Consider the following 56,877-nt stretch of genomic DNA (forward strand, 5'->3'; position numbering starts at 1 on the left):
GACTCGAAGCTCGGCTACCTCAACGGCGTCACGATGAGCGTTTCCGACACCGACGCCGACAACCGCTACGACACCGGCGTCTCGCCGTACTTCGATTCCGAGGCGGCCACGGTCTTCAAAGCGGCTGCGGCGTCCTGGAGCGGTCGCCTCGTGTAGCAGGGCGGACTAGAAGTCGCGCGAGCGGCGCAGGGCCGGTGGGCGGCCGTCCGGGTCCACCGCCCACCGGTACAGCGGCAGCGCCATGACCTTCTGCGCGCGTGACAGGTGCGGCTCGGGATGAGGGCGCAGCCGGCCGGGCGGGCGGGGCCCCGTTCGCCCGGACTCGTGCCAGGTTTCCAGGGCCGCCGCCGAGCGGGCGAACGCGTCGAAGGCGGTCACCGGGTCGCACAGCTCGTCGGTCCGCTCCGCCGGCAGGTCCAGGTGCTCGGTCATCAGGGTCAGGCGCAGGTCCCTGGCGAAGCGCAGGGCGCCGGCCGGTGGGCGCGGGTCCTCCTGCTCGTCGAGCACCGCGCAGCTCAGCTCCGAGTCGTACGTCCACGACCGCAGGTTGACGTTGTCCGAGCCGATCGCGGCCCACACGTCGTCCACCACGCACACCTTGGCGTGCACGTACACCGGCGTCCCGTGGTGGTTCTCCACGTCGTAGATGGCCACCCGGTCGCCGCCCGCGCGGCGCAGGCGGCGCAGGGCGTCGGCGCGGCCGATGAGGCTGGCGGGGCCGGCCAGCCAGCCGTCCTGGTCGGGGTGGCGCGGCACGATGACGATCATGCGCAGGCCCGGCTCGCGCTCCAGGGCGCGGGCGAACGGCTCGATCACGTCCGTGGACCACAGGTACTGGTCCTCCAGGTAGATCAGCGACCGCGCCCGGGCGAGCACCTTGCGGTAGGCGTGGGCGATGCTGCGCTCGCCGCCGGGCGCGAACGGGTAGCCGCGGCGGCGGGCCGGGTACGTGCGCAGCAGTTGCACGCAGTGGTGGCCCGCGGGCGGCGGGGGCGGCCCCGGGCGGGGCAGGGGCGGGGCGTCGTCGAGGCGGCCCAGGTGGTCGCGCAGGCGGCGCAGCGGGTCGCGGGTCTCCGGCGCCGGGTCCTCCCAGCGTTCGCAGAACACCTGCTCCACCTCCGCCACGGCGGGCCCGCGGATGGCGGCCTGCACGTCGTGCCAGGGCGGTCGCGGCCCGTAGACGTCGGGCATCGGGGCGCGCTGCGGGTCGCCCTCGTGGGAGGCGTCGTCGCGGCGGCTGTGGCACAGGTCGATGCCGCCGACGAAGGCCACGTCCCGCTCCGGGTCGCGGTCGTGGCGCAGGATGACGAACTTCTGGTGGTGCGAGCCGCCCACCGCGGTACGCGTGTCGAGCAGCGCCTGGCCGCCGGTGTCCTCGATCTCCTGGCCCAGGTGACGGTTCTCGGCCGAGCTGAAACGCAGCAGGTCGAGGTGGGAGCGCCAGATGAGGCCGCGGACGAGCGCGCCGCGTTCGGCGGCGGCCGCCATCGCCGCGCCCACGCTGGGCCCCTCAGGGGTCAGCCGCTCGTCGGGGTCGCCCCGCCAGTCGGCGAACAGCAGCAGGTCGTCCTTGTCCAGCTGCTCCAGGCAGGCCCTCAACTCGGCGAAGTAGGCGGCGCCGTGGACGAGCGGCCGCACCTCGTTGCCGTACGACCACGCGCGCAGCTTGGTCGCCGGGTTGCCGCGCTCCTCCTCGGTGAGGAACCAGTCCTCGATTCGCATTCGATCCTGGCTACCCCGGGAGCGGCGGCTGATACCTCTGCCGGGGCGGCCGGCGCGCCGGCTCGGCGATCGGCTCGGCCGGGTGGGCGGGCAGCCGTACGGTGAACACGGCACCGCCGCCCGGGCGGCCGTCGGCGGTGAAGGTGCCGTGTGGTTGTCCACCACCTCCCGCACAAGCGCCAGCCCCAGTGCCCGATGCCGTTGAATAAGGCGGCCCTTGAACTGCTCGGCTTCGGGCCCTGCCACCACATGTCCACCGTCATCGCGGAGCCAGCGAGCGTCAGGACAGCGCCCATTCACCCTTCTGGCCGGCCATCCCGCTGTTCAGCCCGAACTGGAACTTGGCGAGCGTCGCCGGCTCCGGCACCTCGAACACGATCACACCCTTGCGCGAGTCCCCCGCGTTGACCGTCACGGTGCCGCCGAAGCCCTGCCCCTCGGTGACGTTGGAGAAGGAGGAGCGGTACTGCTGCCCCTGGCCGTCGATGAGCCAGGCGCCGTTCGTCGGGGCGTCGCTGTAGACGGCCTGACCCGCGTTGACGAGGGTCACCTCGACGGCGACGAGCTTGTTGCCCGTCTTCGGCTTCAGGAAGTCGGAGGCGGGGGTGGCCGGGTTCACGACCCGGTTCACGGTCACGCTGACCTTGAGGCCGGGGTCCATGCCCTGGACGGTGAGCGTGCCACCCACCCTGGCCGTGGCCGGCTGCTGCCCGCTCTGCCCTTGAGCCGGCCGGCTCGCGTCGGGCTGGCTCGCCGCCGGTGGGGTGGCAGCGGGCGGAGTGGCGGCAGGCGGGGTGGCCGCGGGTGGGGTGGCGGCTGGCTGGCCGACATCGGCCTGGCCGATGCCGGGCTGGTCGATACCGGGTTGGTCGATACCGGGCGGGCCGATGCTGGGCTGGCCGGCCGGGTCCACCGGCGGGAGCTGACCGGCCGGGTCCGCCGTCGGCTGACCCGCGGCGTCACCCGCGGCCGGAGGCTCGCTCGGTAGCGGTTCCTGCGTGATGACCATGTTCGGCCCGTCGGAGTCGGCGAGCACCGCCGGCCGGCCGGTGTCGGTGAGCACCATCACCACCGCGGCGCAAGCACCCAGGAGCAGCAGCGGGACGCCGACCGCCAGCAGGACGACCAGCGGCAGGTTGTCGCGCGGCGACGGCGGCGCCGCCACGGGCTCCTGGAGGCCGGGGTCGTGCGGGTGCCCGCCGTACGAGGGCTGCTGGTACGAGGGCTGCTGGTACGTGGGCTGCTGGTACGTGGGCTGCTGGTACGTGGGCTGCTGGTACGTGGGCTGCTGGTACGGAGGCTGGGGCCGCGAGCCGTACGGCGGCTGCTGGTACGGCGGCTGCGGTCCGTACGGGCCGGACGGCAGGGGCGGGTATCCCATGGCGCGACTCCTGACAGGGGACGGGACTGTTGGGACGTTCCACCCGTACCTCCGGTTGTCCTGTCCGCGCAACAGCTTGATCGACTTTTCGCTACAGTCGGCGCGTGCTCGACGGCGGATCGTCGTGCGGGCTGGCCGGGATCGCCGACTCCGTGGCGTACGGCCTCGGCTTCCCCGCCTGGATCGTCCCCGTCACGAGCTGGAGCGAGCCGGCCTGGCTGGCGTGGCTGCTCCCGATCCTGCTCGCCCAGGCCAGGGACCCGCGCTTCAGCAGGGCCACGGTGTGGCTGGGGCCCCGCTCCGCGGCCCGCCCGGGCGCCGGCCCGATGGTGGCCGCTGCCCGCGCTGGCCGTCGTGCTGCCGCTGCTCCCGGCGGCCGCCAACCTCGCCCGCGGCATGCCGTTCTGGCACGGGCCCAGGGGCGCGATCGAGCTCTTCGTGCGTGAGGACGCCGGCGGCTACGCGGCCATGGCGTGGCTCGCCCTCGACCTGCTCATCGGGATCGGCGCTCCCGCGCTCCTGGACCTGGCCGCGGTGCTGCGCCGGACGCGGCGCCTGATCCGGGGGACGGCGCTGTCGCTGATCGTCGCCGCCGCCGTCGGCGCCGTCGGCGTGCTCACCACCACGCCGGGCGACCGGAGCTTCCCTGGCGACGACCTGACGCTGTACCCGGACGGCCTGTTCGTCCAGGACGGCGAGATCATCCTGACCGGGGGCATCTCCGCGCTGTGGTACGGAGCCGCCCTCCTGGCCTCCACGCTGATCCTCCTACACCTGCTGGTGCTGACCCACTCCGACTTCGACGTGTGCGTCACCACGGAGACCTACACCCGCCGCCCGCCGGTCGAGACCAAGGGCTGGCAGCGCGGCCGGCGGCTCCTGATCATGGCCTTCCCCGGGAAGGGCGACAGGACCGTCACCTACCGCAAGACGCCCCGGCGATGGTGACCCGGGCGGGCCCCGGATGCCGTCATGTGCGGTTGATCCCCTAATGTGCGGTGGATGAGCGGACGTGGAGTTCTTGTCACCGGGGCATCGCGAGGGATCGGACGGGCGATCGCGGCGGCGTTCGCCGGCCAGGGGGACAGGGTGGCGATCCACCACCGTGACTCCGCCGGGGAGGCCGGCGACCTGCTCCGCGAGCTGCCCGGACAGGGGCATGCCGTGGTGCGGGCAGACCTGGCCGACCCCGAGGACGTCAGGACCATGGTGGACGCGGCGGCGCGGGAGCTGGGCGGGGCGATCGACGTGCTCGTGAACAACGCGGGCGTGTTCCTCCACCACCCCGTCACCGAGACGTCGTACGAGGAGTGGCAGGACGCCTGGCGGCGCACGCTCGACGTGAACCTGCTGGGCGCGGCCAACGCCGCCTGGTGCGCGTTGCGGCACATGTCCTCCGGTGCCCGGATCATCAACGTCTCCTCGCGCGGCGCGTTCCGCGGCGAGCCCGAGGGCCCCGCCTACGGCGCCAGCAAGGCGGGCATGAACGCGCTGAGCCAGTCGCTGGCCATCGCCCTGGCGCCGCGCGGCATCGCGGTGGCCGCCGTGGCCCCCGGCTTCGTCGAGACCGACATGACCAACGAGCACCTCAAGGCCCCGCGCGGCGACGCCATCAGGGCGCAGAGCCCGTTCGGCAGGGTGGCGCGCCCGGAGGAGATCGCCGCGGCCGTCCTCTACCTGGCCTCACCGGCCGCCGAATGGGCCAGCGGCGCCGTGCTCGACCTCAACGGAGCCTCGTACCTGCGCTGACCTGACATCGGCCGCCAATCCCGTGATCTTCCCGGGATCGGCGGCTATGGTGAACTCTCAGGGCACTTCGCGAACTCGTGCAGAGGGGGACGGTGTGGCCAAAGGCTGCCTGTACGCGCTGTTATCGGTCGCGTCCTCCGCGGCCGTCCTGGTGACCTGCCTGGCCATGTACATGGTCGCCGGGCCCGCCGGCGCGGTGTTCAGCGTGCTGGTCGGACTGGTCGGCCTGTGCGCGTTCATCGTCGCCCACGACACGATGCGCCGCCGGTCGCTGGCCGCCGAGGAGGCGCGGCGGCTGGCCAAGGAGCGCGACCACGTCAGGCGCACGGTCGACTTCGTCGCCGACCCCGCCCTGACCGAGGAGCAGCGCCTGACGGTCATCGACTCGTTCATCCCGCGGCTGCGCGTGTCGCGGGCGCCGTTCCGCGACCGGCTGGTCCTCGTCCCCGAGCTCTCACCACCCGCCCGCGCGCTGCTGGAACGCGCCAGGCGGGCCGTGATGTCCGTCTACACCTCGCAGGTCATGCGCCGCCGCCTGCTGGACGGGCTGGCCAACGAGGCGCTGCTGCCCCGGCAGATCTGGGAGATCGCGATGCTGCTGCGGGTCCAGACGCACCTGCACCAGGAGCAGGAACGCGCCATGCGCGGCCTCGTCACCCCCGAGCTGAGGGCCGTGCTGGAGCCGCAGCAGGAGGCGCTTCGCCGCTCCGTGGCGTCCGTGACGGCCAGGGTGGAGCAGCTGGAGCGGTACGCGCGCCGCGTCCAGGAGGCCGACGCCGCCCTGCGGGCCCGCGAGGCGCTGGACAACAACGACAAGTACCGGGCCCTGCTGGCGCACACCGACGACGACGAGGGGATGCGCGACCTGGAGACGCACGGCGCGGCCCTGGAGGAGACGCTGGCCAGGAGCGTGCGGGTGGCCATCGAGGCGGGCCAGACCCTCAGCCTGGACCGGCAGGCCTGACAACGGCCGGCGCGTCAGCGCGTCAGCGCAGCGCCCACTCGCCGCGCTGCTGGGCGTACCCGCTGTTCAGCGCGAACTGGAACCGCACCAGCTCGGCGTCCTCCGGCACCTCGAAGACGACCGTCCCCTTGAGGCTGTCGCCCGGTTTGATCGAGGTCATCCAGTGGAACGGCAGGCCCTGCTCCACCCGGCTGATGGAGAACGGGTACTGCTGCGAACCCGAGTCGATCATCACCGCCCCGTTCATGGGAGCGTCATTGTAGCCAACCCGGCCCTTGTTGGTCAGCGTGAGCTGGACCGCCGCCAGCCGGTTGCCCGGCCTCGGCTGCGCGCTGTCGGCCGTCGGCGCCGCGTCGTGGTAGACCTCGTTGAGCGTCACGGCCACCTTCGAGCCCGCCTCCAGGCCCGTGAGGGTCACCGTTCCGCCCGGTCTGCTCGTGAGCGGGTCGTCGTCGTCGCCCTTGGGCGCCGTCTCCTGGGAGGGCTCCTCGGAAGGCGGCGTGGCCGGCTCGGCGGGAAGCTCGGCGGACGGGCCCGGGTCCGCGGGCGAGGCGGAGGCCGAGGTGATCGAGTCGCGGACCGGTTCGATCAGCACGAACCAGGCCGTCGCGGCGCCCCCGAGCAGCAGCACCGGCACGCCGATGGCCAAGGCCAGGACGAGGGCCAGGCGGCGGCGCGGCGGCGTGGGCGGGGTCGGCGGGGTCGGCGGCCCGTACCCGTACGGCGGACCGCCCGGATGGTCGGGGCCGGCCGTGTACTGCGGCCTGTACGGGTCCTGCGGCGGCGGCGCGAACGCCGCGGCTTCCTGCTGCTGGCGGTGCGGTTCCGATGGGTATCCCATGGCGCGGCTCCACTGGAGGGAGAAGGACCGTCCAAGAATGCTCCCGGCCGCCCGCCCCGGATGGGCGTAATGCCTGTTCGGTCTGGTATTGAACCCCTCAGCCGCCCCCTGCGGCGCGCCTGTCCAGCAGCAGCGCGCCCCGGCCGGCCAGCAGCGAGCGGCACCACTCGCGCAGGTCCGCCGGCTTGGGCCCGCCCAGGTCGCCCTCGTCCAGCAGGTCCGCCCAGTCGAGCAGGGACTCGGCGAGCATGAGCGGCACCCCGCGCCGCTCGTGCACCTCGGCCGCGGCCTCGAAGTGCTCGGCGGCCCGCCCCGGATCACCCGTCGCCACGCACAGGTGGGCCAGGTAGTGATGCCCGCAGTGATGGGCCACCGCGCCGTGCCCGAAGGTCTCCCCGCCGGAGGCCAGCGAGTCGTACAACCGCCCCGCCAGCTCGGCCCGCCCCAGCCGGGCGGCGGCCACGGCCAGGTTGTCGAGCGCGGACCGGTGCGCCATGTTGCGCGGCGGCGCGGCGCCGCCGTAGTCCAGGATGCGGTCCAGCAGCGGCGCGGCCTCCTCGTCGCCGAGCTCGCACAGGTAGCGCAGCACCGCGTGCACCGGATCCACGCGCGGGCGCCGGGCGGCGCGGCGCAGCCGCTCGCGCAGCTCCCACAGCCGCCCCTGCAGCCGCCTGATCTCGCGGATCTGCTCGGAGTAGATGGCCATGGCCTCGAGGCGGCGGCCGATCTCCGAGCCCAGCCGCAGCGCCGACTCCGCCTCGGCCTCGGCCTGCACCAGGTCGCCCTGCATGAGCGTCAGGCCGGCCTTGGAGTAGCCGATCAGCCAGGTCAGGTGCGGCTGCCCGAGCCGGTGCGCCAGCTCGTCGGCCTGGCCGAGCAGCATGGCCACCCTGGTGGTGTCGCCGCCGTCGAGCACCGGGGGAGTGCGCTGCATGTACGCGTGGAACAGTGCCAGGTCGTCACCCGTCCTGCGGGCCGCCTCCAGCATCTCGTCACCGTCGCGGTGCCGCTGGTGCAGCGGGTCGGCCGGGATGATGGTCAGGCTGCGCATCCCGAGCACGCTCGCCAGCGTGCGCGGGTCGCCGGACTTGCGGGCCAGCGCCACCGCCTCGTCGCTCAGCGCGAAGCGGCGCTCGCCGTCGGGCGCCCAGATGAGCTCCGAGGCGAGCTGGGCGGCCAGCAGGGCCCTGGTGCTGACGTCGGTGGAGTCGACCACCTTGCGGGCCTCCGTCAGCAGGGCGATGCGCTCCCGGTCGGGCGCGGCCGAGATGGCCGAGCCCCGGTCGCCGCCGAGCGCCGCGGTGACGAGCAGGTCGTGCCGCCGGCACTCCCTGGCCAGGTCGGCGGCCTCCAGCAGGGTGCGCCTGGCCTCCGGATGCCCGGCCAGCCACATCGCCCTGCCGCACTCGACCAGCAGCTCGGCGCGCCGCTCCAGCGTGGTGCCGGGGAAGTCGCGCAGCAGCCCGAGCACCCGCTGGTACCAGGTGACGGCCTCGCGGTGCGCCAGCCCGGCCAGCGCGTGCTGGGCGGCCTGCACGGCCGCGTCCGCCGCCGCACTCACCCTGGCCGGGTCGCGGCCCTGCTCGGCGGCGGCCACCAGGTGGGCGGCCACCACGTACGGGCGCGCCCGCATCGCGGCCGGGTCCGTCTCGCACAGCGCGTCGGCCACCCGGCCGTGCAGCAGCGCGGCCCGCGGCGGCGAGAGCGTGGCGTAGAGCGCGTCCCTCGTCAGCTCGTGGGAGAACTGGCAGGACCCGTTGTCCAGCATCGTCACCAGGCCGGTGCCCATGGCCTCCTCCACCGCGGCCACGAACCTGGCCTCGTCGAGGCCGAGCCCGCGGCGCAGCTCCGCCGAGGTCATGCGCTCGCCGACGGCCAGCAGGGTGACCAGGTCCCTGGCGTCGGGGTGGAGCTGCGACAGGCGGGCCGTCACCATGCGGGTGACCGAGTCGGGCACGGCCAGCGCGTCGAGGTCCTTGCCCGCCCCCAGCTCCCTGATCACCTCGCTGACCAGGAACGCGTTGCCGCCCGTGATCCGGTGCAGCCGCTCGGGGTCGCTGCCCGCCCGCGCCTGCGTCAGCGCCGAGGAGACCTCGTCGAGCCCGAACGACGGCACCTGGACGACCCGGGCGCCCGCGGTGAGCTTGTGCAGCTCCGGCAGCGTCTGCGGCGGGGCCGACTCGACCGGGACGGGCCGCGACATGGCCAGCACGAGCAGCGGCAGCGCGTCGGCGTCCCACATGAGGGCGCTGAGCATCTGCAGCGACTCCAGCGTGGCCCACTGCAGGTCGTCGACGACCAGCAGCACCGGCCGCACGGTGGCCAGCCGCTCGATCAGCGTGCGGGCCGCGGCCATCAGGTGGTAGCGCTCGGACACGGGCTCGGTGGCGGGCGGCACCTCCAGCGACAGCGGCGGCGCCGCCAGCGACGGCGCCAGCCGGACGAGCTGGCCGCACTGCTGGTCCACCCCGGCCCGCAGCAGCAGCGCGGGCGAGGTGCGGGCCAGCCGCTCCACGGCCCCGGCGATCGGCTCGTACGCCTTGCGCGCCGGATCCGTGCACCGCCCCGCCAGCACCGTGAACTGCCGCTTGAGCGCCCGCCTGGCCACCTCGGAGGCCAGGCGCGTCTTGCCCACTCCCGGGTCGCCCTCCAGGATCACCAGCCCGCTGCCGAACTCGGCCGCGGCCAGCTCCCCGTCGAGCACCCGCAGCTCCTCCTCGCGGCCGACGAAGGGCAGCGCCCCCGCGTCGTCCAGCCACGGCGCCAGCCCGCCGCCGAGGTGGTGGTCGGCGCTCTGCCAGTGCAGCTCGTAGGTGTGCAGCGGCTCGCGCAGCCCCTTGCCCGGCAGCCGCCCGAGATCCTTGAACTCGTGCCGGCTGCGCCCCTGCGCCAGCCGCCTGACCAGGTCGGTGCAGAGCACCTGCCCGCCCTCGGCGACCGCGACCAGGCGGGCTGCCTCCACCGTGGGCAGCCCGCTCACGTCGTCGTGCCCCCAGCACACGTCGCCGGCGGCCAGCGCGGCCCTGATGGAGATCTTCTCCAGGGCGCGCTCGTTCTCGTCGACCACCGCCTGCTGCACCGCGATGATCGCGTCGAGCCCGGCCGTCGCGGAGTCGAACACGGCCATCAGCCCGTCGCCCAGGCTCTTGGTGAAGGAGGAGCCGCTGGCCGTCACCACCGAGCGCAGGAGCTCGTAGAGGCGCCGGAAGACCACGTTGGCCCGCTCCTCGCCGAGCCTGATCCGCAGCGCGGTGGAGCTGACCACGTCGGTGAACAGGATGGTCGCCGTGGTGAGGGTGCCCGGCTCACGTCCGGGCTGATGCGGAGCAGTCACTAGCGCGGGCCTTTCCGCCCCTGCGCGGGCGCTCGTAGCGTCTTGCGGACGGTGCGGCGGAGCGCGCGCGTCTTCACCGCGGGGGCCGACTGCTTGATCCGCCAGGCGCGGGCCAGCTCGTCGGGGATCCTGAACGCCGCCTGCCCGTCGGAGTGGCGGTCGATCAGGGCGATCACGATGTGCCGCCCGGCCTTCCGTACCAGCCAGCGAACCACACCGCCTGCGGGCCCTGCCAGCCACTTTTGCCGGTGAGCGGAACGCGCCGCCGCGAACAGCGCGGTGCACCACCAGGCCGCGCCGGGCACGCCGAGCAGCTCGGGCACCCGGTGGACGCCGTGCTCGGCGTCCTGGAAGATCCAGTGCACCAGGCTGCGCGGCATCTTGCGCCAGCCCAGCGGCATGAACGACTCCATCTCCTTCAGCAGCATGGCCATCAGGCGGCGGCCCTCGTCGCTGGGCTCCAGCATGCGGCCCAGGCGCGCGCTGATCGGCGGGACGTCGTCGAGCGTGAGGGGGCCGTCGCGGCAGACCTCGACGCCCATGAGGTGGCCGAAGACGCTCCAGGTGTAGAGGTTGGCGGCGCGCTCCTGCTCGCTCAGCACCACGCCCATGGTCTCCATCGCCTCCCACGTGACCACGGAGAAGTCGAAGAGCGTGGCCAGCAGCAGCTCCTGGTTGACCGGCGGGCCGTACCGCCCGGTGTCCCAGCGGTCGGCGTACTTCTCCTCGACCAGGGCCCGCACGAACGAGTGCAGGATCCGCAGCCCGATCGCCGTCGTGTGCCCGGGACGGCCCGGCTGCAGGCTGTCGGTGGCCTTCAGGCCCATCACGTCCACCAGCATCTGCCCGGTCTCCGCCACCCGGCGGGTGAGGCTGTGCGTGGCCAGGTTGGAGACGCCGGCCAGCACCTTGGCGCTGGACACCTCCACGTACGCCATCGGCAGGCACGCGAAGAACAGCGCCGCCGACTGGTACAGCCCGTAGTCGGCGAACACGGCCTGCCCCCGGGCCAGCAGCTCCCGGTCGTCGCCCCACTCGGGCAGCTCCCTGGCGAATTCGAGCGCGTCGAGGATCTCCGAGGCCGGCGGCGTGCCCGAGGGCTCCCTGGCCTCCCGCTTGGCCGCCCCCAGCTCCGCGACCACGGCCTTGACCAGCTCCAGCGCGCCCGTCCCCGCGGGCTGCGCCTGGAGGTACTCGGCCACCACCTTGTCGATGTCAGGATCGGCCTGCTGCCTGAGCTGCCGGAACCTCTCCTCCGGCCAGCGCTCGTCATGGACGTTCATCTACCCCGTACTCTCCAGTTCGTTCAGAGGCCGCCCCGTTTCCGCAGGGCGGCGACATCCAGCAGCGTGATCGTCCGCCCTTGGACGGAGATGAGGTTCCTCGACACCAGCGACTGCAACGCCCGGTTGACCGCGGGCCGCGACGCGCCGATCAGCGCGGCGAGGTCGGACTGGGTCAGCCCGGGCAGGTCCACCACGTCGTCGGACCGGCCGTGCTTGTCGGCCAGTTGCAGCAGCAGCTTGGCCAGCCGCCCCCCGAGATCGAGGAAGGCCAGGTCGGCGGCCTGGCCGGTGAGCCTGCGCACCATGCGGCCGAGCAGGCGCAGGAACTCGTCGGCCAGGCCCGGGTGCTCCCGCATCAGCTCCAGCAGCCGCGCCCTCGGCAGCGCGAACACCCAGGACGGCCGCGCCGTCACGATGGAGGCCGAGCGCGGCGAGCCGTCCAGCAGCGCCATCTCCCCGAACGTGTCGCCCCGCCTCAGCATGTTCAGCACGATCTCGTCGCCGTGCTCGGTGGTGAAGACCACCTTCACCAGCCCGTCGAGCAGCACGTACAGCGACTCTCCCGGGTCCCCCTGATGGAAGATGATCTGCCCCGACCGGTAGCGGCGCGCCACCCCCGCGCGCGCCGTGCTCAGGATGCCGCTCTCCCCGAGCACCTGGAACAACGGGATCTCCGCCAGCACGGCTGCGACCGGCTCGACCTCGTACGGAAGCCCGCTGCGCGCGTTCATGCAAGAACTCTAGGCCGACTTCCGCGAGCGGACAGCAGGTGGCATCCGATCTCCCGAATGTGACGAGGACCACACCCGGACTGTTGCCTTCGGAACAGTCTTTTCGGATCACCCGTCGCACGGTGAGGTAGCCGGCCGGAATTGGCCCCCCGAGAAACCGGACCGGCGGGGAGAACGACATGCAAGCGCAGACCATGGAACGGCTCGACACGCGCCCCGACACGCGCCCCGACACGCGCCCCGACACCGCGACCCTGGTGTCCGCCGCCCGGGAGGGCGACGCCTGGGCGTGGGAGCAGCTCGTCGAGGAGTTCAGCCCGATGCTCAAGGCCCGCATCCGCCGCTTCAGGCTCAGCCACGAGGACGCCCAGGACGTGCTCCAGACGACCTGGATGCTCGCCTGGCAGAACCTGGGCAGCGTCGAGGACGGCCACCGCATGCCGGGCTGGCTGGCCACGATCGCCTTCCGCGAGTGCCTCAAGCTCACCAAGCGCACGAAGGAGATCTGCACCCCTGACCTCGACTCGCTGGGCAGCACGGACGACGTGGACAGGGAACTGGCCAGGATCTGGCTGGCCGGCACGCTCGAAGAGCTGGTCGAGGAGCTGCCGGCAGCGCAGCGGGTCCTGTTCAGAGCGCTCACGGAAACCTCCGAGCCGCACTACGTGGACGTGGCGCGCAGGCTGGGCAGGCCGGTCGGGAGCATCGGGCCCACCCGAGCCCGCGCCTTCGCGAGGCTCCGCGGGCTCCTTCAGGCCCGCGAGATCACTCGCGACTTCCTGGACTGAGGGGCTACTCACCGGTCAAGCGGGATCGCCTCCAGGAACGGCTCGAAGTCGAAGTGCGCCATCTCGTACGCGTCCGGATCCGTCTCCGCTGGGAAGGCGTAGAACTTCCTGCCGCGTAGCGCGGGCATGCCGCTGACGGCCTCGGGGACGAGCCCCCGCGCCATCTCCTCGGCCAGCCCGTCGGCGATCTTCTGGTCGAACGGCACCCGGTAGAGCGCGTCCACGCTCTGGTAGACGCGGAAGTAGCTGACGATGAAGCGCATGCGGTCGGGGTAGGACACCCAGTCGGTCACCCCGGCCGTGGACGCCTCCTGGTCCTCGGTGATGAACTCCTCGGCGAGCTTGCGTACCTTCTCGTTCTGGATCGGCGCCCACGCCTTGGCCATGTCCACGCCCGCCGGCGCCGTCAGCGGCCTGCCGACCTTGACGTCGCTGAGCGGCGTGGCGACGGCGAACAGGTGGCGGGTGTAGAGCGAGGACCACAGGTCCTCCAGCTTGCGGGTCAGCCAGGGCTGGTCGGCGTGGCTCGCCGCGTACAGCCTGAACCTGGGGAAGGGCTTGCGCGTGACCAGGGAGCGCAGCGACCGCCACGACACCCGGGTCAGCCAGCGGACCGGCCGGTAGAGCACCAGCTCCAGCGCCGCCTGCGCGCGTGCCTGCTCGTAGGCCGACAGCGCGATGTTGGCGCCCAGCAGCAGCTCCGCCCGCTCCGCCAGGTCCTCGGTCTTGTCCGCCTCCACCATGAGCTGCGCGGCGTCCTTGAGGTAGCGCGGGTCGGCCGGCGACAGCAGGTCGGTCAGGAACTCCGGCGGCGTCGGCGTCAGGTCCGACTCGGGGCTGACCTTCAGGAAGCGGTCGGGCTCGTCGTTCCACAGATTGACCGCGAGGCTGGCCGTCTCCAGGAAGATGGCGCGGTTGGCCAGCGCGAGGCCGAGCTGGTAGCTGGGCCCGAGCAGGGTGAGCAGCGCGGCCCGGAACAGCCGTTTGAAGCGCTGCGGCACGCGCAGGCGGCGGCCGAAGTCCTCGATGAACGGCGAGTTCGGGCCGAGGTCGAGGCTCTCGCCGACCGCCTTGGAGGTCCAGGTGGCGTAGCAGTACCAGTTGTTGGCCTCCCGGCCCAGGCGCGCCGCGAGGTCCCCGGCCACGCGGTGGTAGCTGTAGGCGATGACCATGGCTTCGAGTGCCGCGCTCCGGTCCTTGTAGGCCGCGATGCGCAGCACGTCATCCGCGGTCATCGGAGTGTCGGACATGGAGTCTCCCGTTTGCTGGTCCCGTCGCCTGGCGGAGGGCTCACGGAGTTAAGAGCACCCCCGTCGGCGTCAGATACAGTCCGGCGGCCTGTGTCTCCCCGGTGGCCGCGGCCAGGAGCCTAGGAGGCGCCGCTTGCGGGGTGCTTGCAGGATGATCACCACCCCCGGCAATCCGGGGGTGGGTCCTCACTCCTTGACCGTCAGCTTGCTGATCACCACGAATCCGCCGAGCGCCCCCGCGGTGCCCGCGGCCGTCGTCGTGGTGAGGTTGACCACCAGGTCATAGGTGCCGGGGGAAAGCTGGCCGCGCATGGGGATCGAGGCGGTGTACCGGCCAGAGCCAGGGGTGAAGGTCAGCTCCACCGGTGGTGACGGATGCCGGGTCTCGCCACCGCCCATCAGGTCGGCGATGATCTCCAACTGCCAGCGTCCCGCCAGCCAGTCGACGAGCTCGCCGGTGACCTCCCAGCTCACGTCCACTGTCCAACCTTCGTCCCGATGGACCACGTGCGTGGGCTGGGCACCGGGATCGACAACCTGGCCGTGAAGGAGGCCGGCCAACTGCTCGGCCGGCACCTTCATCACCTGGAACTCCCCTGATGCCATGGCGATCTCCTCTCCGCGGGCGGTCCTGTGCGAAGGAGCAGAGCGACGACACCGGTGGCGAAATACCCGTGCCTTCTATCGATGCGTTTCCGGCTTTCGTCTAGACAAGTCGGCCGTTGATCCGGGTGAGGTCGCCGGGCCCGACGGCGCCGGTGCGCACCCCGTTCAGGCGCACGCCGGCCTCCACGGCGCAGTCGAGGTAGGCGTTGAGCCCTCTGATCACGAGGTCGCCGACCTGCCCGCCGGCCAGGCGCAGCACCGCGCCGCCGCCCTGCGCGGCGACCACCTCGACGGTCCCGTACGGGGTCCGCAGCCCGATCGGGCCCTCGTTGCCCGACTGGACGAGCACGACGAGATAGTGCACATCCCGGGTCGGATGGCTGCGCAGGAACGCGTCGGCGTCGCCGTACAGGACGAGGCTCTCGCCGGCGTCCGGCGGGGGAGCGGACGGCGTGATCAGCTCGCAGGGCGCCATCCGCTCGTCCAGCGCGGGCACGGGGCCGTCCACCAGCACCAGCCCGCCCGCCTGCGCGTACGCGGCCAGCAGCTCCTGCACGCGCCGGTGCATGAACGGCCCGCCGGGCACCGTGACCGACCGGTACGCGGCCAGTTCCCGCGCCGTCACGCTCTCCAGCTCGACCAGCCCGTAGTCCAGCCCCCTGGCCCGCATGCGCTCGTGGAAGGCCAGCAGCGCCCGCCCGCACCCCGGCCCGTCCTCGCCGGAGAGGGCGGCGATCCCGGCGTACGGGAGGTACAGGCCGAACGCGTCGCGCCGCACCGGCTCGCACTCCAGGAACTCGGCGCCGTGCACGGCGAAGAAGCCCGCCAGCGCCCGCACCACCGGCGCCTTCCCCGTCGCCCTGCCGCCCGCGTCGATGGGCGGGCAGTCCGGGTACGGCCCCGCGTGGGAGGCGTCCAGCTCCGGCGCCCATCCGGAGGTGGCCACCCCGGTGTAGACGTTGAACCCGGTCGCGCCCGCCGCCAGCGCCAGCAGCGACTGGTGGAAGCTGGTCGCACCATCGATGTAGGCGGGGTCGTAGAGCTCGGAGAAGCCCCAGTTCTCCTCCAGGTTCGGCCCGGGCGCGCGCTTGGCGGCGATGACGTAGCGGGCGTGCGCGTCGCGGTCGGCCGACACGACGCCCATCCAGTTGGTGAACCCGTAGCAGATCTCGCCCCACAGCTCCGGCCTGACCCTGGCCAGCCAGTCGTCCAGCTCGGGCACGGTCGGCGGGTTGAGGTTGACCAGGACCGGCAGTCCGGAGCCGACGGCCTGCGTCCAGACGCGGTACACCTCGGCCAGGTACTCGGCGTGGAAGCGCCCCCAGTCGGCCTTGGCGAGCGGGCCGCAGGCGGGCGTCGGTGGCGCGATGTCCGCCCAGTCGCCGTAGCGGGTGCCGTGCGCCGCGTTGTACGCCTGCGGCGTCCCGTACCAGGACCGCAGCCGGTCGCGGTAGAACGCCACCCCGGAGGCGCTGTAGTCGTAGGCCGTCAGCGGCAGCGCGCCGCTGGTGTAGACGCCCTCGTTCGCGATCTGAACCGCGATCACCGCCTCGGCCCCGTCCAGCACCTCCTTGCCCACGGCCGACAGCCACTCGGTGGCCCTGGCCAGGAAGGCGGGGGCCAGCGGCGCGGGCAGCGGCCGGCCCTCGGGAGCGGCCGCGTCCGCCCAGCGCGAGGGTGCGCCTGAGGCGTCGAGCAGCGCCTCGAAGGCGGGGTCGGCGTCGGGGCACACCCAGTCGGGCAGCCCGCCGTAGTTGACCTCGGCGTGGATGAACGGGCCGGGCTTGGCGACCACCCGCAGGCCCAGCTCGTGGCAGAGCGCCAGGAAGCCGGTGACGTTCCTGGCCGGATGGGTCAGGCCGGTGAAGTCGGGCGCCGTGCCCGCCTCCGGCTGGTGGTGCCGCCAGGGCAGGTAGCAGGTGATCACCTCGATCCCGAGCCCGTCCCGTACGGCGCGCAGGCGATCGGCCCACACGGCCGGATCGTCGCGGTAGTACGGATAGTCGGCGGTGACGAGCACCCGCGGCACGCCGTCGACGACGGCGACCCCGTCGCGGACCTCGATGACCACAGTGGCTTCTCCTAACCCTTGAGACCGGTGAAGGCGATGCCCTGGAGGATGCGGCGCTGGAAGACCAGCAGCACCGCGATCACGGGCAGGACGGCGAGCGTGGCGCCCGCCATGATGTAGTACGCGCGCCCGCCGTCCGGGCTGGCGACGAGCTGCTGCAGCGCCAGCGGCAGCGTGTAGAGCTCGGGGTCGTTGGTGACCAGCAACGGCCACACCAGGTCGTTCCAGTGGAACAGGAAGCTGGTGATGGTCACGACCGCCAGCACGGGCTTCGACAGCGGCAGCACGATCCGCCAGAAGATCTGCATCCGGCCGGCGCCGTCGATCAGCGCGGCCTCCTCCAGCTCGCCGGGCAGCGACAGGAAGAACTGCCGCAGCAGGAAGATGTCGAGCACCGAGGCGATGTTCGGCACGATCAGCCCCCACCCGGAGTCGAACATGCCCAGCGACTGGGTGACGTGGATGCGCGGCACCAGCAGCGTGATCGCGGGCACCATCATGCCGGCCAGCATGATCACGAACAGCTTGTCGCGGCCGGGGAACGGGATCCGCGCGAACGCGTACGCGGCCAGCGCGTCGATGAGCAGCTTGGCCGGCACCAGGATCGCGCACACCCACACGCTGTTGACGAAGGCGTTGCCGAGCCCGCCGACGTCGAGCACGTAGGAGTAGTTGTCGAGCGTGGCGGCCCACTCGCCGGTCTTCTTGTCCAGCGGCAGCAGGCTGGGCGTCTTGGTGTAGATGTCGGGCCCGTGCTTGAACGAGGTGGCCACCATCCACAGGAACGGCACCACCGACACGGCGGCCAGCAGCACCAGCGCGACATAGACGGACAGCTTCCTCACGCCGCCTCCTGCTTGACGAACCGGAACTGCAGCGCCGTGACGATCATGATGAAGACCAGCAGGATGAACGACATCGCGCAGGCCGCGCCCATCGCGTCGTAGCGGAAGGCGAACAGGTACAGGTGCAGCACGTACGTCAGCCCTGACTGCTCGGGGCCGCCGGTGACGCTGCGCCCGTTCCCCGAGAAGATCACGTACACCAGGCCGAACACCTGCAGCGCCGCGATGACGCCGGTCACGAGCAGGTAGAACGTGGTCGGCCGCAACATCGGGAAGGTCACCCGCCAGAACCGCTGCCACGGCCCGGCCCCGTCGATGATCGCCGCCTCCTGGATCGAGCCGGGGATGCCCTTGAGCCCCGCCAGATAGATGATCATCGAGATGCCGCACTGCCAGGCCGCGATGAACGCCAGCGCCGGGATGACCAGCTCGGGGGTGTTGAGCCAGTTCTGCCCGGGGATGCCGGCCAGGCCGAGCAGCGTGTTGATCAGGCCGTACTGCGGGTCGTAGAGCCAGCGCCAGATCGCGCCCACCGCCGCCTCCGCCGTGACGACCGGCAGGAACAGCAGCAGCCTGAACAGGTTCGCGCCGCGCCTGATCGCGTTCAGCAGCAGCGCCTGCGCCAGCGCGGCGACCAGGGTCAGCGGCACGGCGATGAGCGTGTACTGCAGGGTGACGCTCACCGACTTCCAGAAGTGCGGGTACTTGACGTCGTCGAACAGCAGGTCCGCGTAGTTGGCCAGGCCGACCCAGCTCGCGTCGGTGCGCAGGTTCCAGTCGGTGAAGCTGTAGTAGAGCGCGGACAGGGCCGGGTACAGCAGGAAGATCAGGAAGTAGGTCAGCGCGGGGGCGATCAGCAGCCAGCCGATCAGGTGGTCGCGGCGCCGGGCGCCCGGGCGGCGTCTGGCGCGCCTCCCGGGTCCCGTCGTCACCCGTTCGAGTACGGGAGCGGCCACGTCAGCCGTTCCAGCCGAGCAGGGAGCGGGTCTTGCTCGCCGCGTCCGCCAGCGCCTGCTGCGCCGTGACCTTGCCGGTCAGCGCCGACTCGATGGCCGGAGCGATGATCTCGTCGTTGACCTGGATCCACTGCGGCACCGCGGGGCGCGCGTGCGCGACCTTGAGCTGCTCCAGGAAGGCCGCCTGCTCCGGCCCGCCCGCGGGCACCTGCGCCTTGAGGTGCACGGGGAAACCGCCGAAGGCGTCGGCGACCGCGCCGTTGTTCTGGGCGCCGGCCAGGAACGCCAGCCACTTCCAGGCCAGGTCCGGGTTCTTGCTGGTGGAGAAGACCACGGAGTCCTCGCCGCCGATGTTGCCGGCCGGCTCGGTCTTGTACGGCAGCGGCGCCACGCCGAAGTCCAGGTCGGGGAACTGCTCGCGGATCGTCGGCACGTCCCACGGGCCGGAGATCGTCATGGCCGCCAGGCCGTTCTCGAACGGCTTGTCCGAGTCGGTGATCTTGCGCGGCGACGACTTCTGCAGGTCCACCCAGAGCTGCAGCGCCTCCACGGCCGGCGGCTGGTCGAACAGCACCTTCTTGCCGGTGTCGTCCACCATCTCGCCGCCCGCGCCGTGCACGATCCCGGGGAACATCCAGGCGCCGTAGCCGTCGCCCTTGGGCACGTTCATGCCGGCCACGTTCGCGTCGGCGGCGTGCACCTGGGCGGCGACCTGCTTCAGCTCGTCCCAGGTCTTCGGCGGGGCCGGCACCAGCTTCTTGTTGTAGAAGAGGGCGACCGTGGTCTGGTCCTGGGGCAGGCCGTAGAGCTTGCCGCCCGCGCGGTTGGTGTCGAGCGCGCCCTTGTAGTAGTCGGCCTCGTCGATCAGCCCGGCGGGCACCTCCTTGATCGTGCCGTCGAGGGCGTACTTGGAGACCAGCGGCTGGTCGAGTATGCCCGCGTCGGGCGCGCTCTTGCTGGCCACGGCGCTGCCCAGCTTGGTGTTGTAGTCGTCCTTGGGGATCTTGACGAGCTTGACCGTGACACCGGGGTTGGCCTTCTCGAAGTCCTTGCGGACCTGCTCCATGACCTGGCCCGCCTGCGGGGTCCGGTCCTGGTACATCCAGAACGTCAGCTCCTTGCCCTCGCTCCGGCCACCGCCGCTTCCACCGCCGCTTCCGCAGGCGGCCAGTCCGGTCACGAGAGCCGCCACGACGGCGCCTCGCACAAGTCCTCGGCTCATTGCCATCTCCTCATCGGGGGGATGGCCAGACCATAATCTAAGCTTCGAAAAAAGTCAGGGAACGCTTTGGTAACACCGGCCGCCCGGCTACTTCGGGCCGTGAACTAACATGGCGGCGGACTTCTGAGAGGGACGGGGGCGAGAATGGGCACGTCAGGGCGCAGGACCGTACGGGATCTTCGCCGGGGGAACCGGGCGATGCTGCTGCGCGCGCTCTATTTCGGCGGGCCCGCCAGCCGTAACGAGCTGTCCGCCGAGACCGGGCTGAGCGCCGCCACGGTCAGCACGATGACCGGCGACCTGCTGGCCGACAACGTCATCGTCGAGGCGGGGCAGGTCGACTCCGACGGCGGCCGGCCCCGCGTGCTGCTCAAGGTCAACCCCGCCTACGGCTACGCCGTCGGCGTGGACGTGGGGGAGACCCAGGTCAAGGTCGAACTGTTCGACCTGGAGATGAACGTGCGGGCCAGGGCCCACTACGCGGTCCGCTCGGCCAAGCACGATCCCGAGCTGGTCGCCCGCCACATCCTGACCGGCGTGGCCGCGGTCGTCGCCGAGGGCGAGGTGCCGGCCGGGCAGGTGCTCGGCGTGGGCGTCGGCGTGCCCGGCATCGTCGAGCCGGGCCCCGACGGGCTGGTGCGGGCCAAGACGTTCGGCTGGGAGGCGGTGCCGCTCGGCGCGCTGCTGCGGGCCGGCACCCCGCTGCCGCTGGTCCTGGACAACGGGGCCAAGACCATGGGGCAGGCCGAGCTCTGGTTCGGGTCGGGCAGGGGCACCCGCGACGCGATCATCATGCTCGTGGGGTCGGGCGTCGGCGGCACGATCGTGACCGGCGGGCGCATCTACCGCGGGGCGGGCATGGCCGCGGGCGAGGTCGGGCACCTGAAGGTGGTCGCGGGAGGGCGGGCGTGCCGGTGCGGGGCGCGCGGCTGCCTGGAGGCGTACCTGGGGGCCGAGGCCATGCTCGAGCGCGCCGGCGTCGAGGCGGACTCCGCCGACGAGGAGGCGGCGCTGGCCAGGCTGCTGGAGGAGGGCTCGCCGGTGATCGGGGAGACCGTGGAGATCCTGGGGGCGGGGCTGTCGTCGCTGGTGCACCTGTTCAACCCCGAGCGCATCGTGATCGGAGGCTGGGCGGGGCTGATGCTGGGCGGGCGGCTGCTGGACGCGATCCGGGCCGCCACCGCGGCGAACACGCAGGCCCAGCCGTTCCAGCCGGAGTCGGTGGTGCTCGGGCGGCTCGGGCCCGACGCGGTGGCGCTGGGGGCGGCCACGCTGGTCATCGAGCCGTTCTTCGGGGACGCGGCGTATCCGTCGTCCGTGCCCACTATTGCGTAGAAGTTAAATCAAGCATTGACATAAGTCCGAGCCGCAGGCACGCTCTGCTCGATAGAGCGCTCTCTCACCACCCCCCGTTCGTGAGGAGTCCCGCAGTGCACCCCCGCCGAAGCCCTGCCCTGATCGTCGCCGCGCTGGCGGCCTTACTCCTGTCCTGCCTGATCACGATGTCGGCGCGTTCGGCGCCCGCACAGGCCCTGGCGTGCGGCACGGCCAACGCCGCGCTCAACCGCCCCGCCACCGCCTCCTCCACCGAGAACGCCGGCACCCCCGCCTCGGCCGCCGTGGACGGCAACGCCGGCACCCGCTGGTCCAGCGCCTTCAGCGACCCCCAGTGGCTCCAGGTCGACCTGGGCTCGGCCCAGGAGATCTGCCAGGTGGTGCTCCAATGGGAGACCGCCCACGCCACCGCGTTCCGCGTCCAGGTCTCCGGCGACGCCTCGGCCTGGACCGACCTCTACGCCACCACCACCGGCACGGGCGGCACCCAGACCCTGGACGTCACCGGCACCGGCCGCTACCTGCGCGTGCACGGCACGGCCAGGGCGACCGGCTGGGGCTACTCGCTGTGGGAGCTGACCGTCCGCACGACCACCACGACCCCGCCCGGCGGCGGCGACCTCGGCCCCAACGTGCACGTCTTCGACCCCTCGATGCCGTCGTCGAGCATCCAGGCCACCCTCGACTCGGTCTTCACCCAGATGGAGTCCAACCAGTTCGGCCTGCAGCGCCACGCCCTGCTGTTCAAGCCCGGCAGCTACAACGTCAACGCCAACATCGGCTTCTACACCTCGATCATGGGCCTCGGCCGCAACCCCGACGACGTCACCATCAACGGCCAGGTCAGGGTGGACGCGGGCTGGTTCGGCGGCAACGCCACGCAGAACTTCTGGCGCTCGGCCGAGAACCTGTCCATCACCCCGACCGGCGGCACCAACCAGTGGGCGGTCTCGCAGGCCGCGCCGTTCCGCCGCATGCACGTCAGGGGCAACCTCAACCTCGCCCCCACCGGGTACGGCTGGGCCAGCGGCGGCTACATCGCCGACAGCCGGATCGACGGCACCGTGCAGCCGTACTCGCAGCAGCAGTGGTTCACCCGCGACAGCACCATAGGCGGCTGGCTCAACGGCGTGTGGAACATGGTGTTCTCCGGCGTCGCGGGCGCGCCCGCCCAGTCGTTCCCCGAGCCGCCGTACACGACGCTCGCCAACAGCCCCGTGACCAGGGAGAAGCCCTACCTGTACGTGGACTCCGCCGGCGCCTACCAGGTGTTCGTGCCCTCGCTCCGGCAGAACACGCGCGGCGCGAGCTGGCCCGGCACCGGCGCCTCGATCCCGCTCACCCGGTTCTACGTGGCCAAGCCGTCCGACACCGCCGCCACCATCAACGCCGCCCTCGCCTCCGGCCTGAACCTGCTCTTCACGCCCGGCATCTACCACGTCGGCCAGACCATCAACGTCACCAGGCCCGACACGGTCGTGCTCGGCCTCGGCTACGCCACGATCATCCCCGACAACGGCGTCGTGCCGATGCGCGTCGCCGACGTGGACGGCGTCAGGGTGGCCGGCCTGCTGTTCGACGCGGGCAGCGTGAACTCGCCCATCCTCATGGAGGTCGGCCCGCCCGGCTCGTCGGCCTCGCACGCGGCCAACCCCATCTCCATCCAGGACGTGTTCTTCCGCATCGGCGGCGCCCACGCCGGCAAGGCCACGACCAGCCTCGTCGTCAACAGCGACCACACGCTCATCGACCACATCTGGGCCTGGCGCGGCGACCACGGCGCCGGCATCGGCTGGACGGTCAACACCGCCGACACCGGCCTGATCGTCAACGGCGACGACGTCACCGCGTACGGGCTGTTCGTCGAGCACTACCAGAAGTACCAGCTCATCTGGAACGGGCAGCGCGGGCGCACCATCTTCTTCCAGAACGAGATGCCGTACGACCCGCCCAGCCAGGCCGCCTGGATGAACGGCTCCACCCGTGGCTACGCCGCCTACAAGGTGGCCGACTCGGTCACCTCGCACGAGGCGTGGGGGGTGGGGGCGTACTGCTACTTCAACGTCGACCCGAGCATCGTGGCCGAGCGCGGCTTCGAGGCGCCCGTCAACCCGAACGTGCGCTTCCACTCCCTGCTCACCGTCTCGCTCGGCGGCAACGGCACGATCAACCGCGTCATCAACGACACCGGAGCCCCGGCCCAGGGCACGGCCACCATCCCCGTGAAGATCGTCAACTTCCCCTGATCCGCACGACGTCCCGGGTGAGCCCCTCGACGCCGCTCGCCCCGAGGAGCTGCAACGTCCGTACGAGCTCGGCGTGGAGCAGGTCCAGCACCCGCGTCACGCCCCGCTCGCCCCCGGCCATCAGCCCGTACAGGTAGGCGCGGCCGACGAAGCACGCCCTGGCGCCCAGCGCGACCGCGGCGGCGACGTCGGCCCCGCTGCGCACACCCCCGTCGAGGAACACCTCCGTACGGTCCCCGACCGCCTCCACCACCTCGGGCAGCAGCTCCAGCGGGGTGGCGGAGCGGTCGAGCTGGCGCCCGCCGTGGTTGGACACCACCAGCCCGTCCACGCCCACGGCGGCCAGCTCCTTCGCGTCGTCCACCCGCTGCACGCCCTTGACCAGCAGTTTCCCCCGCCACGCCGACCTGATCCACTCCAGGTCCGCGACCGTCACCGACGGGTCGAACATCAGGTTCGTCAACCCCGCCATGTCGTCCGGCGCGCCCTCCACGGTGGCGAACGCGAGCGGCTCGCCGGTGAGGAAGTCGAACCACCACGCCGGATGCCGCGCCGCCTCCAGCACGCCGCGCCAGCGCAGGGAGGGCGGGATCGTCAGTCCGTGCCGCACGTCCCGCAGCCGCGCCCCGGCCACCGGCACGTCCACCGTCACCACCAGCACGTCCATGCCCGCGTCCGAGGCCAGGGAGAGCCGCTCCAGGTTGCGGGCCCGGTCGCGGACCACGTAGAGCTGGAACCAGTTCCACCCGCCGGGCGCGGCGGCGGCCACGTCGCCGGCCGTCGTGGTGCCCATCGTGGACAGCGTGTAGGGGACGGCCGCCCGCTCGGCGGCCCGCGCCACCGCCCGCTCGCCCTCGCGGTGCATCATCCGCGTGAACCCGGTCGGCGCGAGCACCACCGGCATCGCGATCCGCCGCCCCAGGATCTCGACCGACGTGGGCGCCTCGGCGACGTCCCGCAGCACGTGCGGGGCGAACTCCACCCGGTCGAACGCCTCCACGGCCCTGGCCATCGACCGCTCGCCCTCGGCCGCGCCGTCCACGTAGTCGAACACCATGCGCGGGGCGCGTCTCCTGGCCAGCAGCCGCAGATCGGCGACGCCGGCCGCCGCCGCGACCCTGTCCGCCCTCGACCATCGCGGCCGCCCGGGCACGACCCTCCGCAGCTCCCGCCACCGGGGCAGGCGCCGTGGCTCCTTGTCCGCGTTCGACCCGATGCCGAGGACCTTAACATCGCGCGGCCCGCGTACGGTGGGATCGTGATCGCTGATCTCGCGGGAGGCTGGGCAGGGCTGGCGGGCGGCTCACGTGCGGCGCTCGCGCTCGGGGCCGAGCTGATCGCCCGCTGGGCGGAGCCGCACCGCCGCTACCACACCCTCAGCCACCTCGCCGCCGTCCTGACCGCCATCGACCAGCTCGGCGACCAGCTCGGCGACGAGGCCGGCGACCTGGCGGCCGTACGCCTCGCGGCCTGGTTCCACGACGCCGTCTACGACGGCCGCGCGGGCTGGGACGAGGAACGCAGTGCCCAGCTCGCCCAGTCACGCCTCCCGCGCTGCGGCGTCCCGCCCGGCCGGGTGGCGGAGGTGGCCAGGCTGGTCCGCCTCACCGCCGCCCACGACACGCTCCAGCCCGGCGACCGCAACGGCGCCGTCCTGTGCGACGCCGACCTGGCCGTCCTGGCAGGCCCGGGATACGACGACTACACGCGTGCGATCCGCCAGGAGTACGCCCACGTCCCCGACGCGTTGTTCGCGCAGGGCCGCGCGGCGGTGCTGCGCCGCCTGCTCGCCACCCCGGCCCTCTACCGCACGCCCCACGCCCGCGACCTATGGGAGCAGCGCGCCAGGGCCAACATGGCGGCGGAGCTGGCGGCGCTGGACGCGGGCTGACCGGGGCTAACCCGGGCTAGCCGGGGAGGTGGCGCTTGCGGCGGCGGAGCCCGGCCGCGACCAGCCGCCGCAGCAGCTCGCGCGAGCTGACCGCCTCAGCCCCCAGGGCCACCGCCCGCGCGTGCACGGTCTCCGGCACGTCGTAATGATCCCGATCGAACGCCCGCTCGGGCACCCCCAGCCGCACCGCGAACGCGTGCAACTCCTCCAGGGAGCTGTCGCTGACGAGATGCGACCACATCAGGCCGCGCGGCCCCGGCCAGTTGGGCGGATCGATCAGAACAGTCACGACGTCAAGGGTAGAACCCTCCCACGCACCTCGACCGCGCCCAGATCGGGCACCGCCGCGTGGGCGCCCTCGCCCTCGGCGTCCACCGCGACCACCATGCCGAACCCGCCCCTGCGGCCCGCCTCGATCCCCGGCAGCGCCGACACCACCACCGCGACCTTGGCCGCGGGCAGGTCCAGCCGCCGCGCCGCCTCCAGGAAGAGCGCCGGGTCGGGCGTGCCGGGCAGGTTCAGCAGCGCGGCGTCGTTGCCGTCCACCATCAGGTCGAACAGGTGCATCACCCCCGCCGAGCCGACGAGCTTGCGCCCGTGCAGGCTGGCCGAGACGGCGGCGGTTCGGGCTCCGCGATGCCGCAGCTCGTGCAGCAGCGCCACCGTGGCGGGGAACGCGGCCACGCCGTACTTGTCCACCTGCTCCATGAAGACGCGGTCCTTGGCCAGGCCGAGCCCGTGCACGGTGGGCGCTCCCGGCTCGTCGCCGGGCGATCCCTCGGGCACGGTGATGCCGCGTGCGGCCAGGAACGTCCGGATGCCGTCGAGGCGCGGGCGACCGTCCACGTGACGCAGGTAGTCGCCGCGGATGTCGAACGGTGCCGAGCGGCCGCGCAGGAACGCGTCGAAGACGTGTTTCCAGGCGGCCGCGTGCCCCCGAGCGGTGTCAGTGACCACGCCGTCGGTGTCGAACACGACGGCGCCGATCGCGGTCAGGTCGATGACAGGCTCGTCCACACAGCGAACGTAACCGCTCTACCAGGCGACGGGTAGTTCTTTCACGCCGTAGACGATGGCTAGTTCCCTGAACGGCACCTCACCGGCGACGTGCAGGCCGGGGAAGCGGCGCAGCAGCGCGGGGAAGGCGATGCGCATCTCCATCTGCGCCAGCGGCGCGCCGATGCAGCGGTGGATGCCGTGGCCGAAGGCCAGGTGCGAGCCCACCGTCTCCCGTCCGGGCCGTACCTCGTCCATGTCGCCGCCGAGAGCGGGGTCGCGGTTGGCGCCGGTCAGCGAGCACAGCACCATCTCGCCCTTCTTGATCGGCACGCCGTGCAGCTCCAGGTCGTCGCGGGCGAAGCGGGGGAAGGCGACCTGCACGACCGTCATGTACCGCAGCAGCTCCTCGACCACGTCCACGACGTAGCCGTCCACCTCGCGCACCTTGGCGGCGTGCTCGGGGTTGCGCAGCAGCCACAGGGTGCCGAGGGCGAGCATGCTGGTGCTGGTGTCGTGGCCGCCGGTCAGCAGGCCGTCGGCCATGCTGGCGAGGGTGCGGTCGTCGAGCTCGTCGCCGTGCTCGCGCAGGAGCTGGCCGAGCAGCCCGTCGCCCGGGTTCTGCCGCTCCCTGGCCACCAGGTCCGTCAGGTACGTCATCGCGTCGTTGATGGCCTGCAGCGACGCCTCGGGCCCCGCGGTGAAGTCGAAGCGGTCCTTGCTCAGCTTCACGAAGTCGGCGCGCTCGTCGTACGGGACGCCGAGCAGCTCGCACACGACCAGCGACGGGATCGGCAGGCAGAACTCCTCCACCAGGTCGACCGGCGTCCCGCCGGCCGCGGCCTTGGCCTCCATGCGGTCGAGGTACTCCTCGACCATGGCCTCGATCCGCGGCTCCAGCCTGCGCAGGCGGCGCATGGTGAACTCGGGCGTGAGGTACTTGCGCAGCCGCGTGTGCTCGGGCGGGTCGCGGAAGCCGAGACCGCCCGGGTCCTCCTGGTTGGAGCCGAGCCCGATCACGCCCGCGAAGTCGTTGCTGAAGCGCTCGTGGTCGCCGAGCACCGCGCGGACGTCCTCCCAGCGGGTGACGAGGTACACCGTCTGGTCGCCCGGGATCTGCATGGGGAAGACCGGGTGCTCGTCCCTGATGCGCCCGAGCTCACCCACGGGGTCGAACCCGTCACGCATGAACTGGACGAGCGGGAACTCTTCTGTCTCTGACATCGATATCCGTCCTGGCTGGGATACATCGCACCATGTTGGGATAAATCCCTGCGTAGATGGTCCCATCCGGAGAGGTGAATGGGGCCCTTCGGAAGGACGAATTTACATCTCCCCCTCGCTGCCCTTGCGGGCGCGGGGGCGGTCATCTTCCGGCTAACGCCCTGGTCACCTCTTCCGGCGGCGGCAGCGTCCGGTCGCGGGCGATGACGGGCGGCTCGGGCGGCTCGGCCTCGGCCGACAGGGCGGGCGGGGAGGGCTTGGGCCTGCGCGGCTCCCGCACCCCGCCCCTGCCTCCGGGCGGATCCTCGAACGGGGGGTGGTCACGCTCGGTCCAGTGCGGTTCGCCGGGGCCGAAGCCGGGCGGCCAGGCGGGCGCGCCACTGGAAAGAGCACGGCGTCTTCGCGATCGCTTGCTCACAGCTCCCTCCTCCGCGTCCCATTGTGCGCCCGGCCACGGCACACGACCAGCAGGGATCGAGGCTGTCACCAAGACGGCAGGGATCCCGGCGAACCCGCCCTGGGGACACGGGCGGAATCGGACGCCCTGTGACGGCAGAGGGGTCAGGCCCCGGTCTGCCACACCTCCGTCAAGTGCCCTGAACTGCCGTGAAAGCAGGGCAAAGTGGGGCGGTAGACGGCGTTTGGCGTACAAGATGGCGACATTCTGCGATGATCTCGTCGCATAGAGCCGGAGTTTGAGCCCTCACGGATAGTGACTGATGCCGACATTTGAGGAAATAGCAGCCTTCATCACCGAGAAGCCGCTCGCCACCGCCGTCATCACGCTGTTGAGCCTGGTCGGCCTGGCGCTCGCGGTCCTGGTGCTCAGGGTCGCCTGGCGCGCCGTGTCCTGGATCTTCACCAGGTACGTCGCCCCGCGTCCCGTCGAGGACGTGCTGACGATCGTGGCCGCCTCCATCGCCACCGGCGTCTCGGCGCAGGGCATGTGGCGCTTCTCGGAAGACGTGCTGGACCTCGACGGACCGCTGCGGTTACTGCTGTTCGCGTTCATCGAGGTCGCGATCATCACCTCCGCCGTACGCGCCCGCCGCAACATGCGCGAGAACTTCTCCGCCGGCATCGACGGCATCGCCGTGTGGGCCCTGACCTGCCTGACCGCCGTGCTGTCCTCCATGGACGCGCGCAGCCTGCCCGAAGCGGTGTTCCGCCTGGCCGCCCCGCTCGTGGCCGCCTGGCTGTGGGAGCGCGGCATGGCCATCGAGCGCCACCGCATCCGCGGCACCGGCCGCATCAACTGGCGGCTCACCCCCGAGCGGCTCCTGGTCCGGCTCGGCCTGGCCGAGGTCAGCGACCGCACGGCCAGCGAGGTCGACGCCCACCGCAGGCTGACCAGGGTCGCGCTGGCCGCCAAGAAGGCCAAGGCGCTGCGCGAGGCCGGCGCCCCCGACCGCAAGATGCGCGCCGCGCTGGCCAAGCTCGACAAGGCCATGGACCAGGCGGTCGAGCACACCGGCCTGGCCGTGGACCCGGCCCGCCAGGAGGCGCTGCTGGCCCAGATCGCCGCCCTGTACAACACCTCCGCGCTCATCGACGCCGACCCCCGCGTGCCCTGGGAGCCCGAGGCCGACCACCACCCCGTGCCGGCCAGGCCCGCCCTGCCGCCCGCGCTGGCCGAGCTGGTCGACGACGAGGACGAGGACGTCACGGTGTTCGACACCACCCCGCACGTCGTCAGCACCGCAGAACGCGCCGCGCTCATGCGGGCCGCGCGCGAGTTCTGGGACCGGCAGATCGCCAAGGGCATCGTGCCGCGCACGGTGGACATCGCCCAGGAGATCGGCATCTCGCTGGCCACGGCGCGCGAGTACCGGGCCCTGTGGAAGCTGGAGCCGCAGGCGCACGCGCTCATCGAGGCGCTGTACCAGCAGCACGGCATCGTCGACACCGGCGCCTTCCCGGCCATCGCCGACGACGGGCGGGTGCTGACCACCAAGTCGTAGGCTTGGTCCCGCGCGCCACCGGCCCGCCCTCGCCCGGGCGGTGTACGGGAACGGGAGCAGGGGGAGGACAGGTGCGGGAGCGGACGCTCGAACGCGTCAGGAAACTGCTGGCCAAGGCCGAGCGCACCGACAACGAGCACGAGCGGGCCACGTTCATGGCCGCCGCCTCGGCGCTGATGGCCAAGCACGGCATCGACAGCCTGCCGCCCGCCGGCACCCGCCAGGTCCCCGGTGACCGCATCGTCACCCTGCCCGCGCCCTGGGCCAGGGAGAAGGCCCGGCTGGTCAGTCTGGTGGCGCAGGCGCTGCGGTGCCGTCCGCTGCTGATCGGGCGGGGCGACGGCGGGCAGCGGGTGCACGTGTTCGGGTTCGCGGCCGATCTGGAGCGGGCCGACCTGCTGGCCACCTCGCTGCTGCTGCAGATGGCCTCGGGGCTGGCCAGGGTGGAGCTGCCCGGGGACGTCACGGGCGTGCGGGCCTATCGCAGGTCGTGGCTGCTGGGGTTCACCGACGAGGTGTACCGGCTGCTGCGCGAGGCCGAGTCCGGGGCGGAGGCCGCGTCGGCCGGCACGGGCACCGCGCTCGTCCTGGCCGACCGCAGGGCCGAGGTGGAGCGGGCGGTGGCCGCCCACTACCCCGACATCCGCATGAGCGTGCCCACGACCAGCGGCACCGGCTACCGCGACGGGGTGGCCGCGGGCCGCAGGGCCGACCTCGGCCGCACCGGCATGGCCACGGCCGCCGCCAGGGAGCTCGCCTGAGGCCGGGCCAGTTCTTGGTAAGCCCTTTCCCAGCATCCGTTTGGGCGGGGCGGTAATCGGGCATAAGCGCGCACACGGAACGCAGTCCTGCCCAAGCGAGTCAGGTCATCGTGAACGCATCCGTCCATGTCCTCGCCGACCGCCTCCGCGATCTCGCCCACGACCTCCTCACGGCCGCCGGCCTGCCCGTGGACACGGCCGCGGTGGTGGCCGCGTCCCTGGTGGAGGCCGACCTCGCCGGTCACGGCTCGCACGGCGTACGCCGGGTGAAGTGGTACCACGACCGGATCGAGAGCGGCGCGATCGTGCCGGACGCCCGCCCGGAGGTGGTCTCGCGCCGCGGCGCCACCGCCGTCGTGTCCGGGCGGCGCGGCTTCGGCCAGGCCGCCGCCGGCCTGGCCACGCAGGAGGCGGCCGCGCTGGCCGCCGCGCACGGCGTGGGGGTGGTCGCCATCCGCGACTGCAACCACGTCGGCAGGCTCGGCGAGTACGCGCAGACGCTGGCGCGGCGCGGCCTGATCGCGCAGGTCGTCGGCAACGCCGACCCCACCGTGGCCCCGTACGGCGGGCACCGCAGGATGCTCGGCACCAACCCCATGGCCTGGGCCGTGCCCCGCGCGGGCGGCGCGGCGGTGGTCATGGACTGGGCGACCGCCGCCATGGCCGAAGGCAAGCTGGGCCTCCTGCTCGCCGCCGGCCGGCCCGCCCCCGAGGAGGTGCTCGTCGATCCGGACGGCCGCCCGTCCACCGACCCGGCGGACTTCTACCGGGGCGGGGCGCTGCTGCCGTTCGGCGGCCACAAGGGTTACGGCCTGAGCGTGCTCATCGAGCTGGTCGGGGGCCTGCTCACGGGCACCGGCACCGCGTGCTCCGCCGAGTACGACGGCACGTTCGGCACGGTGATCACCGCGGTGGACATCGCCGCCTTCGTCCCGCTGGAGAGCTACGTCGCCCAGGTCGAGTCCTTCTGCGAGGCCCTGCGCGCCGGCGGCCCCGGCGTGGTCGTCCCGGGGGAGCCCGAGGCCCGCACGCGAGCGCAGCGGTTGGAGGAGGGCGTCCCGGTGCCGGAGCCGGTGTGGGCGGAGCTGCGCGGGCTCGCCGCGCGGCTCGGCGTTCCGTGGCCAGACACGCCGCCAGGAGGTTAGATGTCCGCCACACCCGCCCCCAGCCCCGCATTACGCCGCGTCGTCCTGGGCGCCCTCGTCGGCACCGCCCTGGAGTGGTACGACTTCTTCATCTACGGCACCGCCGCCGCCCTCGTGTTCAACCGCCTGTTCTTCACCGACGCCGACCCGGCCACGGGCACGATCGTCGCGTTCGCCACGTTCGGCGTGGGGTTCGTGGTGCGGCCGTTCGGCGGCATCCTGTTCGGCCATCTCGGTGACAAGATCGGCCGCCGCTCCACCCTGATCATCACCACGGTGATCATGGGGGTGTCGACCGGGCTGATCGGCCTGCTGCCCACCTATCCCGCCATCGGGGTGCTGGCGCCGGTGCTGCTCACGCTGCTGCGCGTCTGCCAGGGGCTCGGCGCGGGCGCGGAGTTCGGCGGCGCGGCGACGCTGCTGGCCGAGCACGCCCCGCCGGGCCGGCGCGGGTACTACGCCTCCTACGCGCAGACCGGCGTGCAGATCGGGCTGGTGCTGGGCACCTCGGCGTTCCTGCTGGTCCAGCTCCTGCCGGAGGAGGACTTCCTGGCCTGGGGCTGGCGGGTGCCGTTCCTGGTGAGCTTCGCGCTGATCGGGGTGGCGCTGTACGTGCGGCTGCGGGTCGACGAGTCGCCCGTGTTCCAGCAGATGGCGCGGACCAAGGAGATCGTCCGGCTGCCGATCAGGGACGCGCTGGTCCGCCACCCGCGCAACTTCCTCGTCGGGGTCGGCGCGCACATCTGCGACACGGCCGTGGTCTACACGCTGGCCACGTTCAGCGTCGCGTACGCCACCGGCCGGCTCGGCCTGAGCAGCCGCACGGCGCTGCTGGGCGTGATCCTGTTCGGGCTGACGGTCATCGTGCTGCAACCGGTCTACGGCCACCTGTCGGACCGCGTGGGAAGGCGGCCGCTCAACCTGTTCAGCGTCGTGTTCGTGGCGGTGTACGCGTATCCGTACTTCCTGCTGGTCGACACCGGCGTCACCTGGCTGGTCTGGCTGGCCATGATGATCATGGGCGCGTTCGGCTTCGCGCCGCAGGTGGCCGTGCAGCCGGTGTTCTACGCCGAGCTGTTCGGGGCACGGGTCCGCTACACCGGGTTCGCCGCCTCGCGGGAGCTGGGCGCGGCGCTGGCCGGGTTCTCGCCGCTGATCGGCGCGGCGCTGGCGGCCCGGCTGGGCGGCGCGCCCTGGCTGGTGGCGGCGTTCCTGGCCGGCACGGCGGTGATCTCGTTCGCCGCGTTCTACGCCTCGCGTGAGAGCAAGGAGACGGACATATGGACCTGAACGGCACGGTCGCGGTGATCACTGGCGGCGGCACCGGCATCGGCGCCGCCGTCGCGGAGCGCCTGGCCAGGAAGGGCGCGGCGGCCGTGGTGGTCAACTACTCGCGCTCGGCGGCCGAAGCCCGGGAGACGGTCGCCCTGCTGGAGAGCCTCGGCTGCAAGGCGGAGGCGGTGGCCGCCGACGTGTCCGACGACGCCGCCGTACGCCGGCTGGCCGAGCGCGTCCGCGCCGATCACGGCCGGGTGGACGTCCTGGTGTGCAACGCGGGCACGACCGCGTGGGTGCCGTTCCCCGACCTGGAGGGCCTCACCGACGAGGTGTGGCAGCGGATCATGGGCGTCAACCTCATGGGCGCCTTCTACTGCGCCCGCGCCTTCGCGCCGGCCCTGCGGGCGGCGCGCGGCGCCATCGTGAACGTGGCCTCCGTCGCCGGCCTGCTGGCCACCGGCTCCTCCATCGCGTACGGGGTCAGCAAGGCCGCCCTGCTCCAGCTCACCCGCGACCTGGCGGTGGCGCTCGGCCCCGAGGTGCGGGTGAACGCTGTCGCGCCCGGCCTCGTGGCCACCCGCTGGCACATCGACCGGGTGGGGGAGCAGGTGTTCTCCGAGATGACCGCGAAGGAGCAGCTGAAGGCGCCGCTGCGGCGCACCGCGCAACCCGAGCACATCGCCCAGCTCGTCACCGCCCTGCTGGAGTCGGACCTGGTGACGGGCGAGGTGCTGGTGGGGGACGGCGGGCGGCATCTGCAGTACTGAGCGGGCCCCGCCTCAGGCCCCCAGGGCGGCCGACACCAGCGAGCGGGCCTCCTCCTGCACCTTGGCCAGGTGGTCCGGGCCCTTGAAGGACTCGGCGTAGATCTTGTACACGTCCTCGGTCCCGGACGGCCGGGCCGCGAACCAGGCGCTCTGCGTCGAGACCTTCACCCCGCCCAGCTTGGCGCCGTTGCCGGGCGCCGACGTCTGCACCGACGTGACCGGCTCGCCCGCCAGCGAGCCGGCCGTCACCTGCTCGGCCGAGAGCTTGCCGAGCACGGCCTTCTCCTCCCGGGTGGCGGGCGCGTCCACCCGCGCGTACGCGGGCTCGCCGAACCGCTCGACCAGGCCCCGGTAGCGGACGCTCGGCGACTCGCCGGTGACGGCCAGGATCTCCGCGGCCAGCAGCGCCAGGATGACGCCGTCCTTGTCGGTGGACCACACCGAGCCGTCGCGCCGCAGGAACGACGCCCCCGCGCTCTCCTCGCCCCCGAACCCGAGCGACCCGTCCAGCAGCCCCGGCACGAACCACTTGAAGCCGACCGGCACCTCGTACAGCCGCCGGCCCAGCGACTCGGCCACCCGGTCGATGATCCCGCTGCTGACCATGGTCTTGCCCACGCCCGCGTCGGACGGCCAGCCGTCGCGGTGGGTGCAGAGGTAGGAGATGGCGACGGCCAGGTAGTGGTTGGGGTTCATCAGCCCGCCGTCGGGGGTGACGATGCCGTGCCGGTCGGCGTCGGCGTCGTTGCCCGTGGAGATGTCGTAGGTGTCGCGATTGGCGATGAGCGAGGCCATCGCGTACGGCGACGAGCAGTCCATCCGGATCTTGCCGTCCCAGTCGAGCGTCATGAACCGCCACGTCGGGTCCACCAGCGGGTTGACCACGGTCAGGTCCAGCCGGTGCCGCTCGGCGATCTCCCCCCAGTAGGCCACGCTCGCCCCGCCCAGCGGGTCGGCCCCGATGCGCACGCCGGCCGCCCGGATCGCGTCGAGGTCGACGACCGAGGGCAGGTCGTCCACGTACGTCCCGAGGAAGTCGTAACGCCCGGCCCGGTCCAGGGCCGCCGTGTACGGCACCCGGCGCACGCCCTTGAGCCCGTCCTGCAGCAGCCGGTTGGCGCGATCCTGGATCCACCCGGTGGCGTCGGTGTCGGCGGGGCCGCCGTGCGGCGGGTTGTACTTGAACCCGCCGTCGCCCGGCGGGTTGTGCGACGGCGTGACGACGACGCCGTCGGCCAGCCCGCTCTTACGGCCGCTGTTGTGCCGCAGGATGGCGTGGGAGACGGCGGGCGTGGGGGTGTAGCCGTCGCGCGAGTCGATGAGCACGGCGACGTCGTTGGCGGCGAACACCTCCAGCGCCGACACCCGGGCGGGCTCCGACAGCGCGTGCGTGTCGATGCCCAGGAACAGCGGCCCGTCGGTGCCCTGCGCCTGCCGGTACTCGCAGATGGCCTGGCTCGTGGCCACGATGTGGTCCTCGTTGAACGCCGACCTCAGCGACGACCCCCGGTGCCCCGACGTGCCGAACGCCACCCGCTGCGCCACCTCGCCGGCATCCGGGTGGAGCGCGTAGTAGGACGTCACCAGCCTGGCGACGTCGACCAGGTCGGAAGGCCGGGCTTGCTGTCCCGCGCGTTCATGCGTCATGTAGGTCACTTTACAAATCGGGCCCGGCCGGGCGGGTGACCGTACGGCGGTGTGGGGAGATACATTCGCGTCAGTCACTAGAACGGAGTTCTGTTCTCATGCGCTACGGATATTTCCTCGCCGAACCTCAAGGATCCGACGCGATCGGCGGTCTGCGCGACCAGATCGCCCAGGCGGTGGAGGACGGCTTCTCCTCCGCCTGGCTCTCCAACATCTTCGGCCTCGACGCCATCACCGCCCTGACCGCGGCCGGCGTCCAGGCGCCGCCCATCGAGCTCGGCACCGCCGTCGTGCCCACCTACCCCCGCCACCCGGCCGTGCTCGCCCAGCAGGCCATGACCGCCAACGCCGCGCTCGGCGGCCGGTTCGCCCTGGGCATCGGCCTGTCGCACAAGATGGTCATCGAGAACATGTTCGGCTACAGCTTCGAGCGGCCCGGCCGGCACATGAAGGAGTACCTCGACATCCTGATCCCGGCCTCCCGCGGCGAGCAGGTCGACTACCAGGGCGAGACGCTCAAGGCCAACGTGCGGCTCACCACCCCCGGCGCGGGCTTCCCCGTGCTCGTGGCCGCGCTCGGCCCGCGCATGCTCAAGCTCGCCGGCACCGTGGCCGACGGCACCGTGCTCTGGATGACCGGGCCGCGGACGGTCGCCGAGCACATCGCGCCCACCATCACGGCCGCCGCGGCCGAGGCGGGCCGCGAGCGGCCCAGGATCGTCTGCGCGCTGCCCATCAGCGTCACCGACGACCGCGCCGCCACCGTCGAGCGGGCCAACGAGATCTTCAAGATCTACGGGCAGCTCCCCTCCTACCGTGCCATGCTCGACAGGGAAGGGGCGGCGGGGCCGGGCGACGCGGCGATCGTCGGCGACGAGGACACCGTGCTGGCCAGGCTCGAGGAGCTGAAGCAGGCGGGGGTGACCGACTTCGTGGGCTCGATGTTCGCCAACCGGGAACGCACCAGGAGCCTGCTGATCGGCGCGGCGAAGGGCTGATCCGCGTACATCTCCATAAAATCCGGCAAGGTGAAGCGCGTGCTACAAGGCATCGATGTGTCGAACTGGCAGGGCACCGTCGACTGGGCCGGCCACGCGGAGGCGGGAGTGGCCTTCGCCTTCGCCAAGGCGACCGAGGGCGGCGACTGGACCGACAAGTGGTTCGCGCGCAACTGGAACGGCATGCGCGAGAGCTGGATCGTCTGCGGCGCCTACCACTTCGCCAGGCCCAAGGGCGACCCCATCGAGCAGGCACGGCACTTCCTCGGCGCGATCAGGTCGGCGGGCGGGCTGCGCCGCGGCGACCTGGTCGCGCTCGACCTCGAGACCAACGACGGCCTGCGCCCCGAGCAGGTCGCCAGGTACGCCCGCCGCTGGTGCCACCACGTCGAGCGGCACACCGGCGTGCGGCCGTTCATCTACACCTTCCAGGCGTTCGCGCGCGGCGGGCACTGCGCGGGGCTGGCCGAATACCCTCTCTGGATCGCCAGCCCCGAGAGCCCGCGCGGCAACCCGCCGGTGCCAGGCCCCTGGCGCGACTGGACCATCCACCAGTACGCCAACAGCCCGATCGACCGCAACGTCTTCCACGGCACCCGGCAGGAGCTGACAAAGCTGGGGTTTCACCCGCGATAGCATCGGTGACTACCGTCGAACCTGCCTCGGTGCCGGGCATCGAGCGCGACCTTCAAGGAGTTCACCGTGTCAGCCGAGCTACGCATCACCCTCGCCGGAGCCGAGCGTGTGGTCGCGGCCGGCACGACGGCCGGGGAGGCGCTCGAGGCCGACGGCCGCACCGTCATCGCCGCCAGGGTCAACGGCGAGGCCCGTGACCTGGCCTGCGCGCTGGCCGACGGCGACGCCGTCGAGCCGATCGAGATCTCCAGCGAAGAGGGCCGGGCGATCGTGCGGCACTCCACCGCGCACGTCATGGCGCAGGCGGTGCAGGAGCTGTTCCCCGAGGCCAAGCTGGGCATCGGGCCGCCCGTCGAGAACGGGTTCTACTACGACTTCGACGTCGCGCAGGCGTTCAACCCCGACGACCTCAAGCGCATCGAGAAGCGCATGCGCGAGATCGTCAAGCAGGGGCAGCTCTTCTCCCGCCGCCCGGTCAGCGACGACGAGGCGCGCGAGGAGCTGGCGGCGGAGCCGTACAAGCTGGAGCTGATCGGCCTCAAGGGCGGCGCCGCCGACGAGGAGAGCGTCGAGGTCGGGGCCGGGCAGCTCACCATCTACGACAACCTCGACGCCAAGAGCGGCGAGCTGTGCTGGAAGGACCTGTGCCGGGGCCCGCACGTGCCCTCCACCCGGTCCATCCCGGCCTTCAAGCTCATGCGCTCCGGCGGCGCCTACTGGCGGGGCAGCGAGAAGAACCCGCAGCTCCAGCGCATCTACGGCACCGCGTGGGAATCCCGCGACAAGCAGGAGGAGTACCTCAAGCTGCTGGAGGAGGCCGAGAAGCGCGACCACCGCAAGCTGGGCGCGGAGCTCGACCTGTTCAGCTTCCCGCCGGAGCTGGGCAGCGGCCTGCCGATCTTCCATCCCAAGGGCGGGATCATCCGCAAGGAGATGGAAGACTACATGCGCAGGCGCCAGGCGGAGGCGGGCTACGAGTTCGTCAACACGCCGCACCTGACCAAGAGCTCGCTCTTCGAGACCTCCGGCCACCTGCCGTGGTACGCCGACGACATGTTCCCCGCCTTCGAGCTGGAGGGCATCGAGTACCGCGTCAAGCCGATGAACTGCCCGATGCACAACCTGATCTACCGGGCGCGCGGGCGTTCCTACCGCGAGCTGCCGCTGCGGCTGTGCGAGTTCGGCTCGGTCTACCGCTACGAGAAGTCCGGCGTGGTCCACGGGCTCACCCGGGTGCGCGGCATGACGCAGGACGACGCGCACATCTACACCACCCGCGAGCAGATGGCCGACGAGATCAAGTCGCTGCTGCGGTTCGTGCTGAGCGTGCTGCGCGACTTCGGCCTGGAGGACTTCTACCTGGAGCTGTCCACCCGCGACGACTCCGAGAAGTTCATCGGCGACCCCGCCGAGTGGGAGGAGGCGACCGACGCGCTGCGCCAGGTCGCCACCGAGTCCGGCCTGACGCTCAAGGACGACCCGGGCGGCGCGGCCTTCTACGGCCCCAAGATCTCGGTGCAGGCCAAGGACGCCATCGGGCGCACCTGGCAGCTGTCCACCATCCAGCTCGACCTCAACCAGCCCAAGCGGTTCGGCCTCGAATACCAGGCGGCCGACGGCTCGCGGCAGACCCCGGTCATGATCCACCGGGCGCTGTTCGGCTCCGTCGAGCGCTTCCTCGGCGTGCTCACCGAGCACTACGCCGGCGCCTTCCCGCCCTGGCTGGCCCCGGTGCAGGTGGTGGGCATCCCGATCGCCGAGGCCCACGTGCCCTACCTGCAGGACGTCGCCAAGAGGCTGCGGGCCGCCGGGATCCGCGTCGAGGTCGACACGGCCGACGACCGGATGCAGAAGAAGATCCGCAACGCGCAGAAGGCCAAGGTGCCCTTCATGCTGCTGGCCGGCGACGACGACATCGCCAACGGCGCGGTGTCCTTCCGCTACCGCAGCGGCGAGCAGAAGAACGGCGTCCCCGTGGAGGAGGCGATCGGCGAGATCGTCAGCGCCGTGGAGCGCCGCGTCCAGGTCTGAGCATCGATCACGCGGGAGCGGGCCGTGCCTGGTGGCACGGCCCGCTTTCCGTCTCGGCCGCCTTGGCGGTGGGTCGCCCGACGCATCCGGTTTGTGGAAGTCAGCGATCGAAAAGGCGGAATGTCACTGCCGGCCGTCCGCCGAAGCGTTCCGCCTGCTCCCGGGCGAACCCCTCGATCAGGTTGCGGGCGTAGGTCTCCGGGGCCTCGTCGGTGAGAGCCTCGATGTAGGCGCGGTGCTCCAGGAGCGAGCGCACGCCCCGCTCCAGGCCGTCGGTGACGTCCACGGCATGGGTGGGGGTGTCGGATCCGGCGACGGCGATCCACCGCACGCCGTTCCACGGCTCGGCCTCCGTGTCCGGAAATATCCAGCGATTTCCGGCGTCGCCGACCGCGTCCATCACGGCCCGCCCCACGGCCCGGTGGTCGGGGGTGTTCCAGTACGCGCCTCTCCAGGTGTCCTCGTAGTTCAGCGTGATCACGAGCTCGGGGCGGTGCCTGCGGATGGCGGCGGCCAGCTCCTCGCGCAGCCGGAGGCCGTACTCGATCACCCCGTCGGTGTGGTCGAGGAACTCCACGTCCGTCACCCCGGCCACGGCCGCGCTGGCCCGCTGCTCGCGCTCGCGCACCGGGCCGGCCTTGGCGGGCTCCAGCGTGTCGATGCCCGCCTCGCCCCTGGTGACGAGCAGGTAGGAGACGTGACGTCCGGCATCGGTCCAGACGGCCACGGCGGAGGCGCAGCCGTATTCGAGGTCGTCGGGGTGGGCCACGATGGCCAGTGCGCGCTGCCAGTCGTCCGGCATGGGCGCCAGCTGATCGGTCATGCCTGCCATCCTGGCAGCCCCGGCGCCCCGCCGACAGACGCCGCTTCATCCGCGTACTTCACGGCGGGCGGGTGCTCGTGCGACGCTTGCGCCGGGAGCTCGGGATGGCAGGGCTGATCAGGGGCGGCACGTGGGCCAGGGAGGCGACGTGGGCGACGAGAGCGAGGCCGTTGCGGCCGTCAGGGAGGGCGGGCGGGCCGCGTTCGGGGAGCTGGTCGAGGGGCACCGGCACGAGCTGCGGGTGCACTGCTACCGGATGCTGGGCTCCTACACCGACGCCGACGACATGGTGCAGGAGACCATGATGCGCGCCTGGCGGCGGCGGGAGACGTTCGAGGGGCGCTCCACGCTGCGGGCCTGGCTCTACCGCATCGCCACCAACGCCTGCCTCGACCTGCTGTCGGGGCCCGCGCGCGCCCGCGAGATCACGGTGGGCGTGGGCGGCGAGTCCCGCTCGCCGTTCGCGGAGGTGCCGTGGCTGCAGCCGTACCCGGACCGCCTGCTCGACCTGGCCGCGCCGGGGGAGGGCACGCCGGACGCGGTGGCGGTGGAGCGGGAGACGATCGAGCTGGCCTACCTGGCCGCGATCCAGCACCTGCCGCCACGCCAGCGGGCGGTGCTGATCCTGCGGGACGTGGCCGGATGGTCCGCCGAGGAGACCTCGCAGGCGCTGGAGCTGAGCGTGGCGGCCGTCAAGAGCGCGCTGCAGCGGGCCCGCGCCACGCTGCGCATGCACCTGCCCGCCCGGCGCTCCCAGTGGGGCCCCGCCACGGCGCCGAACGAGCAGGAGCGGGCCGTGCTGCGCCGCTACATGGAGGCGTCCGTGGAGGGCGACCTGTCGGCCCTGGCCGAGCTGCTGCGCGAGGACGCGCGGCAAACCATGCCGCCGGCCTCGCAGGTGTACGACGGCCGGGCGGCCATCCTCGACATGTGGCGGCCCGTCATGATCGGGCCGGAGGCGTGGGGCGAGTGGAAGGCGCTGGCCACGCGCGCCAACCGGCAGCCGGCCGTGGCCAACTACGTACGCCGTCCCGGCCAGGGCCGCTACACCGCCGTCAACATCGACGTGCTCCGCGTCGAGGACGGCCTGATCGCCGAGATCACCACGTTCGGCGCCGAGTTGCACACCGCCTTCGGCCTGCCCCACGAACTCTGAGAGGAGATTTCCCGGCCGGACCGATTCCTTTCCCGCCGCCCCGCCGTCATATGGCCGTACGACCACTCACTAGAGAGGAATTCCGCCATGACCGAGCACAACGACCCCAAGCTCAAGGCTCTCGACCGCCTCGTCGGCACCTGGAAGGTCACCGGCGCCGCCGCGGGCACCGTCACCTACCGCTGGATGGAGGGCGGCCACTTCCTCATCCAGGACGTGGACCTCACGCAGGAGGGCGGCACGGTCAAGGGCACGGAGTTCATCGGCAGGAAGCGGCCGTACGGGGCGGAGGAGCCCAGCCAGGACGTGCACTCCTGGTACTTCGACAGCGACGGCAGCACCCTGGCCTACGTGTACGAGATCGAGGGCGACACGCTGACGATCTGGGCGCACAAGAAGGACTCGGGGGCCTACTACCGCGGCACGTTCAGCGCCGACGGGGCGAGCGTCACCGGCGCCTGGGTGTACCCCGGTGGCGGCGGCTACGAGTCGAACATGACCAGGGTGGGTTGAGCCTCAGCCCGGCTCCTCACCCTCGACCAGGTCCTCGGCGGGGCCACGGGCCGCGGCCCGGCCCTCGCCGGGGAGCCGGACGTCGTCCACGGTGACGTTCACCTCCATGACGCGCATGCCGAGCATCCGGCTGACGCTCCTGGCCACGTTGGTCTTGACCTCGGAGGCGACGTCCATGACGACGTGGCCGTACTCGACCACGATCGTCAGGCTCACCGCCACCTGGCGGTCCTGGATCTGCGCGCTGACGCCCTGGTTGCCGCGGCGGGAGCCGATGCCGATACGGTCGCGTACGGACTCGAAGGCCCGCGCCAGGTCGCCGCCCATGTCGGCGACCCCGGCCACCTCCAGCGCGGCCAGCGCGGCCACCTTCTCGACCACCTCGTCGGCGACCTTGATCCGTCCCTTGACCACCGCCCCCGAGGTGGGCGCCTCGATGTACGAGGGCGGCGAGGGGGCAGGTTGCTCGGCGGACGGTGCGGGCTGCTCGGCCAAGGCTTCACTCATCGCGGCCTCCTGTAGGCGGGTGCTCAGGATTGTGCCGGAAGAGGACCCCGTTTGTCCGGGGTCCTATGCTGCTAGTTATGCACGATCAGGCAGGGGCCGGGGCCCCCGACAACTTCCAGCGTCTGTGGACCCCGCATCGCATGGCCTACATCAAGGGCGAGAACAAGCCGACCGGCACCGGTCCCGGCGACGGCTGCCCGTTCGACGCCATCCCGAAGATGAGCGACGAGGACGGCCTGATCGTGAAGCGGGGCGAGACGGTCTACGCCGTGCTCAACCTGTACCCGTACAACTCGGGCCATCTGATGGTCGTGCCCTATCGCCACGTGTCCGACTACGACGAGCTCGACGCCGCCGAGGTGGCCGAGCTGGGCGAGTTCACGCAGCGGTCGCTGCGGGCGCTGCGCAAGGCCAGCGGCGCGCAGGGCTTCAACGTGGGCATGAACCTCGGCCACGTCGCGGGCGCGGGCATCGCCGCCCACCTGCACCAGCACGTGGTGCCCCGGTGGGGCGGCGACACCAACTTCATGCCGGTCGTCGCCCAGACCAAGGTGCTGCCGCAGCTACTTCACGACACCCGCCAGCTGCTCGCCGACGCCTGGGACTGACTCGCCGCCGCGGCGCAGCGCGCCGATGCCGGTGGCCAGCAGCAGCGGCACGGCCAGCGCCAGGGCCATCGACAGCACGGCCGCGCCGGAGTCGTTGACCAGCATCCCGACCACGCCGCTGACGAGCGTGCCGATCAGGCCGGCACGCAGCGCGGGGGAGTGCTCGAACGCCGCGGGCACGACACCCGCCGACGCCTGCTCGGGGCGCAGGATCGCGTACACGAGGAACGCCACGGCGGCGATCACGATCGGCATCAGGTTGGGGTTGGCCAGGGTGGAGACCATGGCCAGGAACTTGCGCCAGATGACGTCCACGGCCTCCCCGGTCAGCACCTGCCCCACGAACCTGCCCAGGTGCGACTGCTCCTCCGGGGGCCGCAGGTAGTTGAGCCACGCGAAGCCCATCACGATCACGCCTCCGGCCACGCAGAACGCGCCCAGCTTCACCAGGGAGACGCGCTTGCCCGACAGGATCAGCGCGGTCACCGCGATGCCCGGCACGAAGGCGATCACGCCGCCGAAGTCGCTGCCCATCCCGGACCCGCCCAGCACCATCGCGAACGCCCCCAGCACCACGATCGCGCCCACGCCCACCTTGCCCGGCCACCGGTGGGCGATCACCGTGGTGGCCAGCAGCGTGCCGGTCGCCAGCAGCGCGAACGGGATGTTGCCCAGGCCGAAGTAGCGGGCCCCCTGCTCGGCGCTGTAGCCCATGAAGCTGTTGAGCTGGAGGGTGGTGCCGGTGAGCAGGTCGCCGACGAGGGTGAGCGCCGTGATCGCGGCGACCACAGCCAGCGGGCCGAGCGGCCTGCGCCGCCACGGCCCCGCCAGCGCCAGCGCGGTGATCGCCGCCCACCAGGCCGCCATGCCGCCGAACAGCTCCAGGTGGGAGTCCCACGGCAGGAGGTTGACCAGGAACGAGGTGACGGGCAGGGCCGCGAGCGCCACGGCGGCGCGGCGTACCCAGGGCAGGGCCCTGCGGCGGCGCAGCAGCAGGAAGGCCAGCACGTAGAACAGGACCTGGAACACCGCCAGGGCCGTGAAGTAGGCGGCCTTCGCCGAGCGCATGGTCTGGGCGGTGGCGTCGGCGCTGCGGAGCCGTTCGACCGTCGCGCCCGGCTCGCCCACCCGCAGCGGCACGCCCACGACCGTGCTCGGCACGGCCACGCCCAGCTCGTCCAGCACGGTGGCGGTCAGGTCGGTCAGGATCGAGATGTCGTCCCTGCGCGTGGAGGCCGCGCCCAGCAGCCGCCCCTCGGCGCCGGGCTCGCGCAGCGCGGCCACCCGCAGGTGCGGCACGGAGCCGTGGTCCGACAGGCCCGCCAGCAGCACCGTCGTGCCGGCGGGCAGCACCGACAGCAGCGCGCCCGCCTTGGTGTCGGCCAGCCGCAGCGCCTCGCGCCGCTCGGCGGGGCCGAGCTTGTCGGGCACCTTGGGCAGCCGGCCGGGCTCGCCCGCCAGGTACGGCTGGACGAGGTCGTCCACGTCCATCGCCACCATCCGGCACTTCTCCAGGCCGGCGGTCCCGACCTGGAGCGGCGAGGCGTGGTAGTGAGCCACCGCGCCCTGCCGGTCGGCCAGCGCCAGTGCCGCGCCGGGCCCGATCGCGATCGAGCACTGCCCGGCCGCCTTCAGCGACTCGCCCAGCGTGCCCGCCGTGCGCTGGCCGGCCACGTCGATGAGGTAGCGGTAGTCGGGGATGACGGCGCCCTCGCCCCTGGGCTCGGGCGCGGGCGGCGCACCGCACGCGTAGCCGACGGCCGACCTGGTGCCCGCCGACACGGTGAGCCAGCCGTCGTAGGGGCAGGTCACGTTGCCGACCGTGCGGACGGAAAGGGAGCCGATCGCGCTGGACCCGGCCAGGGCCCACAGGTTGGGGGTGTCGGACGGGGTCAGGTCGTTCCAGTGCAGGCCGGGCACGCCGATGAGCGCCACCCGCCCCGTCTCGGACGCCGCCCTGGCGGGGCCGGCGAACAGAGCATGACCGATAATCACCTGACCGACCAGCACGGCCAGCACGACCAGCGCGCGCCTCACCCGATGACCTCCCGTGATCGCAGAGTTCTGTGGCACGGCCGGGCTAGGTAGTGCTAGGTCATGCTCCGGCGCCACCAGACGCGACTACCCTCTCATGCGCCGGGAGTGCCGGAGGCCGTCTTCCGCCCGCCGGACGGCGATCGTACGGACCGATCGTCGCGTCTCAGCCGGCCACCGGGGTGAGCCAGTGGCGGTAGCGCTCGTCCCTGCCGTGCACGACGGCGTCGTAGGCGTCGGCCAGCCTGGCCGTCACCGGGCCTGGGCCGGTGCCCAGCTCCCGGCGGTCGACCGAGGAGACGTGCACGACGCCGGCGGCCGTGCCGCACAGGAAGACCTCGTCGGCGGTGTAGAGGTCGGAACGCATCAGCTCGCGCCTGACGGCCGGCAGGCCGAGACCGGCGGCCAGCCGCTCCACGGTGTCCTGCGTGAGCCCCGCCAGCGCGCCCGCGCTGTCGGGCGGCGTGGCGAGCACCCCGTCGCGGACGACGAAGAGGTTCGCCCCGGTGCACTCGCTGACGTAGCCGGCGGAGTTCAGCAGCACGGCCTCGTCGTAGCCGGCGTCGAGCGCCTCGTGCTTGGCCAGGACGGAGTTCAGGTAGGGGCCGGTGGCCTTGGCGGCCGTGGGCACGATCGTGTGGTCGTTACGCCGCCAGGAGCTGGTCATCAGCCGGACGCCGGAGCCGAGCAGCGCGCCCCACTCCCAGGTGGCGATGGACACGGTGGTCGGGCAGCCGCGCGCCGCGATGCCCATCTCGCCGTAGCCGCGATGCGCGAGGTGGCGGATGTAGCAGGAGGGGCGGCCGTTCGCGGCCACCGTCCGCAGCGTGGCCTCGCGCAGCTCGTCCATCGTGTACGGCATCGCCAGCCCGATGATCCGCGCGCTGGCCGCCAGCCGCCGCAGGTGGTCGTCCAGCCGGAAGACGGCGGGCCCGTCCTGCGTCTCGTACACCCTGGTGCCTTCCAGGACGGCCGTGCCGTAGTGCAGGGCGTGCGACAGCACGTGCACCCGGGCCTCGCCCCACGGCACGAGCTCCCCGTCCATCCAGATGAACTTGGCCTCCTCCACCCGCACTCCTTCCTCCAGTGGCCCGACACGACGACATTTGATGGGCCAATTGCGCGATGGGTGGCACAGTATCGGGATAATGGTGGCTATGGGAAGGGAAGACACCCTCGTCACACTCGTCCGCGACCGCCTCCGGCTCCACCAGGGCCCGCCCAGCCGGCGGCTGGCCGGCGCGCTCGCCGACCTCGCCCAGACCGGCCTCATCAGCCCCGGCACCCGCCTTCCGTCGGAGCGCGACCTGGCCCAGGCGGTCGGGGTCAGCAGGGGGACGGTGGCGGCGGCGTTCAACGCCCTGTGCGAGGAGGGATGGTGCGAGCGGCGGCACGGGAGCGGCACGTACGTGCTCGGCACCCCCTCGTTCGGCGGGCTCCTGCAGGCGGGGGCCGTCCGCGCGGACCTGTCCACCTCCGTGGTCCCCGACCCCTCCCACCTCGTCCTGCCCTCGATCGACCCGGCGGACCTGCTGAGGGTGCCCAGCGGGCACGGGTACGACGCGATGGGCGATCCCCGGCTGAGGACGGTGCTGGCGAGCGGCGAGAGCGCCGACCCGAAGGACGTCCTCGTCACGGCGGGCGCCCAGCAGGGCATCGACCTGGCCGCCCGGGTGCTGCTGCGGCCCGGTGACCGCGTCCTGGTGGGGGACCCGGCCTACGGGGGCGCGCTGAGCGTGTTCCGGCGGGCGGGGGCGCACGTGGTGGCCGTCGATCTCGGCGCGCCGGCCGCCGTCGAGGAGGCGCTGGCCCGCCATCGCCCCGCCGCCGTGTACGCGGTCAGCGTGGACAACCCGACCGGCGCGGTCCCGCCGCTGCGGCACGTCGCCGAACTGGCCAGGGACGCGGGCGTGACGGTGGTGGAGGACCGGACGCTGGCGGCCCTCGTGTACGACGGCACGCCGCCGCCCGAGCCGCTGGCCCGGACGCATCCGTACGGGACGGTGACGGTCGGGTCCCTGTCGAAGGTGTTGTGGGGCGGGCTGCGGGTGGGCTGGCTGGCGGCCCCGGAGCCGCTGCTGGCCCGCCTGACCGAGGCCAAGGTGGACGCCGACCTGGCGACCAGCGCGGTCGCCCAGCGGCTGGCCACCGACCTGCTCGAACGCAACCCCGTGCGGCCCTGGCTGGCCGAGCTGGCGCGCCGCAGGGAGCACTGCCTGGCGGCGCTGTCCGCGCACCTGCCCGAGTGGACGTGGACGCGCCCGGCGGGCGGGCTGTCGGTGTGGGCACGGCTGCCGGGCACGGACACCGACAGGTTCGCGGTCGTGGCGCGCGAGCACGGCGTGGCGGTCGCGCCCGGCTCCCTGTTCTCCCCGGACGGCCGCCACCGCGACCGGCTGCGCCTCAGCTTCGCCCTGCCCCCGGACCTGCTGGACCAGGCGGTCGCCGGTCTGGCCCAGGCCTGGCGGGCCTACGGGAGATGAAGGCGGCTCGCGAGAGGGCCGGGATCAGCCGACCACCACCTCGTCACCGGTGCCCAGGTCGATCCCCGCCAGCCCGTCCCGGATCCACGCCACGGCTCCGGGGAGCTCCCGATCGAGGTCATGACCTCCCAGGCCGGCCGACGAGGCCCAGCAGGAGCACGCTGACGGCCGCACAGGACAAGATCCGGATCAGTCGCATAAGCCTCAGCATGGCCCAAGAAAGAGGAGAAAATGGCGAAAGGCCGGTCGAGAGTCGACCGGCCTTTCGGCGTCACGCGAGGCTCAGACCTCGTCCACCTTGACCTTCACCGCCTTGCTCTCGTGGTGCAGGCGGTCGAGCGAGGTGACCAGGTACGTGCCCGCCGACTTCGCGGCGTAGGACGGGTCGCTCACCACGGCCACCAGGTTCCGCGCGTCGGTGGTGTGGCAGTCCTTGCCGGACTTGGGCACCTGGTACACGGCGTACGCCCGGGCGCCCTCCGAGGGTTTCCAGGACAACCGCGTGCCCGCCGCCTTGGCGTCGGCAGGGGCGGCCGGGGCCGAGCCGCCGAGCGAGTCCTGCAGCGGCAGCAGCGCCGGGCGGCTGTAGTGGGCCTTGGCCATCCGGTCGACCGCCCCGAGCGGGTTGGCCATCAGGTTCTTGGCGCTGAAGTAGACGGCGCCGTCGACCTGCTTGCTGGCGCGGTTGACGCCCACCTGGCCGGTGAGCTCGCCGGGCTTGAGCCAGGTCCTGTCGTCCTTGGCGCCGACCCGGTAGGCGCCCTGGCCGATGTAGAGCTGCACGTCGCTGCCCTTGACCTCGTTGGACCACCAGCGCACCAGCGTGTTGTAGTCGGCCAGCTTGTGCCCGCGCGGCCAGTAGAGCTGGGGCAGCACGTAGTCGACGGTGCCGGACTTGATCCAGGCGCGCGCGTCGGCGTAGATCGAGTCGTACGCGGACATGCCGGACGTGCTCGACCCCGTCGGGTCCTGGGCCTTGTTGCGCCAGATGCCGAACGGGCTGATGCCGAACTTCACGTGCTGCTTGGACGCGTGGACGGCCTTGTCGACCTGCGCGACGAGCTTGTTGACGTTGCCGCGCCGCCAGTCGGCGAGCGTGGCGCCCTTGCCGTACTTGCGGAAGGCGGCGGTGTCGTCGAACTTCGCCCCCGCCACGGGGTAGGGGTAGAAGTAGTCGTCGAAGTGCACGCCGTCGATGTCGTAACGGTCCACCACGTCGGTGATGACCTTGGTCACGTGCTCGCGGACGGCCGGCAGGCCGGGGTTGTAGTAGAGGCGGCCGCCGTACTTGACGGTCCAGTCGGGGTGCCGGCGCGCCGGGTGGTTGGCGGGCAGCGCCGAGGCGCTGTCGCCGTAGGAGGCGCGGTAGGGGTTGAACCAGGCGTGGAACTCCATGCCGCGCTTGTGCGCCTCGTCGATGAGGAACGGCAGCGGGTCCCACCCGGGATCCTTGCCCGCGGTGCCGGTCAGGTACTGCGACCAGGGCTCCAGCGAGCTCTTGTAGAGGGCGTCGGAGGCGGGCCTGACCTGGACGAAGACCGCGTTGAGGTTACGCTTGGCGGCGTTGTCCAGGATCTTGACGTAGTCGGCCTTCTGCCGGTCGATGCCGTGGCCGGCCTTGGAGGGCCAGTCGATGTTCTGGGTCGTGGCGATCCACACTCCGCGCAGCTCACGCTTCGGGAAGCGGGCATCGGCCTTGCAGGCCGCAGCGGGGGGTGCGGCGACGGTCGTCTTCTTCTCGCTCGCTGCCGGGCTCTCCGCGGGTCCGAAGACGTAGGCGGCGGTCGTCGTGGCGACGGCCAGGGCGGCAGCGGCTAGGAGTGGGCGTCCAGTTCGCATAGTGCCACCCAGTGTGACAGCTGCTCCGGCATGCTCGGTACGAAAAACCGAAATCAAGTCGTGACACGTTTGTGACAAAAGCCTACTGCTGGGCCGGGAGGGACAAATCCCTCCCGGCTCTCCGCGGAGCTCAATCCGCGGCCGTCAGCTTGGTTGCGAGGTTCGCGGGCAGCGGTTCGTAGCGCAGGAACGTGCGCGTGAACGTGCCCGTGCCGTGTGACATGGATCTCAGGTCGATCGCGTACCGCGTGATCTCCAGCTCGGGCACCTCGGCCTTGACCAGCGTGCGGCCCGTGCCGACCGGTTCGGTGCCGAGCACGCGCCCGCGCCGCGACGACAGGTCGGACATCACGGACCCGACGTGGTCGTCGGCCACCAGCACCGCCAGCTCGTCCACGGGCTCCAGCAGCAGCGTCGGGACCTTCGAGGCGGCCTCCTTCAGCGCGAGCTGGCCCGCGATCTGGAAGGCCATGTCGGAGGAGTCGACGGAGTGCGCCTTGCCGTCGTACAGGGTGACCCGCACGTCCACCATCGGGTAACCGGCGACGACGCCGCGCTCCATCTGGGCCCGCACGCCCTTCTCCACCGACGGGATGAACTGCCGGGGCACCACGCCACCCACGATCTTGTCCACGAACTCGAAGCCCCCGCCGGACGGCAGCGGCTCGACCTCGAGATGGCAGATGGCGTACTGGCCGTGGCCGCCGGTCTGCTTGACGTTGCGCCCCATCGCCTGGCACTTGCCGCCGAACGTCTCGCGCAGCGGCACCCGCAGCTCGATCCGCTCGACCTCCACGCCGTGCCGCTTGGCCAGGCGGTCGAGGAGCACGTCGGTGTGCGCCTCGCCCATGCACCACAGGACGAGCTGGCGGGTCTCGGCGTTGTTCTCCAGGCGCAGCGTCGGGTCCTCGGCCACCAGCCGGCCGAGCGCCTGCGACAGCTTGTCCTCGTCGGCCTTGGACCTGGCCCTGATCGCCACGGGCAGCAGCGGGTCGGGCATGGTCCAGGACGTCATCAGCAGCGGGCGCTCCACCTCCGACAGCGTGTCGCCGGTCTCGGCACGCGACAGCTTGGCCACGGCCACGATGTCGCCGGCCATGCCCTTGGCGATGTTGCGCTGCTGCTTGCCCAGCGGGCAGGTCAGGGTGCCGATGCGCTCGTCGACGTCGTGGTCCTCGTGCCCGCGGTCGGCCAGGCCGTGCCCGGAGACGTGCACGGTCATGTCGGGGCGCAGGGTGCCGGAGAAGACGCGGACGAGGCTGATGCGGCCCACGTACGGGTCGCTGGTGGTCTTGACGACCTCGGCCACGAGCGGCCCGTCGGGGTCGCACGTGATGCCCTTGACCGGCTTGCCGGACAGGTCGGTGATCTCGGGCATGGGATGTTCGAGCGGCGACGGGAAGCCCTGCGTCATCAGCTCGAGCAGCTCCTGGGCGCCCACGCCGATGCCGCTGCACAGCACCGGGTAGAAGCTGCCGCGCGCGACGGCCTTCTCCAGGTCGTCGATGAGCACCTTGGTGTCGATGGGCTCGCCCTCGAGGTACCGCTCCATGAGCGACTCGTCCTCGCTCTCCTGGATGATGCCCTCGATCAGCACGCCGCGGTGCTCCTCGATCTGCGCCTCGTACTCCGCGCCCGGCTCCTTCACCGTGCGCTCGCCCGTGGCGTAGTTGTAAAACTTCTGCGTCAGCAGCCCGATCAGCCCGTTGACGTGACCGTTGGTGATCACCGGGAGGTAGAGCGGCGCGACGCCGTCGCCGAAGATGTCCTGGCAGGTCGCGAGCACCTCGTCGAAGTCGGCCCGCTGGTGGTCGATCTTGGTGATCACGACCGCCCGCGGCATGCCGACCTGCGAGCACTCCTCCCAGAGCATCTGGGTGAGACCGTCCACGCCGTCGGAGGCCGACACCACGAACAGCGCCGCGTCGGCCGCGCGCAGCCCCGCGCGCAGGTCGCCCACGAAGTCGGCGTAGCCCGGGGTGTCGAGAAGGTTGATCTTGATGCCGTTGTGCACCAGCGGCGCCACGGAGAGGTTGACCGACCGTTGCTGCCGGACCTCCACCTCGTCGAAGTCGCTGACCGTGTTGCCGTCCTCCACCCGTCCCGGGCGCTGGATGGTGCCCGTCGAGGCCAGCAACTGCTCGACGAGGGTCGTCTTACCCGCTCCTGAGTGGCCGACCAGCACGACATTGCGTATCGCATCCGCCCGGTCGGCCGCGGGTGCCCTGCCCGCGGCTCCCACGGCACCACCAGAGTTTCTTTCCGCCACATCGGCCTCCCGCGTCGTCGGTTGTGTGCCAACGCCGCGCCCGCGCGGAGGGAATGGAAACCGCATGGACGCGGTGTGTTCACCAAATACCCGTGTGGCGGATATCACAAGGGGGGTGGGGCAAAGAAAGTTGTCAGGCGCGTCATGGCCTACGATCGGACCGCGATGCTCAAACTCCTGCGCCCGGCCATGACCCGGATACTCACCCCGCTGGGCAGGGCCCTCGTCGGCCGCGGGATCGGCCCGAACGCCGTCACGGCGGTCGGCACCCTCGGCACCGTCGTGTCCGCCCTGCTCTTCTTCCCCCTGGGGCAGCTCACCTGGGGGGCACTCGTCATCACTGTCTTCGTGCTGTTCGACCTGCTCGACGGCGTGGTGGCCCGGCTCGGCGGGAAGGGGGGCAGCACCTGGGGGGCCTTCCTCGACTCCACGCTCGACCGGGTCGCCGACTCCGCCATCTTCGCCGGCCTGATCATGTACTTCATCTCCGTCGACGACACTCTGATGGCCGCGGTGACACTGGTGTGCCTGATCGCCGGCGCCGTGGTCTCCTATGCCAAGGCCAGAGCGGAAGGGCTCGGGCTCACGGCCGACGTCGGGCTGGCCGAGCGGCCGGAGCGGCTGGTGGTGGCACTGGTGGCCGCCTGCTTCTCGGGGCTCGGCGTTCCGTACATCCTGCCCGTGGGCATGTGGCTGCTCGCGGTGGCGAGCCTGATCACCGTCGGGCAGCGGGTGGTCGCTGTCCACCAGCAGACGAGGGAGAGATGAGCGAGAAGGTGTCCTTCGGCGACCGCGTCGTGGCGGCCGGGTTCGCGGCGGGGTGGAAGCTCGTGCCGCTGCTGCCGCAGCGGCCGACGGCCGCGGCCTTCCGGTTCCTGGCCGACCGGGTCTGGAGCAGGCGCGGCAAGTCCGTGCGCAGGCTGGAGTCCAACCTGGCCAGGGTGACCGGCCTGGAGGTCGGCAGCCCTCAGCTGCGCGAGCTGACCAGGGCCGGGATGCGCTCGTACTTCCGCTACTTCCACGAGATCTTCCGGCTGCCCGCCATGGACCGCGGCGAGCTCGTGCGCCGCACCCACGTGATCGGGGCCGAGCACATCCACAGCACGGTGGCGGCCGGGCGCGGCGTGGTGCTGGCGCTGCCGCACATGGGCAACTGGGACCAGGCCGGGGCGTGGCTGGTGGGCGTGGGCCACCCGTTCACGACCGTGGCCGAGCGGCTCAGGCCCGAGTCGCTGTTCCGCCGCTACGTGGCCTTCCGCGAGGGGCTGGGCATGGAGGTGCTGCCGCTCACCGGCGGCGACGGGCACAACTTCGGCACCCTGGCGACGCGGGTGCGCAAGGGCGGCGTGGTCTGCCTGCCGGCCGAGCGCGACCTGACCAAGAGCGGCGTCGAGGTGAGCTTCTTCGGCGCGACCACCAAGTACCCCGCGGGGCCGCCGCTGCTGGCGGTGCAGACAGGGGCGGCGCTGCTGCCCGCCACCGTCTACTTCGTGGGCGACGACTGGGGCATCCACATCCACCCCGAGCTGCCGGTCCCCGCCGAGGGCACCCGTCAGGAGAAGGTCGCGGCCGTGGCGCAGGGCCTGGCCGACGTGTTCGAGAAGGGCATCTCCGAGCATCCGGAGGACTGGCACATGCTGCAGCGGCTCTGGCTCGACGACCTGGAACCCCGATGAGGGTCGGCATCGTCTGCCCGTACTCGTGGGACGTGCCGGGCGGCGTCAAGCAGCACATCGACGACCTGGCCCAGGCGCTGATCGCGCAGGGGCACGACGTGTCGGTGATCGCGCCCGCGGCCGACGACGAGGAGCTGCCGCCGTACGTGACGGGCGCCGGGCGGGCGATCCCGGTGCCGTACAACGGGTCGGTGGCCAGGATGTCGTTCGGGTTCCTGTCGGCCGCGCGGGTGCGGCGCTGGGTGCGCACGGGCGGCTTCGACGTGCTGCACATCCACGAGCCGCTGATCCCGAGCCTGGGCGTGCTGGCCTGCTGGGCGGCCAAGGGGCCGATCGTGGCGACCTTCCACGCCTCCTTCACCCGCTCGCGCGCGATCGCCGTGGCCGAGCCGCTGCTGCGCAGCGCGCTGGAGAAGCTCAGCGGCCGCATCGCGGTCTCCGACGCGGCCCGCAAGAGCCTGGTCGAGCAGTTCGGCGGCGACACCGTGCTCATCCCGAACGGCGTCACCGTCGCCCGCTACACCGAGGCGGAGCCGCTCGACGGCTGGGGCCCCGACGGGTCCACGCTGGGCTTCCTCGGCCGCATGGACGAGGAGCGCAAGGGGCTGCCGATCCTGCTCGACGCGTTCAGGACGCTGGCGGCCGAGCGGCCGGACGTGAAGCTGCTCATCGCGGGCCCCGGCGACGAGAAGGACGTCTTCGACAAGGTGCCGAAGGAGTTCCGCGACCGGGTGACCGTGCTGGGCATGGTGAGCGAGGCCGACAAGATCCGCGCCTACCACTCGGTCGACGTGTTCGTGGCGCCCAACACGCGGGGCGAGAGCTTCGGCATCGTGCTGGCCGAGGCGATGGCGTCCGGGGCGACGGTGCTGGCCAGCGACATCCCGGCCTTCCGCAGGGTGCTGGGCGACGGGCAGGCGGGCGCGCTGTTCGCCAACCGCGACCCCGCCTCGCTGGCGCGCGAGGCCGCCGCGCTGCTCGACGCGCCGGAGCGGCGGGCCAAGCTGGCCGCCGAGGCGCTGGTCGCGGTCAGGAAGTACGACTGGTCCACGGTGGCGCGCGACGTCGTCCGCGTCTACGAGACCGTCACCACGAGCGGCGCGGGACGCGTGGAGGAAGACCTGTGACATCCACCATGATCGTGCTGATCGTGGGCATCGTGGTCGTGCTCACGGCCGTCTACATCTCCTGGCGGGCCGGGCGGCTGGACCGCCTGCACATCCGGCTGGAGCTGGCCCAGGAGTCGCTGGACGCCGCGCTGATGCGGCGTCGCGCGGTGGTGCTGGAGCTGGCCGGCTCGCGCCTGCTCGACCCCGCCACGTCCCTGGTGCTGGCCGCGGCGGCGCACGAGGCCAGGTCGGCCGGGCCGGAGGAGCGCGAGCACGCCGAGAGCGACCTGTCGCGGACGCTGCGGGCGGTGGTGGACCAGGAGCGGTTCAGGGAGAAGCTGTCGGAGTCGCCCGGCGGGCGCGAGCTGCTGGAGGAGCTCGACGCGGCCGTGGCCAAGGTGGTCTACTCGCGCCGCTTCTTCAACAACGCGGTCGGGGTCACGCGCGCGGCCCAGGACCGCTGGCTCGCCAGGACGTTGCGCCTGGCCGGGCACACGGAGTACCCGCAATTCTTCGAGATTGATGACAATCCGCCCGCAGCTATGGCAACTGAATGACCTGATTTGGGGAAGCCAGTAAGCTTCATCCCGTTTTCGGGCTGAAGCGAGGAGAGTTACACGTGCGGCTACCCCGGATGATCACGGTCTACCTGGCCGGAGCGGCCGTGCTGCTGCCCGTGGCGGCCTGTTCGTCGGACGACCCGGCCGCCGGCCAGGCACCGGCGCCGTCCGCGACGGCGGCGCCCAGCGTGGAACCGGAAGAGGTCAAGACGCATCCGTTCACCGGCAAGCCGTACGCGAGCCTCAAGCCCGTGCTCGCGGTGAAGATCGAGAACACCGCGGCCGGCAAGCCCCAGCTCGGGCTCAAGAGCGCGGACATCGTCTACATCGAGCAGGTGGAGGCCGGGCTGACCCGCCTCATGGCCATCTTCTCCTCCAAGCTGCCGGCCAAGGTGGGCCCCGTGCGCAGCGCGCGCATCTCCGACCTGCACATCGCGCCGCAGTTCGGCAAGCCGGCCTTCTCGTACTCGGGCGCGCAGACCAAGATGCTGCCGTTCATCGCCGAGGCGTCCCTGTACGACGTGGGCGACACCCGCAACCCCGGCGCCTACTTCCGCCAGCCCGGCCGCTTCGCCCCCTACAACCTGTTCGCCAACACCAAGCAGCTCCTGGCCAAGGCGCCCAAGGCGAGCAAGGCCAAGGACATCGGCTTCAGCTTCGGCGACGCGCCGGCCGAGGGCGGGGTCGACAAGAAGTCGTACACGGTCAAGTGGCCCGCGGCCCGCTTCACCTTCGCCTGGTCGGAGGACAAGCAGCAGTGGATGATCTGGCAGGACGGCAAGAAGAACATGGCCGCGGAGGGCGGCCAGCTCAGCGCGCCGACGATCGTCGTCCAGTACACCAAGACCGAGCGCTCGGAGTTCCACGACAAGAACGACAGCTACACGCCGCTCGTGCACACCACGGGCAAGGGTTCCGCGATCGTGCTGCGTGACGGTAAAGCTTTCAAGGCGCGGTGGGAACGGGAATCGGAGGAGAGCGGCACGACGTTCACCACTGAGAGCGGCGAGCCGATGAACTTCGCCCCCGGCCAGGTCTGGGTCGCCCTCGCCAGCCGCAAGCCCGTCATTCCGTAGAAGTCACGGGGCGAATCCTGACATCTTGGCATGTCGGAGGAGGGGTCCTCCAGGACCTACGATGGGCTTGAAAACCTACCGAATCGCCGTGAGAGCCCGTGAGGATGACCGTGTCGACCAGCACGCCAGAAAGCACCCCCGTCACCGGAACCGCGCGCGTCAAGCGCGGCATGGCCGAGATGCTCAAGGGCGGCGTCATCATGGACGTCGTCACCCCCGAGCAGGCCAAGATCGCTGAGGACGCCGGCGCGGTGGCCGTCATGGCCCTCGAGCGCGTGCCCGCCGACATCCGCGCGCAGGGCGGCGTGTCCCGGATGAGCGACCCCGACATGATCGACGGCATCATCAACGCCGTCTCGATCCCCGTCATGGCCAAGGCCCGCATCGGCCACTTCGTCGAGGCCAAGGTGCTGCAGTCGCTCGGCGTCGACTACGTCGACGAGTCCGAGGTGCTCACCCCGGCCGACTACGCCAACCACATCGACAAGTGGCAGTTCACCGTGCCCTTCGTCTGCGGCGCCACCAACCTGGGCGAGGCCATGCGCCGCATCACCGAGGGCGCGGCCATGATCCGCTCCAAGGGCGAGGCCGGCACCGGCGACGTCTCCAACGCCGTCACCCACATGCGCACGATCCGCGCCGAGATCAAGCGGCTCACCTCGCTGCCCGAGGACGAGCTGTACGTCGCCGCCAAGGAGCTGCAGGCCCCGTACGAGCTGGTCGTCGAGGTCGCCAAGACCGGCAAGCTGCCGGTCGTGCTGTTCACCGCGGGCGGCATCGCCACCCCGGCCGACGCGGCGATGATGATGCAGCTCGGCGCCGAGGGCGTGTTCGTGGGCTCGGGCATCTTCAAGTCGGGCGACCCGGCCAAGCGCGCCGCCGCCATCGTCAAGGCGACGACCTTCTACGACGACCCCGACGTCATCGCCAAGGTCTCGCGCGGCCTGGGCGAGGCCATGGTCGGCATCAACGTCGACGAGATCCCGCAGCCGCACCGCCTGGCCGAGCGCGGCTGGTAGTCCGGCGCGTCGTTGCAGGTCACCGCGCTGGACGCGTGAGACGATCACGTCTGGCAGGCCGCTGACGGCCTGGCGGGGGCGCCACAATGTGACGGTGGAAATTGCCAAATAAGGCGACATCCGCGAAGGATGTCGCCTTTTTGGTGTTGTGTGGTGTTCACCGCGTAGTCATGATCCTCAGTCAGGCTACGGGTCAACCCTCGTTCCTTGATCGTCCCGGGAGCCACACGTGTCCAAGCTCAACCGCAGACACTTCCTCGTCACAGGGTTAGCCGCAGGCGCCGCCGCGGCGATCCCCGCGGGTGCCGCGCACGCCGACCCCGACCCCGCGGCCGAGAGCGCGCAGAGCCTCGCCTCGCGCGGCCTGACCACCGACCCGTTCACGCTCGGCGTCGCCTGCGGCGACCCCGACAGCGAGGGCTTCGTGATCTGGACCAGGCTCGCCCAGCAGCCGATGGCCGAGGACGGGCTCGGCGGCATGCCGCAGCGGCCCTTCCCCGTGCAGTGGCAGATCTACGCCGACGAGCGGGCCCGCCGCGTCGT

Annotated in this window: 53 protein-coding genes (2 of these 53 only partly in view); 28 read left to right on the forward strand and 25 right to left on the reverse strand. The window is 72.0% G+C overall.

Annotation, left to right across the window (positions count from 1 at the left end; all coding sequences use genetic code 11):
* A protein-coding gene (locus tag ACBJ32_RS50130; protein ID WP_375132944.1) for a trypsin-like serine peptidase crosses the window boundary here: on the forward strand, positions 1-156 show its 3' end. The gene continues 876 nt to the left of window position 1, outside the view; the window shows 156 of its 1,032 coding nt (coding positions 877-1,032); the start codon falls outside the window, past its left edge; its stop codon occupies positions 154-156.
* A 9-nt stretch (positions 157-165) separates the two neighbouring features.
* Here ACBJ32_RS50130 and ACBJ32_RS50135 read toward each other — a convergent pair whose 3' ends face one another.
* Positions 166-1,722: a phospholipase D family protein gene (locus tag ACBJ32_RS50135; RefSeq protein WP_375132945.1), complete on the reverse strand. Its 1,557-nt coding sequence runs from the start codon at positions 1,720-1,722 to the stop codon at positions 166-168.
* A 280-nt stretch (positions 1,723-2,002) separates the two neighbouring features.
* Positions 2,003-3,103, reverse strand: a complete 1,101-nt coding sequence (locus tag ACBJ32_RS50140) for a DUF4352 domain-containing protein (protein ID WP_375132946.1) — start codon at positions 3,101-3,103, stop codon at positions 2,003-2,005.
* Between the two features lie 104 nt (positions 3,104-3,207).
* Between ACBJ32_RS50140 and ACBJ32_RS50145 the strand changes: the two genes are divergently transcribed.
* The 4 genes from ACBJ32_RS50145 (at position 3,208) to ACBJ32_RS50160 (ending at position 5,816) form a co-directional block, all read left to right on the forward strand.
* Positions 3,208-3,549 carry a hypothetical protein gene (locus ACBJ32_RS50145; protein ID WP_375132947.1) on the forward strand — a complete coding sequence of 114 codons (342 nt, stop codon included), beginning with the start codon at positions 3,208-3,210 and terminating at the stop codon, positions 3,547-3,549.
* Positions 3,458-4,051: a hypothetical protein gene (locus tag ACBJ32_RS50150; protein WP_375132948.1), complete on the forward strand. Its 594-nt coding sequence runs from the start codon at positions 3,458-3,460 to the stop codon at positions 4,049-4,051. Before ACBJ32_RS50145 ends, ACBJ32_RS50150 begins: the two co-directional genes overlap by 92 nt.
* Before the next feature lie 54 nt (positions 4,052-4,105).
* Complete coding sequence (locus tag ACBJ32_RS50155) at positions 4,106-4,852, forward strand: SDR family NAD(P)-dependent oxidoreductase (RefSeq protein WP_375132949.1); 747 nt, start codon at positions 4,106-4,108, stop codon at positions 4,850-4,852.
* Between the two features lie 94 nt (positions 4,853-4,946).
* Positions 4,947-5,816, forward strand: coding sequence for a hypothetical protein (locus ACBJ32_RS50160; protein ID WP_375132950.1), 870 nt, complete (start codon positions 4,947-4,949; stop codon positions 5,814-5,816).
* Between the two features lie 22 nt (positions 5,817-5,838).
* On the opposite strand, the gene ACBJ32_RS50165 is transcribed toward ACBJ32_RS50160, so the two are convergent.
* From ACBJ32_RS50165 to ACBJ32_RS50180, 4 genes are all read right to left on the reverse strand, one after another.
* A complete protein-coding gene (locus tag ACBJ32_RS50165; RefSeq protein ID WP_375132951.1) occupies positions 5,839-6,657 on the reverse strand; it encodes a DUF4352 domain-containing protein in 819 nt (272 codons plus the stop codon).
* Positions 6,658-6,754: 97 nt separating this feature from the next.
* The gene (locus ACBJ32_RS50170) at positions 6,755-9,991 is read right to left on the reverse strand and encodes an AAA family ATPase (RefSeq protein ID WP_375132952.1); all 3,237 of its coding nucleotides are present in this window, start codon (positions 9,989-9,991) and stop codon (positions 6,755-6,757) included.
* Positions 9,991-11,274 carry an oxygenase MpaB family protein gene (locus ACBJ32_RS50175; RefSeq protein WP_375132953.1) on the reverse strand — a complete coding sequence of 428 codons (1,284 nt, stop codon included), beginning with the start codon at positions 11,272-11,274 and terminating at the stop codon, positions 9,991-9,993. Before ACBJ32_RS50175 ends, ACBJ32_RS50170 begins: the two co-directional genes overlap by 1 nt.
* Positions 11,275-11,297: 23 nt before the next feature.
* Complete coding sequence (locus ACBJ32_RS50180; RefSeq protein ID WP_375132954.1) at positions 11,298-12,008, reverse strand: Crp/Fnr family transcriptional regulator; 711 nt, start codon at positions 12,006-12,008, stop codon at positions 11,298-11,300.
* A 179-nt stretch (positions 12,009-12,187) separates the two neighbouring features.
* Between ACBJ32_RS50180 and ACBJ32_RS50185 the strand changes: the two genes are divergently transcribed.
* Positions 12,188-12,796: an RNA polymerase sigma factor gene (locus ACBJ32_RS50185; protein ID WP_375132955.1), complete on the forward strand. Its 609-nt coding sequence runs from the start codon at positions 12,188-12,190 to the stop codon at positions 12,794-12,796.
* Between the two features lie 8 nt (positions 12,797-12,804).
* Here the strand turns inward: ACBJ32_RS50185 and ACBJ32_RS50190 are convergent, their stop codons facing one another.
* The 6 genes from ACBJ32_RS50190 to ACBJ32_RS50215 form a co-directional block, all read right to left on the reverse strand.
* Positions 12,805-14,046, reverse strand: a complete 1,242-nt coding sequence (locus ACBJ32_RS50190; RefSeq protein ID WP_375132956.1) for a hypothetical protein — start codon at positions 14,044-14,046, stop codon at positions 12,805-12,807.
* A 186-nt stretch (positions 14,047-14,232) separates the two neighbouring features.
* Positions 14,233-14,526: a hypothetical protein gene (locus ACBJ32_RS50195; protein ID WP_357876232.1), complete on the reverse strand. Its 294-nt coding sequence runs from the start codon at positions 14,524-14,526 to the stop codon at positions 14,233-14,235.
* 226 nt (positions 14,527-14,752) lie between these two features.
* Complete coding sequence (locus ACBJ32_RS50200; RefSeq protein WP_375132957.1) at positions 14,753-16,723, reverse strand: beta-galactosidase; 1,971 nt, start codon at positions 16,721-16,723, stop codon at positions 14,753-14,755.
* An 11-nt stretch (positions 16,724-16,734) separates the two neighbouring features.
* Positions 16,735-17,568: a carbohydrate ABC transporter permease gene (locus ACBJ32_RS50205; protein ID WP_375132958.1), complete on the reverse strand. Its 834-nt coding sequence runs from the start codon at positions 17,566-17,568 to the stop codon at positions 16,735-16,737.
* Complete coding sequence (locus ACBJ32_RS50210) at positions 17,565-18,500, reverse strand: carbohydrate ABC transporter permease (protein WP_375132959.1); 936 nt, start codon at positions 18,498-18,500, stop codon at positions 17,565-17,567. The genes ACBJ32_RS50205 and ACBJ32_RS50210 overlap by 4 nt, the downstream gene beginning before the upstream one ends.
* Positions 18,501-18,525: 25 nt before the next feature.
* The gene (locus tag ACBJ32_RS50215) at positions 18,526-19,746 is read right to left on the reverse strand and encodes an ABC transporter substrate-binding protein (RefSeq protein WP_375132960.1); all 1,221 of its coding nucleotides are present in this window, start codon (positions 19,744-19,746) and stop codon (positions 18,526-18,528) included.
* A 198-nt stretch (positions 19,747-19,944) separates the two neighbouring features.
* On the opposite strand from ACBJ32_RS50215, the gene ACBJ32_RS50220 reads away from it, so the two are divergent.
* Positions 19,945-21,081: an ROK family protein gene (locus tag ACBJ32_RS50220; RefSeq protein ID WP_375132961.1), complete on the forward strand. Its 1,137-nt coding sequence runs from the start codon at positions 19,945-19,947 to the stop codon at positions 21,079-21,081.
* Positions 21,082-21,176: 95 nt separating this feature from the next.
* A complete protein-coding gene (locus ACBJ32_RS50225) occupies positions 21,177-23,327 on the forward strand; it encodes a discoidin domain-containing protein (protein WP_375132962.1) in 2,151 nt (716 codons plus the stop codon).
* Here the strand turns inward: ACBJ32_RS50225 and ACBJ32_RS50230 are convergent.
* On the reverse strand, positions 23,314-24,480 hold the full coding sequence (locus ACBJ32_RS50230) for an alpha-hydroxy acid oxidase (protein ID WP_357876218.1): 1,167 nt from the start codon (positions 24,478-24,480) through the stop codon (positions 23,314-23,316). The genes ACBJ32_RS50225 and ACBJ32_RS50230 overlap by 14 nt on opposite strands.
* 102 nt (positions 24,481-24,582) lie before the next feature.
* On the opposite strand from ACBJ32_RS50230, the gene ACBJ32_RS50235 reads away from it, so the two are divergent.
* Positions 24,583-25,218 (forward strand): metal-dependent phosphohydrolase, encoded by a 636-nt coding sequence (locus tag ACBJ32_RS50235; protein WP_375132989.1) that lies wholly within the window; start codon positions 24,583-24,585, stop codon positions 25,216-25,218.
* A 16-nt stretch (positions 25,219-25,234) separates the two neighbouring features.
* Here ACBJ32_RS50235 and ACBJ32_RS50240 read toward each other — a convergent pair whose 3' ends face one another.
* The 4 genes from ACBJ32_RS50240 to ACBJ32_RS50255 form a co-directional block, all read right to left on the reverse strand.
* Complete coding sequence (locus tag ACBJ32_RS50240; protein WP_375132963.1) at positions 25,235-25,507, reverse strand: DUF4031 domain-containing protein; 273 nt, start codon at positions 25,505-25,507, stop codon at positions 25,235-25,237.
* On the reverse strand, positions 25,504-26,235 hold the full coding sequence (locus ACBJ32_RS50245) for an HAD family hydrolase (RefSeq protein WP_375132964.1): 732 nt from the start codon (positions 26,233-26,235) through the stop codon (positions 25,504-25,506). Before ACBJ32_RS50245 ends, ACBJ32_RS50240 begins: the two co-directional genes overlap by 4 nt.
* A gap of 18 nt (positions 26,236-26,253) precedes the next feature.
* Positions 26,254-27,438: a cytochrome P450 gene (locus ACBJ32_RS50250; RefSeq protein ID WP_375132965.1), complete on the reverse strand. Its 1,185-nt coding sequence runs from the start codon at positions 27,436-27,438 to the stop codon at positions 26,254-26,256.
* Between the two features lie 142 nt (positions 27,439-27,580).
* Positions 27,581-27,856, reverse strand: a complete 276-nt coding sequence (locus ACBJ32_RS50255) for a hypothetical protein (RefSeq protein WP_357876210.1) — start codon at positions 27,854-27,856, stop codon at positions 27,581-27,583.
* 301 nt (positions 27,857-28,157) lie between these two features.
* Between ACBJ32_RS50255 and ACBJ32_RS50260 the strand changes: the two genes are divergently transcribed.
* The 5 genes from ACBJ32_RS50260 to ACBJ32_RS50280 all read left to right on the forward strand — a co-directional run bounded on the left by ACBJ32_RS50260 (position 28,158) and on the right by ACBJ32_RS50280 (position 33,350).
* The gene (locus tag ACBJ32_RS50260) at positions 28,158-29,399 is read left to right on the forward strand and encodes a hypothetical protein (protein WP_357876208.1); all 1,242 of its coding nucleotides are present in this window, start codon (positions 28,158-28,160) and stop codon (positions 29,397-29,399) included.
* A 71-nt stretch (positions 29,400-29,470) separates the two neighbouring features.
* On the forward strand, positions 29,471-30,160 hold the full coding sequence (locus ACBJ32_RS50265) for a DUF2786 domain-containing protein (protein ID WP_375132966.1): 690 nt from the start codon (positions 29,471-29,473) through the stop codon (positions 30,158-30,160).
* A 110-nt stretch (positions 30,161-30,270) separates the two neighbouring features.
* Positions 30,271-31,305, forward strand: coding sequence for an Ldh family oxidoreductase (locus tag ACBJ32_RS50270; protein WP_375132967.1), 1,035 nt, complete (start codon positions 30,271-30,273; stop codon positions 31,303-31,305).
* Complete coding sequence (locus tag ACBJ32_RS50275) at positions 31,306-32,595, forward strand: MFS transporter (RefSeq protein WP_357876202.1); 1,290 nt, start codon at positions 31,306-31,308, stop codon at positions 32,593-32,595.
* Positions 32,586-33,350: an SDR family NAD(P)-dependent oxidoreductase gene (locus ACBJ32_RS50280; RefSeq protein ID WP_375132968.1), complete on the forward strand. Its 765-nt coding sequence runs from the start codon at positions 32,586-32,588 to the stop codon at positions 33,348-33,350. The genes ACBJ32_RS50275 and ACBJ32_RS50280 overlap by 10 nt, the downstream gene beginning before the upstream one ends.
* A gap of 12 nt (positions 33,351-33,362) precedes the next feature.
* Here ACBJ32_RS50280 and pgm read toward each other — a convergent pair whose 3' ends face one another.
* Positions 33,363-34,997, reverse strand: coding sequence for a phosphoglucomutase (alpha-D-glucose-1,6-bisphosphate-dependent) (gene pgm, locus ACBJ32_RS50285; RefSeq protein ID WP_375132969.1), 1,635 nt, complete (start codon positions 34,995-34,997; stop codon positions 33,363-33,365).
* 98 nt (positions 34,998-35,095) lie between these two features.
* On the opposite strand from pgm, the gene ACBJ32_RS50290 reads away from it, so the two are divergent.
* The 3 genes from ACBJ32_RS50290 (at position 35,096) to thrS (ending at position 38,662) form a co-directional block, all read left to right on the forward strand.
* Positions 35,096-35,995 carry a TIGR03564 family F420-dependent LLM class oxidoreductase gene (locus tag ACBJ32_RS50290; RefSeq protein WP_375132970.1) on the forward strand — a complete coding sequence of 300 codons (900 nt, stop codon included), beginning with the start codon at positions 35,096-35,098 and terminating at the stop codon, positions 35,993-35,995.
* A 30-nt stretch (positions 35,996-36,025) separates the two neighbouring features.
* Entirely contained in the window at positions 36,026-36,631 is a 606-nt protein-coding gene (locus ACBJ32_RS50295; RefSeq protein ID WP_357876194.1) for a glycoside hydrolase family 25 protein, read from the forward strand.
* Positions 36,632-36,697: 66 nt separating this feature from the next.
* Positions 36,698-38,662, forward strand: a complete 1,965-nt coding sequence (gene thrS, locus ACBJ32_RS50300) for a threonine--tRNA ligase (protein WP_357876193.1) — start codon at positions 36,698-36,700, stop codon at positions 38,660-38,662.
* Between the two features lie 100 nt (positions 38,663-38,762).
* Here the strand turns inward: thrS and ACBJ32_RS50305 are convergent, their stop codons facing one another.
* A complete protein-coding gene (locus ACBJ32_RS50305; RefSeq protein ID WP_375132971.1) occupies positions 38,763-39,485 on the reverse strand; it encodes a PIG-L deacetylase family protein in 723 nt (240 codons plus the stop codon).
* 148 nt (positions 39,486-39,633) lie between these two features.
* On the opposite strand from ACBJ32_RS50305, the gene ACBJ32_RS50310 reads away from it, so the two are divergent.
* Both ACBJ32_RS50310 and ACBJ32_RS50315 read left to right on the forward strand, forming a co-directional pair.
* Complete coding sequence (locus ACBJ32_RS50310) at positions 39,634-40,641, forward strand: RNA polymerase subunit sigma-70 (protein ID WP_375132972.1); 1,008 nt, start codon at positions 39,634-39,636, stop codon at positions 40,639-40,641.
* A gap of 87 nt (positions 40,642-40,728) precedes the next feature.
* Positions 40,729-41,154 carry a hypothetical protein gene (locus ACBJ32_RS50315; protein WP_357876187.1) on the forward strand — a complete coding sequence of 142 codons (426 nt, stop codon included), beginning with the start codon at positions 40,729-40,731 and terminating at the stop codon, positions 41,152-41,154.
* A gap of 3 nt (positions 41,155-41,157) precedes the next feature.
* On the opposite strand, the gene ACBJ32_RS50320 is transcribed toward ACBJ32_RS50315, so the two are convergent.
* Positions 41,158-41,661, reverse strand: a complete 504-nt coding sequence (locus ACBJ32_RS50320) for an Asp23/Gls24 family envelope stress response protein (RefSeq protein ID WP_357876185.1) — start codon at positions 41,659-41,661, stop codon at positions 41,158-41,160.
* A 77-nt stretch (positions 41,662-41,738) separates the two neighbouring features.
* Between ACBJ32_RS50320 and ACBJ32_RS50325 the strand changes: the two genes are divergently transcribed.
* The gene (locus tag ACBJ32_RS50325) at positions 41,739-42,269 is read left to right on the forward strand and encodes an HIT domain-containing protein (RefSeq protein WP_357876183.1); all 531 of its coding nucleotides are present in this window, start codon (positions 41,739-41,741) and stop codon (positions 42,267-42,269) included.
* Here ACBJ32_RS50325 and ACBJ32_RS50330 read toward each other — a convergent pair.
* Both ACBJ32_RS50330 and ACBJ32_RS50335 read right to left on the reverse strand, forming a co-directional pair.
* Positions 42,225-44,306, reverse strand: a complete 2,082-nt coding sequence (locus tag ACBJ32_RS50330; protein WP_375132973.1) for a hypothetical protein — start codon at positions 44,304-44,306, stop codon at positions 42,225-42,227. The genes ACBJ32_RS50325 and ACBJ32_RS50330 overlap by 45 nt on opposite strands.
* Before the next feature lie 163 nt (positions 44,307-44,469).
* Positions 44,470-45,372 carry a branched-chain amino acid transaminase gene (locus ACBJ32_RS50335; protein ID WP_375132974.1) on the reverse strand — a complete coding sequence of 301 codons (903 nt, stop codon included), beginning with the start codon at positions 45,370-45,372 and terminating at the stop codon, positions 44,470-44,472.
* An 88-nt stretch (positions 45,373-45,460) separates the two neighbouring features.
* Between ACBJ32_RS50335 and ACBJ32_RS50340 the strand changes: the two genes are divergently transcribed.
* A complete protein-coding gene (locus tag ACBJ32_RS50340; RefSeq protein WP_375132975.1) occupies positions 45,461-46,786 on the forward strand; it encodes a PLP-dependent aminotransferase family protein in 1,326 nt (441 codons plus the stop codon).
* A 24-nt stretch (positions 46,787-46,810) separates the two neighbouring features.
* Here the strand turns inward: ACBJ32_RS50340 and ACBJ32_RS50345 are convergent, their stop codons facing one another.
* The 3 genes from ACBJ32_RS50345 to ACBJ32_RS50355 all read right to left on the reverse strand — a co-directional run bounded on the left by ACBJ32_RS50345 (position 46,811) and on the right by ACBJ32_RS50355 (position 50,894).
* Positions 46,811-46,960, reverse strand: coding sequence for a hypothetical protein (locus ACBJ32_RS50345; RefSeq protein WP_375132976.1), 150 nt, complete (start codon positions 46,958-46,960; stop codon positions 46,811-46,813).
* A 108-nt stretch (positions 46,961-47,068) separates the two neighbouring features.
* Positions 47,069-48,625, reverse strand: coding sequence for a glycoside hydrolase family 10 protein (locus tag ACBJ32_RS50350; protein ID WP_375132977.1), 1,557 nt, complete (start codon positions 48,623-48,625; stop codon positions 47,069-47,071).
* A 130-nt stretch (positions 48,626-48,755) separates the two neighbouring features.
* A complete protein-coding gene (locus ACBJ32_RS50355) occupies positions 48,756-50,894 on the reverse strand; it encodes an elongation factor G-like protein EF-G2 (protein ID WP_375132978.1) in 2,139 nt (712 codons plus the stop codon).
* A 144-nt stretch (positions 50,895-51,038) separates the two neighbouring features.
* Between ACBJ32_RS50355 and pgsA the strand changes: the two genes are divergently transcribed.
* The 7 genes from pgsA to ACBJ32_RS50390 all read left to right on the forward strand — a co-directional run.
* Complete coding sequence (gene pgsA / locus ACBJ32_RS50360; RefSeq protein ID WP_375132979.1) at positions 51,039-51,662, forward strand: phosphatidylinositol phosphate synthase; 624 nt, start codon at positions 51,039-51,041, stop codon at positions 51,660-51,662.
* Positions 51,659-52,570, forward strand: a complete 912-nt coding sequence (locus ACBJ32_RS50365; protein WP_375132980.1) for a phosphatidylinositol mannoside acyltransferase — start codon at positions 51,659-51,661, stop codon at positions 52,568-52,570. The genes pgsA and ACBJ32_RS50365 overlap by 4 nt, the downstream gene beginning before the upstream one ends.
* Positions 52,567-53,697, forward strand: a complete 1,131-nt coding sequence (locus ACBJ32_RS50370) for a glycosyltransferase family 4 protein (RefSeq protein WP_357876167.1) — start codon at positions 52,567-52,569, stop codon at positions 53,695-53,697. The genes ACBJ32_RS50365 and ACBJ32_RS50370 overlap by 4 nt, the downstream gene beginning before the upstream one ends.
* Positions 53,694-54,236, forward strand: a complete 543-nt coding sequence (locus tag ACBJ32_RS50375) for a hypothetical protein (RefSeq protein ID WP_357876165.1) — start codon at positions 53,694-53,696, stop codon at positions 54,234-54,236. Before ACBJ32_RS50370 ends, ACBJ32_RS50375 begins: the two co-directional genes overlap by 4 nt.
* A 62-nt stretch (positions 54,237-54,298) precedes the next feature.
* On the forward strand, positions 54,299-55,315 hold the full coding sequence (locus ACBJ32_RS50380) for a DUF3048 domain-containing protein (RefSeq protein ID WP_375132981.1): 1,017 nt from the start codon (positions 54,299-54,301) through the stop codon (positions 55,313-55,315).
* A gap of 104 nt (positions 55,316-55,419) precedes the next feature.
* Positions 55,420-56,334 carry a pyridoxal 5'-phosphate synthase lyase subunit PdxS gene (gene pdxS, locus ACBJ32_RS50385; protein ID WP_357876595.1) on the forward strand — a complete coding sequence of 305 codons (915 nt, stop codon included), beginning with the start codon at positions 55,420-55,422 and terminating at the stop codon, positions 56,332-56,334.
* A gap of 229 nt (positions 56,335-56,563) precedes the next feature.
* A protein-coding gene (locus ACBJ32_RS50390) for an alkaline phosphatase D family protein (protein WP_375132982.1) crosses the window boundary here: on the forward strand, positions 56,564-56,877 show its beginning. It continues 1,369 nt past the right edge of the window; the window shows 314 of its 1,683 coding nt (coding positions 1-314); the start codon lies at positions 56,564-56,566; the stop codon falls past the right edge of the window.

Source organism: Nonomuraea sp. GTA35 (assembly GCF_041950525.1).
GTDB lineage: Bacteria > Actinomycetota > Actinomycetes > Streptosporangiales > Streptosporangiaceae > Nonomuraea.

Bases quoted from the DNA above. Each gene is read 5' to 3' on its own strand.
- ACBJ32_RS50180 (WP_375132954.1), bottom strand. From the start codon at position 12,008: ATGAACGCGCGCAGCGGGCTTCCGTACGAGGTCGAGCCGGTCGCAGCC.
- ACBJ32_RS50175 (WP_375132953.1), bottom strand. From the start codon at position 11,274: ATGAACGTCCATGACGAGCGCTGGCCGGAGGAGAGGTTCCGGCAGCTC.
- ACBJ32_RS50155 (WP_375132949.1), top strand. From the start codon at position 4,106: ATGAGCGGACGTGGAGTTCTTGTCACCGGGGCATCGCGAGGGATCGGA.
- pgm (WP_375132969.1), bottom strand. From the start codon at position 34,997: ATGACGCATGAACGCGCGGGACAGCAAGCCCGGCCTTCCGACCTGGTC.
- ACBJ32_RS50350 (WP_375132977.1), bottom strand. From the start codon at position 48,625: ATGCGAACTGGACGCCCACTCCTAGCCGCTGCCGCCCTGGCCGTCGCC.
- ACBJ32_RS50370 (WP_357876167.1), top strand. From the start codon at position 52,567: ATGAGGGTCGGCATCGTCTGCCCGTACTCGTGGGACGTGCCGGGCGGC.
- ACBJ32_RS50365 (WP_375132980.1), top strand. From the start codon at position 51,659: ATGAGCGAGAAGGTGTCCTTCGGCGACCGCGTCGTGGCGGCCGGGTTC.
- ACBJ32_RS50275 (WP_357876202.1), top strand. From the start codon at position 31,306: ATGTCCGCCACACCCGCCCCCAGCCCCGCATTACGCCGCGTCGTCCTG.
- ACBJ32_RS50165 (WP_375132951.1), bottom strand. From the start codon at position 6,657: ATGGGATACCCATCGGAACCGCACCGCCAGCAGCAGGAAGCCGCGGCG.
- ACBJ32_RS50190 (WP_375132956.1), bottom strand. From the start codon at position 14,046: ATGTCCGACACTCCGATGACCGCGGATGACGTGCTGCGCATCGCGGCC.
- ACBJ32_RS50280 (WP_375132968.1), top strand. From the start codon at position 32,586: ATGGACCTGAACGGCACGGTCGCGGTGATCACTGGCGGCGGCACCGGC.
- ACBJ32_RS50185 (WP_375132955.1), top strand. From the start codon at position 12,188: ATGCAAGCGCAGACCATGGAACGGCTCGACACGCGCCCCGACACGCGC.
- ACBJ32_RS50325 (WP_357876183.1), top strand. From the start codon at position 41,739: ATGCACGATCAGGCAGGGGCCGGGGCCCCCGACAACTTCCAGCGTCTG.
- ACBJ32_RS50320 (WP_357876185.1), bottom strand. From the start codon at position 41,661: ATGAGTGAAGCCTTGGCCGAGCAGCCCGCACCGTCCGCCGAGCAACCT.
- ACBJ32_RS50305 (WP_375132971.1), bottom strand. From the start codon at position 39,485: ATGACCGATCAGCTGGCGCCCATGCCGGACGACTGGCAGCGCGCACTG.
- ACBJ32_RS50260 (WP_357876208.1), top strand. From the start codon at position 28,158: ATGCCGACATTTGAGGAAATAGCAGCCTTCATCACCGAGAAGCCGCTC.
- ACBJ32_RS50315 (WP_357876187.1), top strand. From the start codon at position 40,729: ATGACCGAGCACAACGACCCCAAGCTCAAGGCTCTCGACCGCCTCGTC.
- pdxS (WP_357876595.1), top strand. From the start codon at position 55,420: ATGACCGTGTCGACCAGCACGCCAGAAAGCACCCCCGTCACCGGAACC.
- pgsA (WP_375132979.1), top strand. From the start codon at position 51,039: ATGGCCTACGATCGGACCGCGATGCTCAAACTCCTGCGCCCGGCCATG.
- ACBJ32_RS50215 (WP_375132960.1), bottom strand. From the start codon at position 19,746: ATGAGCCGAGGACTTGTGCGAGGCGCCGTCGTGGCGGCTCTCGTGACC.
- ACBJ32_RS50340 (WP_375132975.1), top strand. From the start codon at position 45,461: ATGGGAAGGGAAGACACCCTCGTCACACTCGTCCGCGACCGCCTCCGG.
- ACBJ32_RS50220 (WP_375132961.1), top strand. From the start codon at position 19,945: ATGCTGCTGCGCGCGCTCTATTTCGGCGGGCCCGCCAGCCGTAACGAG.
- ACBJ32_RS50290 (WP_375132970.1), top strand. From the start codon at position 35,096: ATGCGCTACGGATATTTCCTCGCCGAACCTCAAGGATCCGACGCGATC.
- ACBJ32_RS50140 (WP_375132946.1), bottom strand. From the start codon at position 3,103: ATGGGATACCCGCCCCTGCCGTCCGGCCCGTACGGACCGCAGCCGCCG.
- ACBJ32_RS50250 (WP_375132965.1), bottom strand. From the start codon at position 27,438: ATGTCAGAGACAGAAGAGTTCCCGCTCGTCCAGTTCATGCGTGACGGG.
- ACBJ32_RS50135 (WP_375132945.1), bottom strand. From the start codon at position 1,722: ATGCGAATCGAGGACTGGTTCCTCACCGAGGAGGAGCGCGGCAACCCG.